The organism is Duganella fentianensis (assembly GCF_009857835.1).
In the GTDB taxonomy this organism is placed as follows: domain Bacteria; phylum Pseudomonadota; class Gammaproteobacteria; order Burkholderiales; family Burkholderiaceae_D; genus Rugamonas; species Rugamonas fentianensis.
Genome location: NZ_WWCL01000001.1, coordinates 114,404 through 170,950 on the forward strand (window position 1 = coordinate 114,404; position 56,547 = coordinate 170,950).

Genomic DNA, 56,547 nt, shown 5'->3' on the forward strand with positions numbered 1-56,547 from the left:
GGCCGCTGCAACTGGGCGGCAAGGAAGTCACACAGACGCTGGAGCCGCGCCTGTTCTACGTGAATACGCCTTACCGCGACCAGAGCCGCTTCCCGACCTTCGATACGGATGCCGCCACCTTCAACTTCAGCCAGATCTTCAGCGAAAACCGTTTCGTCGGTTCCGACCGTATCGGCGACGCCAACCAGCTGACGGCAGCACTGGTGTCGCGCTTCCTGAATGAAGCGGGGGCGGAAGCATTGCGTCTCGCCTTCGGCCAGCGCTTCTACTTCCGCGACCAGCGCGTGCAGCTCAATTCCACCACGCCGGTGGTCGATGCGCGCTCCGACATGCTGCTGGCCGCTACCGGCCGCATCGCCGAAACCTGGGGTTTCGATAGCGCCGTGCAGTACAGCCCTAGCCAGAGCCGGGTGGTATCGGAAAGCTATACCGTGCAGTGGCTGCCGGGCCAGAAGAAGGTGCTGAATCTGGGCTACCGCTATCTGCGTAACAGCTTTAAAAATATCGATATATCGAGCCAGTGGCCGATTTTCCAGCGCTGGTACGGTGTAGGCCGCGTCAGCTACTCTGTGCAGGATAAGAAAGTGCTGGAAAGTCTGATCGGTCTCGAGTACAACAGCGACTGCTGGGTGTTCCGTATGGGCGCGCAGCGTTTCGTGACGACTTCGACCAAGGCTTCCACGCCGATCTTCTTCCAGCTGGAGCTGAACGGCCTGTCCCACCTTGGCGTGGGTAGCCCGCTCGAAGCGATGAAAAATAGTATTCCCGGTTACCAGCGTTTGAATGAGGGCTATGGCCGTTAAGGACTGTTGCCTCCCCTGGGCGCCAGCCATCCTGTCCGGATGGCCGGTGCTGTTTGATTGATGACTACTGACTGTTGAGCTTCTACCATGCGTAATGCCCGTCCCATCCCGATGAAAGTTCTGGCGCTGCTGTTGTGCACTAGCGCGCTGGCCGGTTGCAGCCTGTTCGGCAAAAAGCCGGCCGCCGCACCTGCTGCTGCACCAGTCGCTGCCCCTGCCGCCACGGCTGCTGCGGCACCAGTCGCTGCCAAGCCAGCCGTCAAGAGCGATGGCAAAGGTTTCCTGCCGCCCGGCGAATCGGGCAATGTGGCGATCGACTCCATCGTGGTGGTCGTAAACGATGACGTGATCACCCAGCGTGAACTGAATAACCGTATCAAGACCGTGACCGGCCGTATGAAGGCGCAGAACGTGGCCCTGCCCGATGCGGCCGACCTGCGCCGCCAGATGCTCGAGCGCATGATCGTGGAACGCGCCCAGCTGCAGATGGCCAAGGAGATGGGTGTGCGGGTCGATGACCTGCAGCTCGACCGCGCCATTGCCCGTATCGCCGAAGCACAGAAGCTGAGCGTGCAGGATCTGCGCAACCAGATGGAAAAAGACGGCATGCCTTACGCCGCCTTCCGCGAAGAGATCCGCGAGGAGATCATCATGCAGCGTTTGCGCGAGCATGAAGTCGATGCCAAGATCCAGATTTCCGATGCCGAAGTGGATAGCTTCCTGGCGGCCGAAAAGGCGGCGGCAGCCGAGCAGTTCGAGCTGAATATTTCGCAAATCATGATCCGGATTCCGGATAACGCTACCGCCGAAGTGATCGCCCAGCGCCGTGCCCGCGCCGAAGACGTGATGCGCCAGCTGCGCACCGGTGCCGATTTCGCCAAGATGGCCGGCACCTATTCCGATTCCAGCGATGCGCTGCAGGGCGGCGTGGTGGGCTGGCGCCAGCCCGAGCGTCTGCCGCCTGTATTCGCGGAAGCGCTGGTCAAGCTGAAGCCCGGCCAGGTTACGCCTATCATCAAGAGCGTGGGGGCCTTCCACATCCTGAAGGTATCCGAGCGTCGCAGTCTGGCCGAAGCACAGGCCGTGGCTGCCGTGCAGCAGACCCACGCCCGCCATATTCTGATCAAGGTCACGCCGACCATGAGCGCGGCCGATGCCAAGCGCAAGCTGCTGGAACTTAAAGAGCGGCTGGATAACAAGGCCGCCAAGTTCGAAGATCTGGCACGTCTGGTATCGAACGACGGTTCCGCTTCCAAGGGCGGCGATCTGGGCTGGCTGTATCCGGGCGATACCATGCCGGAATTCGAAGCGGCCATGAACAATCTGAAGATCGGCGAAGTCAGCGATCCGGTAGAAACCAGCTTCGGTATCCACCTGATCGAAGTACTCGAACGCAAGAGCGACGATGTCTCCAAGGAGCGCGAGCGTAACAATGCCCGTCAGGCTATCCGCGAGCGCAAGATGGAAGAAGCGGCGGAAAGCTGGCAGCGTGAAGTGCGCGACCGCGCCTATGTCGAATTCCGTACCGAAGACGGCAGCAACCCCGCCAAATAAGGCGGGCTGGCTGGTCCCGTCCTGCTGATCCGGACGGGGCAGCCTTTGAATAATCGCATCAGCAGGAAAGGGTCGCCCGTGGGCGCTAGCAATCAATCTGCGGGACGCCGGCCCGTGCTGGCCCTGACGGTCGGCGAACCGGCCGGCATCGGCCCGGAAATCGCCATCCGTGCCGCCTGGGAGCGCCGCCATCAGGCCAACTGCGTGCTGCTGGGCGATGCGGCCTATCTGGCCATGCTGGCCGCCGATATCGATCCGGCCATCCGGGTCTCGGCACTGTCCTCGCAGGCGGTGCGCAATGCCGGTCTGCCCCACTTCGGGCCGGACCGGCTGATCGCCATCGATGTGCCGCTGGCCGCCCATGTGAAGGCCGGTCAGCTCGATCACCTGAATGGCCGCAGTGTACTGGCCACGCTGGATCTGGCGCTGGAAGGCCTGAAGGCGGGCTGGTTCGGCGCCATGGTGACGGCACCGCTGCAGAAATCCACCATCAACGATGCCGGTATCGCTTTTACCGGCCACACCGAATATCTGGCCCAGCATAGCGGCACCGAACAGGTGGTGATGATGCTGGCCGGCGAACCGGCCGGCAGCGTTACAGGCGCGGCCCCGCTGCGGGTGGCGCTGGCCACTACCCACCTGCCTTTGCAGCAGGTATCGGCAGCGCTCAGCGTGGAGGGCCTGCTGCGTACCCTGAGCATCATCGATCAGGATCTGAAGCACAAATTCGGCCTCGCTGCACCGCGCATACTGGTGTGCGGCCTGAACCCCCATGCCGGCGAAAACGGTTATCTGGGACGCGAAGAAATCGACGTAATCCAGCCGGCGCTGGCCGCGGCGCAGGCGGCCGGCATCGATGCGCGCGGCCCGTATCCGGCCGATACCGTGTTCCAGCCCAAGTATCTGCAGGACGCCGACTGCGTGCTGGCCATGTACCACGATCAGGGCCTGCCCGTGCTGAAGTACGCCACCTTCGGGCGCGGCGTGAATATCACGCTGGGCTTGCCCTTCATCCGTACTTCGGTGGACCATGGCACGGCGCTCGATCTGGCCGCACAGGGCCTGGGCCGGGCCGACAGTGGTAGTATGCTGGCCGCGATCGATAGCGCACTGGCTATGGTCGCCGCCTCACAAACTTTATAAGAACATCATGAAACACGTTGCCCGCAAACGCTTTGGCCAGAACTTCCTGCACGATCAGCACGTTCTGGACCGCATCACCGACTCTATCGCACCGGCCGCCGGCGACACCATGGTCGAAATCGGCCCCGGTCTGGGCGCCATGACGGACCAGCTGACGCGCAGCCTGCCGCACATGCATGTGGTGGAACTGGACCGCGATCTGGTGGCGCGTCTGCAGCAGCGCTATCGTCCGGAAAAGCTCACCGTGCACGCGGGCGACGCCCTGAAGTTCGATTTCGGCAGCCTGCCCGTGCCGGACGGCCAGAAGCTGCGCATCGTCGGCAATCTGCCGTACAACATCTCCAGCCCGCTGCTATTCCATCTGGCGACGTTCGCGCCCAAGGTCAAGGACCAGCATTTCATGCTGCAGAAAGAAGTGGTGGAGCGCATGGTGGCCGAGCCGGGCAGCAAGGTGTATGGCCGTCTGTCCGTGATGCTGCAATGGCGTTATGACATGACGCTGCTGTTCATCGTGCCGCCGGAAGCCTTCGATCCGCCGCCCAAAGTCGATTCCGCCATCGTGCGCATGATCCCGCTGGCCCAGCCGCTGGCCTGTGATGGCGCCCGTCTGGAAGCCGTGGTGCAGAAGGCGTTTTCGCAGCGCCGCAAAGTGATACGCAACTGCCTGGCCGGCATGTTCACGGAAGCGCAGATTATCGAAGCGGGTATCGACCCGACGGTGCGCCCTGAAACCATCAGTCTGGAGCAGTACGTGGCTCTGGCCAATCTGCCCTAGGTCTGTACGCAGTGCGGCCCTGCGTGGGGCCAGCCAGCAACCGTCAGGCTGCCAGCGGCAGCACTGGCGGTTTTTTTTGTCCGCGTGGCGCAGCAGGCGGGCAGCGCAGCTAAAAAAAAAGCCCGCTACAGTGAGCGGGCTAAATCCAATTCCTTTGCAAGAAGTGGAGGAGACAGGGCTAGTATGCTGCGGCGCGGCATATAAGGCAAGTTTATTTTTCGCATATCAATTATTCATGTTGTGAATATTGTTGCCTAACTTGCCCGGGACCTGCCTTGCTCCTCTATGTGCGGACCGGCGATCAGGTTTTCGGTACGCAGGTCAGCACGATATTGCTGACGCTGGATTCCGGCATGATGCCGCTGCCATTGGTCAGCGTGCAGCTGACATCTTTAGGCTGGGACAGAATCGTCACGCCATAGGCTTCGCCGAATCTAACGGGTGCCCCGAAGGTGAAGAAGCCTTCACCCGGCGTGTTGGTACCGGCCATGGCGCTGGAGACAGTCAGCTGGCCACCGGTACTGCCGTTCAGCAGTACCACGGTGCGCGGGGTAGCGGCCGTGGTGGCGGTGGCGTCGTTATTGGCATACAGGCCGGTGAACTTGCCGCCCAGTGTGTAGCTATTCTGTACGCAGGTAATCAGCGCGTTAATCACCAGCGTATGGCCGGCCGAACCGGACGAGGTGGCCAGCGTCGGGGTGCAGGTCTGGTGTGCAGGCTGCTCCTGAACCACCACGTTGAAGCTGGCACCGTAGTCGATCTGCTTGGGCATGGTGAAGGTCAGCGCGCCAGCCGGCACGGGCAGGGTGTCGCTGCCATTGGCCAGTACCAGACCGGCATTGTTCAGGCCCGTAATCGTGCCCTGTACGGAGAATTGCTGTTTGCCACCGCAGCCAGCCAGTGCCGCGCCCAGTACCAGCGCCGCAGCGGCGCCCATAAATTTGATGTTCATGTAGTGCTCCAGATCATTCAGGAAAGGGCGGCCGCCAAGCTGGCGGCCCGGCCCGCATTATTGGCAGGTAACGACAACGCCGTTGTAGTTACCCGAAGGCATGGTGCCAACGTTGTTGCTGAGGCTGCAGACCTTGGTGGTGTCCTTGGGCTGGGTCAGGATGGCGACCCCGAACGGCGAGCCGTCCGCCACCAGCGCCGGGAAGGTGAAGCTGACCGCTGCGCCCGGCGTAGCAGGCGGCAATATGCTGACCGTGTCGGAACCGTTGGTCAGCACCAGACCCTTGGTATCGAGGCCGGTGACGGTGCCGCCCAGCGAATACGGGTTGGTGGTGCACTCGAAACGGATCGAGTAGGCGGTGTAGACGCTGGCTTTGCCGACGTTGGAGTTGTTGAGTGCTTTGCACTTGGCGCCGGTAGGCTGGTTCTGGATTTCGATATCGAAATCTTCGTCCGGTTTGACCAGTTTGGTGAAGACGAAGGTGGCCTGACCGGAGGCAATCGGCAGGGTTTCACCATTTTTGGTGTTGATCAGGACCAGATCGGGTTTGTACAGGGTGGCGATGGTGCCACTCAGGGCCATGCTGCCGCCACCGCCGCCGCAGCCTGCGAGGATCGCGCCGCACAGCAGGGTCAAGCCTGCACGCTGATACAAACTTTTCATAAACTCTTCTCCAAAACGAAAGGGGGCGGGCGCCTGCGTGGCGCAGCCGGGGCATCTTACACGGAATCGCCCGTATTTTAGTGCATTTGGTAACACCCGGCGCACTTGCCGATGTAACAGCCTGTGACACCGGCGGGCCTGCTGCAGCGCCGCCCGCCCACGGTGCGAACTATTTCACCTGATCGCGTTCGCAGCGCGAATGGCGGCCGTTGATCTGGCAGCGGTTGCGGATCTGCCCTTGCAGGTCGTGGATCAGCACCAGCCACTGGTCTGGCCCCTGGCGCTCCATGGTCATGAAGCCGAAGCCGTCTATCCAGTGGCTGAACGCTTCCACCACGGCACCGGGGGCCGGTGTAACCCCTTCCGGCAGCTGCACGGGCAGGGGCACGATGTCTTCCGCCGTGCCGGAAAAACCGGATACGAACTGGCTGGGGTGGGGGCTGGAGAAGCTCATCTGCTCCCACAGGTGTACGTGGCCGGACAGCATGGTCTGGATATTTTCGGGCAGGTAGAGCGGGTTGAGCGAACCGAAGCTCTGCTGCAGGCCGGCGTCGCCCTTGAGCAGCTGGATAGGACCGTCGCCCTTGCGGTCGGCCCCCATGGCCAGCATGGGGTGGTGCACGATGCCCAGATTACGGGGCGCTTGCGCGGCCAGTTCGGCCAGCTGGCGGTAGTTGTCGCGGTACATATCCCAGCCCGTATCGCCCGGTTTGAAGCCGCGCCAGCTGGTGCTGGCGCTATCGATCACCAGCAGCTGGGTGTCCTGCCCGATAGGCACGGCGTAAGGGGCGCTGTAGTTGCCCAGCTTGTCGTTGGCCGGATCGTCGCAATCGCGCTGCGGCAGCAGGGGGCGCGGGTCTAGCCAGCGCCAGTAACCCTGGCCTGCGCGCGCGCAGTTTTCATGATTGCCGCGTGCCATGATCCATGGCGCTGCCTGCAGCAGGGCAGCGCCGGGCGTGAAGAAATCAGCCTGCCACGCATCCCAGCCATAGCCCCACGGGCTGCCTGCGCAGCCTGCATTGCCGGCCGGGCAGGCGTTTTCACGGTAGTGGTAGTCACCCACGTGGATCACCAGATCAGGCTGCCATGCTGCCGCCGCAGCAGCAATGCGGGCAAACGGATAGGCGTTCTGGTCGTTGCAGGCCTGATAGCTCTGGGCATGGTCGGCCAGCCGGCAGCCCGTGTCGCCCAGCACCACGATGCGCCGGGGCGCCGCAGCAGGGCGCGGCAGCTGGCGGCCCAGCACGCTGGCGCTGGTATAGCTGGCAGCGGCCGGCAGCTCGGCCTCGCAGGTCAGCATGGGGAAGACGGATGGTTTCGAGTCGGCCACGGGCGACACGGTGGGGCGCAGCGGCAGGGTGGCGGGGCGCGAGCGCACGCTCATGGCCACGCTGCGCTGGTCGATCTGCAGCGGCGGGCAGGCGGGGGCATCGATCAGCACGCGCGCCACGGCGCGGCCGTTTTCGCCCAGCACCACATAGGAGCTGAATTCCGGCGCAGGTGCAGGAGCCAGTGCAGCACAGCCGCCCAGCAGGGTAGCCAGCAGGGCAGCAGGCAGGGATGTACAGAATCGGGGCAGCGGCAACACGGTTACTCCACATAGGCAATCTGTTAATTTACCATGCTCCGTGGCTGTCCGGTTCAGGCTGCGCTGTGGCGTCGAGGGGCGTGCACCCGCGCCGCAGCCCCGGCAGCCCCTGCTGCTGCCGATTGGTGCGACAATAAGTGTTTTGCATACTGCCTCAGTGATGATGATGCGCCGCCCGCACGCCCTGCTGTTTGACCTTGACGATACGCTCTGGCCTATCGCGCCCGTGATCGCCAGCGCCGAGCAGAGCTGGCATGACTGGCTGAGCCAGCGCGTGCCCGCCCTGACCGAGCGCTACAGCGTTGCCGAGCTGCGCAGCCAGCGCATGGCTTTGCTGGAACGCCAGCCCGGGCTGATTGTCGATCTGTACAACTTGCGCCGCGTGGCGCTGGCGCAGGCACTGCATGAGATCGGCGCCGACCACAGCCATCTGGATGGCGCCATGGCGCACTTTGCCCAGTGCCGCAATGCCGTCACGCCGTATGCCGACGTGGCGCCGGGGCTGGCCCGGCTACAGAGCCTGCTGCCGCTGGGCGTGGTCACGAACGGCAATGCCGATCTTGCAGTGATAGGCCTGCAGCACCATTTCAAGGTGAATCTGGCGGCCAGCCGCTTTGGTCTGGCCAAGCCCGATCCGGCCATCTTCCATGCGGCCTGTGCGGCCATGGGCGTGGCGCCCGAGCATGCCGTATACGTGGGCGACGACCTGCGCCTCGACGTGCAGGGCGCCCAGCAGGCCGGCCTGCGCGGCGTGTGGATGCGCCGCAGCGACGTCAAGCATGCCGAACTGGCGGGGGTGGAACCGGATGCCATCTGCCATGATCTGCATGATTTGCGTCACTGGCTAGAGGCGCAGATGCAGCATTGATGCCACGCTGCATAGCACGGTGGCCCGCCATCGGTGCATAATAGGAAGTAAGTAGCTTTAACTGAACCACTGATCATGCAACTCGAACCCCGCGCGCAAACTTTGCTTAAAGCTCTGGTGGAGCGCTATATCGCGGACGGCCAGCCGGTCGGTTCGCGCGCTCTGTCCAAGATTTCCGGGCTGGATCTGTCGCCCGCCACCATCCGCAATGTGATGGCCGATCTGGAAGAACTCGGCTATGTGGCCAGTCCTCACACTTCGGCCGGCCGTGTGCCGACCCCGCGTGGCTACCGGATTTTTGTCGATACCCTGCTGACGGTGCAGCATCTGGACGAGCAGGCGGTGGAAGGGCGTATGCGTTTGCAGGCGCCGCAGCCGCAGAAGATGATCAGTAACGCAGCGCAGATGCTGTCCTCGCTGTCGCAGTTTGCCGGCGTGGTGCTGTCGCCGCGGCGCGAATCCGTATTCCAGCATATCGAATTCCTGCGTCTGGGCGAGAAGCGCATCCTGCTGGTGATCGTGGCACCGGGGGGCGATGTGCAGAACCGTCTGCTGCTGACGGATGTCGATTACAGTCCGGCCCAGCTGGTGCAGTCGGCCAACTACATCAACCAGAACTACGGCGGGCTGGCGTTCGACGAAGTGCAGCGCCGCCTGCAGAGCGAAGTCCGGCAGCTGCGCGACGATATGGGGCGGCTGATGCAGGCCGCGGTGGAAGCGGGCAGCGAAGCCATGGCCGATGATTCGGAAGATATGGTGATCGCCGGCGAGCGCAACCTGCTGTCGGTCAGCGACCTGTCCTCGAATATGAGTTCGCTGCGCCAGATGTTCGATATGTTCGAGCAGAAGACGGGCCTGATGCAGCTGCTTGATGTGTCGAGCAAGGCCAATGGCGTGCAGATCTACATCGGCGGCGAATCGAGTCTGGTGCCTATGGATGAAATGAGCGTGGTGACGGCACCGTACACGGCACACGGCAAGATCGTCGGCACGCTGGGTGTGATCGGCCCCACCCGTATGGCTTACGAGCGGGTGATACCGATAGTGGATATTACGGCCAAGCTGCTGTCGAATGCGCTGAGCCAGCAGTAAGCTGCCAGCGCCGCCTTACTGGCGGTGCGGGCAGACTGCCTTGGTGCAGTTGCCGTAGATGGCGAGGGCGTGTTCGGCGATCTTGAAGCCGCGCTCCTGCGCGATGACCTGCTGGCGCACTTCGATCTCTTCGTCAAAGAATTCTTCCACGCGGCCGCAATCGAGGCAGACCAGATGGTCGTGGTGCGAGCCCTGATTCAGTTCGAAGATGGCTTTGCCCGTCTCGAAATGATTGCGGTGAAGCAAGCCAGCCTGTTCGAACTGGGTCAGTACGCGATAGACGGTGGCCAGGCCCACATCCATGTTGTCTGCCAGTAAGATTTTGTACACATCCTCGGCGGTCAGATGGCGTACATCGCTGTTCTGGAAAATATCCAGAATTTTCAGACGTGGCAGCGTGGCTTTCAGGCCGCTGGCCTTCAGATCGTTAGGATTGTTACCCATGGTGGCGACTCTTACGGTGGTGTTATTCAGTGCTGGTGAGGCGACAGTTTAACGTACTCCGGCGCTGGCCGCAGCAACGTTGCGGCGGCGCGTACGCCGCGCCGCACGGCAATTTGCAATGTTTTACATTTTAGTTATATAAAACAAGGACATACTGCCGGAATTGATGGATAATGCCTGCGCAAACTGTGCCCGGCTGGCCCCATCGTGCATCATGTGCATTATGATATAGCGTTTTTCGGCACTTCCGCTCGAACCGATTGAGGATAAACATGCGCGTCACCCAGGCACCAAAGCCGACCAAGTTGCAGTCCACTCCACGCCGTCTGCCTGTGCTGGCAGCAGCTGTCTTCGCGCTGGCACTGTCCGGCTGCGCCACCAAGACCACGCTGGGCGAGAAATCCACGGAAGTGAAAGAAACCGGTACCACGCTGGATGCGAGCAAGGGCGCGCAGACCACGACCATCACCCAGCTGCAGAAGTTCATGTGGTTCTTCTCGCCGTACCGTCCCGACATTCAGCAAGGTAACTTCGTATCGGAAGAAATGCTGGCCCAGCTCAAGGTGGGCATGACGCGCGATCAGGTGCGTTTCATCTTTGGCAGCTCGCTGCTGGAAGATCCTTTCCATGGCAATCGCTGGGACTACCCGTTCCGCATGGCCAAGGGTAACGGCGAGCTGACCACCAGCCGCGTGATCGTGTTCTTCGACAAAGAAGGCCGCGTGGAACGCTGGGAAGGCGGCAATCTGCCAACGGAAAAAGAATACATCGCCCGCATTGCCGGCCCGGCGCCGCAAATCAAGGCGAGCGACAAATAACAGAGGAATACATGAGTGACATGAATATCGCCATTGCTGGCGCTGGTGGCCGCATGGGCCGTATCCTGATCGAAGCCGTGCTGGCTGCGCCCGATGCGCGTCTGGCCGGTGCGCTCGATCGTGCCGGCGGCAGCAATATCGGCAGCGACGCTGCAGCCTTCCTCGGCCAGCCGGCCGGTGTGGCCGTGGCGGCCGAGCTGGCGCAGGGTCTGGCTGGTGCGCAGTACCTGATCGACTTCACCCGTCCGGAAGGCACGCTCGAACATCTGGCCTACTGCGCCGAGCATGGCATCAAGATGGTGATCGGCACCACCGGCTTCGACGAAGCGGGCAAGGCTGCGATTGCCGAGGCGGCCAAGAAAACCGCCATCGTGTTCTCGCCTAACTTCAGCGTGGGCGTGAACGTTACGCTCAAGCTGCTGGAGCAGGCTGCCAAGGCGCTGTCCGTGGGCTACGACATCGAAGTGATCGAAGCGCACCACCGCTACAAGGTCGACGCGCCTTCGGGCACGGCCCTGAAAATGGGCGAAGTGCTGGCCGGTGCCCTGGGCCGCGACCTGAAAGACTGCGCCGTGTACGCGCGCGAAGGCGTGACGGGCGAGCGTGATCCATCCTCGATCGGCTTCGCTACCATCCGTGGCGGCGACATCGTGGGCGACCACACCGTGCTGTTTGCCGGTATCGGTGAACGCATCGAAATCAGCCACAAATCCAGTAGCCGCGTGACTTACGCGCATGGTTCGCTGCGCGCCTGCCGCTTCCTGGCGGACAAGAGCACCGGTCTGTATGACATGTACGACGTGCTGGCGCTGAACGGATGATGCCCAACCAATTCACCCTGACCAGTTACTGGGAACAGGGCGACGCCATCAGCCACGTTGTGGCGCTGGTGTTGCTGGCGATGTCGCTGGTGAGCTGGTTTTTCATCCTATCCAAAACGCTGGCCGCGTGGCGTATCCGTCGCAGCGCGCCAGCCGTACAGCAGTTCTGGCAGGCGCCCACGCTCAGCGATGGCGTGGCTGCCCTGAACGCGGCCGATCCCGAACAGATTTACGCGCCGCTGGCGCAGCAGGGCGCTGCCTTGCAGCAGGCCGCCCAGGCGGGCAGCCGTTCGCTGAGTGCCGAACTGGCACCGGCCGCGCAGAGCACCCGCGTGCTGCGCGATGCCATCCAGCGTGCTACCAACAAACTGGAAAGCGGCCTGACAGTGCTGGCCTCTATCGGTGCTACCGCGCCATTCGTTGGCCTGCTCGGCACCGTGTGGGGCATCTACCATGCACTGGCCAATGTGTCGGCGCATGGCACGGTGCAGATCGACAAAGTGGCTGGCCCCGTGGGCGAAGCGCTGATCATGACGGCCATAGGCCTGACGGTGGCGATACCTGCCGTACTCGCGTATAACGGTTTCAACCGCGTCAACCGCCTCACGCTGGCTGAACTCGATGCCTTTGCCTACGACCTGCAAGCCTATCTGACGCGCAGCTCCGAGTAAGCGCAGCAAGCAAGAGACTACACGAGGAGCACGGCATGAGCTTCGGCGCATTCAATCACCACCGCAATCCCGGCCCCATGGCCGACATCAACGTCACCCCCATGGTGGATGTGATGCTGGTGCTGCTGGTGATCTTTATCCTGAGCGCGCCCATGCTGAGCAATGCCGTCAAGCTGGAATTACCGAGCGCCGATGCGGGCGCCAGCAGCCAGCAGGCGGCCACCGTGCTGCTGGCCATTGATGGCGCGGGGCAGATTTACTGGAACAATGATCCGGTCGATAGCGCAGCACTGGAAACGCGGCTGGAACAGGCCGCGACCCTGTCGCCACAACCGGAACTGCAGCTGCGGGCCGACAAGAACACGCGCTATGAAGTGGTGGCGCAGGTGATGGCGGCCGCGCAGCAGCAGGGCTTAAGCAAACTGGGCTTCGTTACCGCCCCCAAGAAAGAGAAATAATATGGCTACCGCCGAACTGAATGGTGCCGCGATCACCGATTTCGCCAGCTTCCACGCTGCCTGCAAGGCTGCGCTGGGTTTCCCCGACACGTATGGCAATAGCATGGATGCGTGGGTGGACTGCCTGAGCTATCTGCGCGACGATGACAGCATGAGCAAGTTCCGTCTGAAGCCGAACGAGGTGCTGGAAATCGTCATCAAGGACGGCGCTGCCATGCAGGCCGCCGTGCCCGATATTCTGGAAGAAGTGACTTACTGCGTGGCCGGCATCAACGAACGCTACGAAGACTACGGCGAGAAGCCGGCACTGAAACTGACCCTGCGTTAAACTGCGGCACCCGCTGGCACGGCATTCGGAATCTGCGCCTTGGCGCCCGTTTCGCCCGGTGCCAGCGTCAGCACTTCGTAACCCGTCTCCGTCACCAGCACCATGTGCTCCCACTGCGCCGACAGCGATTTGTCGCGCGTCTCCACCGTCCAGCCATCGGCCAGTTCGCGCGTGGGCGCCTTGCCCGCGTTGATCATCGGTTCGATGGTGAACAGCATGCCCGGCTTGAGTACCACGCCCTGACCGGGACGGCCGTAGTGCGCCACCTGCGGATCATCGTGATAGATGGTGCCGATGCCGTGGCCGCAGTAGTCGAGCACCACGCTGTAGCCGGCCTTTTCCGCTATGGTCTGGATCGCGAAGCCCACATCGCCCAAGGTAGCACGTGGTTTGACGGCACGGATGCCGGCCCACATGGCGGCATAGGTGGTTTCCACCAGCTTGCGCGCGGCCTTGGACGGTTCGCCCACGTAGTACATGCGGCTGGTGTCGCCGAACCAGCCATCCTTGATGACGGCCACATCGATGTTGATGATATCGCCATCTTTCAGTATCTGGATTTCCGACGGAATGCCGTGGCACACCACATGGTTGACCGAGCTGCACACGGTGGCCGGGAAGCCGCCATAGCCCACGTTGGCCGGTATCGCCTTCTGCACATTGACGATGTACTCGTTGCATAGACGGTCCAGATAGGCCGTGCTGACACCAGCGCGGATGTGCGGGCCTATCATGGTCAGCACATCAGCCGCCAGCTGGGCGGCCACGCGGGCCTGTGCGATCTGTTCTGGCGTCTTGTTGTGGTTGGTGGGGCTACGGCGGGACATGAGGGGCCTTCTTTTTCAGATAAGGCCGATATTCTGCCACAAGCCTTAGCGCACCGCTGACGGATCAAAATGCGGGTTGTCGATCAGGCAAAGCAGATTGCCGAACGGATCGGCCAGTTCCACCGTGCGGATGCCGTCGCCCACGTCCTGAATTGCGCCATGGATGGCCGCGCCCAGTGCTACGATGCGCGCCACTTCCGCATCGATATCGTCCACGCCCCAGTAGACCATGCTGCCGCCAGTGCCCGCTGTGCCGTCCGGGATCAGGCCCAGTTCGAAGCCGCCGATGGAAAAGCCCACATAAAACGGCTGGTCGAAGTAGGGCGCTACACCGAATACGCTTTCATACCATGCTTTGGCGGCGGCCAGATCGGCGACCGGATAAGCGGCCGTGCGTAGTCCTTTGATCATGCTGTACTCCCGTGAGATGTCGAAAACGCCATCTTGGCACAAGTGCCGCATGCGCGATTGGAAAAATGGAAAGTGCGGGCAGTAGCCCGCAGTTTCAGGCGCTGAGAAGGAAGCGCTGCGGGGCGGCACCGGCGAACTGCTGGAAATCGTGGATCAGGTGGGACTGGTCGAAATAGCCGCAGGTCAGCGCCAGTTCGCTCCAGTCGGGTGCGGCCGTGTGGCGCAGGGCTGCCGTAGCGCGGCGGAAGCGGCAGATGCGCGCATACAGCTTGGGTGTCAGGCCCACGCGCTGGCGGAACAGGGCAGCCAGATGCTGGCGCGAGACGCCCAGCCGTGCCGCCAGATCATCGATGCGCAGGCTGCCGTCGCTGCTTTCCAGCGCGGCCAGCGCATAGCGGATCAGGCCTGCGGCATGCTGTTCCGCCTGCACGGCAGCAGCGGGGGCGGCCTGCGCGGCGTGCAGGCGTTGTAGCAGATAGGCTTCGATCAGGGCGAGGCGCTGGCGCTCCGGCTGCTCGCGCTTCCACAGGGCGTCGGCCAGCCGGGCTGCATCGCTGTCGCCCCATAGCAGAGCTATATCGGCGCGCTGGTCGTTCAGTTCCTGCAGGGGCGTGCGCAGGAACAGCCCCGCCGCCCCGGCCTTGAAACGTACGGCCAGCGTGCGGCGCGCGTCGCTACCGGCGGCCAGTATCGGGCTGCTCATCATGCCGACCACAAAGGCGCTATGGGGCGTGCGGCCGGACTGGCCGCCATCCTGCCACAGGATGTCCACGCAGTTATCGGGCAGCACCCTGTGCTGGCTGGCGTGGGCAGGCGCGCGGGCTGCCCACAGGCAGTCCACATAGGCGGCCAGCGCCGGCCGGGGAGGGTATTCACGGTAGTACATGGCGCCAGTATGCCATGCGCGCAGGCGAAGCCGCGCAGGAGGGGCTGGGGACGGTATAATGTTCGGTTCTTAGACAATTCTGGCCGTTGACCATCATGCAAGATAAATACAGTCCCGCTGACGTAGAAAAAGCCGCACAATCGCACTGGAAAGCCATCGACGCCTACAAAGCCGTCGAAAATGACCCGCGCTTCCCCAAGGGTAAATACTATGCCTGCTCGATGCTGCCTTACCCATCGGGCAAGCTGCATATGGGCCACGTGCGTAACTACACCATCAACGATGTGATGTACCGCTATCTGCGCATGAACGGCTACAACGTGCTGATGCCTATGGGCTGGGATGCTTTCGGTATGCCTGCCGAGAATGCGGCGATGGCCAACAACGTGCCGCCAGCGCAGTGGACCTACTCGAACATCGCCCACATGCGCGAGCAGATGGAGTCCATGGGGCTGGCGATCGACTGGTCGCGTGAAATGACGGCCTGCAAACCCGAATACTACAAATGGAACCAGTGGATGTTCCTGAAGATGCTGGAAAAAGGCATCATCTACAAAAAAACCGGTACCGTGAACTGGGACCCGATCGACCAGACCGTGCTGGCCAACGAGCAGGTGGTTGATGGCCGCGGCTGGCGTTCCGGCGCGCTGATCGAAAAGCGCGAAATCCCGATGTACTACGCCCGCATCACCGACTACGCCGACGAGCTGCTGTCCTACGTGGACGACAAGCTGCCGGGCTGGCCGGAACGCGTGCGCACCATGCAGACCAACTGGATCGGCAAATCGACCGGTGTGCGTTTCGCTTTCCCGCACCAGATCAAGGATGAAACGGGCGCGCTGATCGGCGACGGCAAGATGTATGTGTTCACCACCCGTCCGGATACGGTCATGGGCGTGACCTTCTGCGCCGTAGCGGCCGAGCACCCGCTGGCGATCCACGCTGCCAAGACCAATCCTGCGCTGGCCGCCTTCAACGCCGAGTGCAAACTGGGTTCCGTGATCGAGGCCGACATGGCCACCATGGAAAAGAAAGGTATGCCGACCGGCCTGTTCGTGACCCATCCGCTGACGGGCGAGCAGGTAGAAGTCTGGGTTGGTAACTACGTGCTGATCACTTACGGCGACGGCGCCGTGATGGGCGTGCCTGCGCACGACGAGCGCGATTTCGCTTTCGCCAAAAAATACAATCTGACTATCAAGCAGGTGATCAAGGCCGAAGGCAAGGAATTCTCCACCGAAGCATGGCAGGAATGGTATGGCGACAAAGAGGTTTCGATCGTCACCAACTCGGGCAAATACGATGGCCTGAACTACGCTGCCGCAGTCGATGCCGTAGCTGCCGACATGGTGGCCAAAGGTCTGGGCGAGAAGAAGATCACCTTCCGTCTGCGCGACTGGGGCGTATCGCGCCAGCGTTACTGGGGCACGCCGATTCCGATGATCCACTGCGCCGATTGCGGCACCGTGCCGGTACCGGAAAAAGATCTGCCAGTAGTACTGCCGGAAGACTGTGTACCGGATGGTACGGGCAACCCGCTGAACAAGCACGAAGCTTTCCTGAAATGCGACTGCCCGAAATGCGGCAAGCCAGCACGTCGCGAAACCGACACCATGGATACCTTCGTCGATTCGTCGTGGTACTACATGCGCTATACCTCGCCGGGTTCGAACGACGCCATGGTCGATGCACGCAACGACTACTGGATGCCGATGGACCAGTACATCGGCGGTATTGAACACGCCGTGATGCACCTGCTGTACGCACGCTTCTGGACCAAGATCATGCGCGATCTGGGTCTGGTCAAATTCGACGAGCCGTTCGTCAACCTGCTGACGCAGGGTATGGTGCTGAACGAAACCTACTACCGTGAAGACGCCGCCGGCAAGAAGGTCTGGTTCAATCCGGCCGACGTGGATCTGACGCTGGACGACAAAGGCCGTCCGCAAGGCGCCGTGGCGAAGGCCGACGGCCAGCCTGTGCAGATCGGCGGCACCGAGAAGATGTCCAAGTCGAAGAACAACGGTATCGACCCTGCAGCACAGATCGAGCAGTACGGCGCCGATACGGCACGTCTGTTCACCATGTTCGCTTCGCCACCGGAGCAGACGCTGGAATGGTCGGGCAGCGGCGTGGAAGGTGCTAACCGCTTCCTGAAACGCGTGTGGGCCTATGGCTACGCACAATCGGGCCGCATCGGTAAAGCGCTGCAAGGCGCCGACGCACCAGTGGCGACCGATGCGCAGAAAACCCTGCGCCGCGAACTGCACAAGCTGCTGCAACAGGCTGACTATGACCTGAAGCGCATCCAGTACAACACCGTGGTATCGGCCTGCATGAAGATGCTGAACACGCTGGAATCGGCCAAGCTCGATGACAGCGCTGCATCGGACGCGCTGATCGCGGAAGGCTTCTCGATCTTTGTACGCCTGCTCAACCCTGTCGCGCCGCACATTACCCATGTGCTGTGGCAGGAACTGGGCTATGCCGGCAAGTTCGGCGACCTGCTTAACGCGCCATGGCCGCAAGTGGATCCGGCCGCGCTGGAACAGTCGGAAATCGAGATGATGATCCAGGTGAACGGCAAACTGCGCGGCAGCGTGGTGGTACCGAAAGGCGCCGACAAGGCGGCCATCGAAGCGGCTGCACTGGCCAGCGAAGCGGTGCAGAAGTTCATCGAAGGTACGCCGAAGAAGGTGATCGTGGTACCGGGCAAACTGGTCAACATCGTGGTCTAAGCTAGGATAACTATGACGATGAATCTGGCATGGCGCCGGCTGGCCCGGCTGATCGGACTGTCGCTGCTGCTGACGCTGTCGGCCTGCGGCTTCCACCTGCGTGGCGAAGGCGGGCATTACACCCTGCCTTTCCCGACGATGTATGTGGGCCTGCCGGATGCATCGCCGCTGGCGATCGACCTGAAACGTAATATCCGCGCCAATGGCGGCACCACCGTGGTGGCCGCTGCCAAAGACGCCGATGGCGTGATCGAGGTGCTGACCAATCCGGAGAAGACCCGTACCAAAACCATTCTGTCGCTGAACAGCAATGGCCGCGTGCGACAATATCTGCTGTCGTACAACATCGTGTTCCGGGTACTGGACCGGCAGGGTAACGAGTTGCTGGCGCCGACGCAGATTTTGCTGACCCGCCCGATCGACTTCAATGAAACCCAGCTGCTGGCGAAAGAGCAGGAAGAAGCCCTGCTGTACAAGGACATGCAGACCGATCTGGTGCAGCAGATGATGCGCCGTATCGCTGCCATCAAGCCGCCACAGATCTCCGTGCCGGCCAGCCGCTAGGGCACACCATGCAACTGCGGCTAGAGGCACTGGACGGCCACTTAAGCAAGGCGCTGGCGCCACTGTATGTGATCACCAGCGACGAGCATCTGCTGGCGCTGGAAGCGGCGGACAAGATCCGCCGCACGGCGCGTGCGCAAGGCTATTCCGAGCGCGACGTGCTGACGGTAGAACGCAGCTTCAAATGGGGCGAACTGCTGGCTGCCAATCAGGCGCTATCGCTGTTCGGCGACAAGAAGCTGATCGAGCTACGTATCCCCACCGGCAAGCCGGGCAAGGATGGCGGCGCCGCACTACAAAGTTATGTGCAAGACCTGAGTCCCGATAACCTGACGCTGATTACCCTGCCCAAGCTGGACTGGCAGACGCAGAAAGCGGCGTGGGTGGCCAGCCTGCAGCAGGCTGCCGTGTATATCGACATACCGCAGGTAGAACGGACTCAGTTACCCAATTGGATAGGCCAGCGCCTTGCCGCACAAGGGCAGAGCGCTGACCGGCAGAGCATAGATTTCATCGCCGATCGCGTGGAAGGCAATCTGTTGGCGGCCCATCAGGAAATTCAGAAACTGGCCCTGCTGCACGAGCCGGGCAAGCTGACCTACGAACAGGTGCACGATGCTGTGCTGAACGTGGCGCGTTACGACGTGTTCAAGCTCAGTGAAGCGATGCTGGCCGGTGATCCGGCGCGGCTGGTGCGCATGCTGGAAGGCTTGCAGGGTGAGGGCGAAGCTTTGCCGCTGGTGCTGTGGGCCGTGACGGAAGAAATCCGCACGCTGCTCAAGCTCAAGGCAGGCATGACGCAGGGGCGGCCACTCGGTGCGCTGCTCAAGGAGTACCGCATCTGGGGGCCGAAGGAACGCATGATGGAGCCGGCATTGCGCCGCATTTCGCTCGCTACGCTGGAAGCGGCAATGCAGGACGCAGCGCAGGTAGACAAGATGATCAAAGGCTTGCGCGCCAAAGCGCATGCCGGCGACGCGTGGGATGCAATGCTGCAGCTGGCATTGAACGTCGCGCGCGGTTAGCACAGCGAAAGCAATCACGATGGATATCAAGCACTACATGGAACAACTGGGTCAGCAGGCACGCGCAGCATCGCGCGCCATGGCCCGCGCCGACAGCGCCACCCGCAATCACGCCCTGACGCTGATTGCCGACGCGATCGAGCGCGATGCGGCGCAACTGCGCGCTGCCAACCAGATGGATATGGACGCCGCTGCCGCCAACGGGCTGGCACCGGCCATGCTGGACCGGCTGGCCTTGTCCGACAAGGCGATAGCCACCATGGTGGAAGGCCTGCGCCAGATCGTCGCGCTGCCTGACCCTATCGGCGAAATCTCGGGCATGAAGTTCCGCCCTAGCGGGATACAGGTGGGCCAGATGCGCGTACCGCTGGGCGTGATCGGCATCATCTACGAATCGCGTCCGAACGTGACGGTGGATGCTGCAGGGCTGTGCATCAAGAGCGGCAATGCCACCATTCTGCGTGGCGGTTCGGAAGCCATCCATTGCAACCGCGCGCTGGCCAAGCTGGTCAAGGAAGGTTTGCAGGGCGCCGGTCTGCCGGCTGACGGTGTACAGGTGGTCGATACCACTGACCGCGCTGCCGTCGGTGCACTGATCACCATGCCGCAGTATGTGGACGTGATCGTGCCACGCGGCGGCAAGAGCCTGATTGCGCGTCTGATGGCGGAAGCGACGGTGCCGATGATCAAACATCTGGACGGCATCTGCCACGTGTATATCGATGCGCAGGCCGATATCGAGAAAGCGCTGAAGATCGGTTTCAACGCCAAGTGCCACCGCTACGGCACCTGCAACACCATGGAAACCCTGCTGGTGCACCGCGCCGTGGCGGCAACCGTGCTGCCGCAACTGGCGCAGCTGTATGCCACCAAACAGGTGGAACTGCGCGCCGATGCGGAAGCGCTGGCCATTCTGCAGGCGGCCAACTACCCGCATCTGGTGGCAGCGACGGAAGAGGACTGGGCCACCGAATATCTGGCCGCCATCCTGTCGGTGAAAATCGTCGGCAGTATCGACGAGGCGATGGAGCACATCAATCACTATTCGTCCAAGCACACGGAAGCCATCATCACGGAGAACTACAGCGACGCCATGCGCTTCCTGCGCGAAGTCGATTCTTCGTCCGTGATGGTGAATGCTTCGACCCGCTTTGCCGATGGTTTCGAGTATGGTCTGGGGGCGGAAATCGGAATTTCCAACGACAAGCTGCATGCACGCGGCCCGGTCGGACTGGAAGGACTGACTTCGCTGAAATACGTGGTATTTGGCCACGGGGAAGTACGTAACTAGGAAACGCTTATGCTCTGGTTTAAAGCGCTGCACATAATGCTTGTGATCTCGTGGATGGCAGGGGTGTTCTACCTGCCGCGCATCTTCGTCAATCTGGCGATGGAAACCAACGATGTGGCTATCCAGCGCCTGCTGACCATGGCGCGCAAGCTGTACCGTTTTTCGATGTGGATTTCCGTGTTCGCCGTGACGGCGGGCGCGATCCTGATCTACCTGCAGTATGGCTGGCAGATGCCGCACTGGCTGCACGCCAAGCTATTTTTCGCGGCACTGCTGATCGGCTATCACCACGCTTGTGGCCCGCTGCTGCGCAAATTCGAGAACGGGACTAACCAGCGCAGCCACAAGTGGTTCCGCGTGTTTAACGAGCTGCCTGTATTCATGATGCTGGCCATCGTGCTGCTGGTAGTGCTCAAGCCGTTCTAAGCCTGAGCGGCAAAGTAATAAAGTAAGACAGCATAGCGCCGGCTGGGACGGCGCAGTTTTTTTCAACGGACAAAAGGTACACCTATGGCATCCTATTTTTGCCCATGCCCGCGCGGCATGGAAGCAGCACTAGCCGAAGAACTGGGCGAAATCGCCCAGCAAAGCCGCACGATGAAAGTGCACAATCAGGTTCCGGGCGGCGTGCACTGCTCGGGTGACCTGCTGGACTCCTACCGCATCAACCTGCATTCGCGCATTGCTTCGCGCGTGATGATGCGCATGGGCGTGAGCGGCTACCAGAACGAAAACGATATCTACGATCTGGTGCTGGCCCAGTCCTGGGAAGACTGGTTCACCTACGACCACACCATCCGCGTTGACGTGACGGCCGTGAAGTCGCCACTGAAAAGTCTGGAATTCACCACGCTGAAAATCAAGGACGCTATCTGCGACCGCTTCCGCGACCAGTTCAACAAGCGTCCGTCGGTGGATACCCGCGAGCCGGATATGCGCATCGTCGGCTTCCTCGACAAGACCCAGTTCATCATCTACCTCGATACTTCGGGCGAAGCGCTGTTCAAGCGCGGCTGGCGTACCGAAACGGGCGATGCACCGCTGCGCGAAAATCTGGCCGCCGGTCTGCTGCGCGTATCGGGCTGGAAGCCGGGCGTGCCGCTGTTCGATCCTATGTGCGGTTCCGGCACCATTCTGTGCGAAGCAGCGCAGATGGTGCAGGGCGTGCCACCGGGCGCACGCCGCCGCTTCGCTTTCGAAGCCTTCAACGATTTCGATCCGGCCCCGTGGCAGGCCATGAAGGCTGCCATCAAGCCTAATCCGCTGCCGACCGAGCCGACCATTTTCGGTTCCGACATCTCGGGCGACATGGTGGCCATGACGCGCCACAATCTGCGCAGCGCCGGCATTCTGTTCGAAGTGCCGCTCAAGCAGATCGAAGCGCAGGAAGTCAAAGCGCCGACCGAACAGCCGGGCATTCTGCTGACCAACCCGCCGTATGGCGAGCGTATCGGTGTGCGCGGCGACAGCACGCTGCCGGAAGACGAACTGGCCACCAGCTTCTACGCGGCCTTCAGCTCCACGCTGAAGCAGCGCTTTGCCGGCTGGACGGTGTTCCTGTTCACGGCCGATCTGGGCCTGCCCAAGCTGCTGCGCCTGAAGGAAGCACGCAAGACGCCATTCTTCAACGGTGCACTGGAGTGCCGTCTGTTCCGCTTCGATATGGTGGCCGGTTTCAACCGCCGCGAAGCAGCCAAGCCGAAAGCGGAGTAACTCGGACCGATGGCGTTCAAGCTGCCTGCGCCCACGCGCGCCATCCCCGGCGCCACGGCGCTGGCGGCTCTGCTGGCCGCACTGTCGATGCTGGGGCCATTTTCCATCGACGCCTATCTGCCCGCCTTCCCCGCGATACAGGCCAGCCTGCACGCCAGCGAAGTGGAAGTGCAGCAAAGTCTGGCGCTCTATCTGTTCTCGTTTGCCTGCATGGTGCTGTGGCATGGCGCGCTGTCCGATGCCTTCGGGCGGCGCCGTGTCGTCCTGATTTCGCTGCTGGCGTTTGCCGTCGGCACGGCCGGTTGCGCCATGGCGCAGAGCGTGCATGCGCTCTGGTTCTGGCGCATCGTGCAGGGCGTATCGTCCGGCGCCGGAGTGGTGGTGGGGCGCGCCATCATCCGTGATCTGCACAATGACGCTGCGGCAGCGCGCCTGCTGTCCATGGTCACCATGATCTTTTCCATCGCGCCGGCCATCGCGCCCGTGCTGGGCGGGCTGGTGGTGACGCAGTTCGGCTGGCGCGCCATCTTCATCGGCCTGCTGGGCTACAGTCTGGCGCTGTGGGGCTATTGCTATCTACGCCTGCCGGAAACGCTGGCGCCGGCCCAGCGTCAGCCTTTTCACCCGCGCCAGCTGCTGCGCAATTACGGTGAAATCCTGCGCTCGCCGCTCTTCCATATGAAGTCCGGCATCGTGGCGCTGAACTTTGCCGGCCTGTTCGTCTACATCTCTGCGGCGCCGCTGTATCTGCCCCGGCATCTGGGGCTGGGCCCTCACCAGTTTGGCTGGCTGTTCATTCCGGCCGTGAGCGGCATATTCTGCGGCGCGCTGATGGCCAACCGCATCGCCGGCCGTATGGCTTTTTCGCGACAGATCGCGTTCGGCTTCACCGTGATGATTCTGGCTACACTAGTTAATCTGGTTTATCACTGCTGGTGTCTGCCCGTGCTGCCATGGGCAGTGCTGCCGCTGTTCTTTTATACCTTCGGCATGTCGGTGGTGTCACCGGCGGCAACCTTGCTGGCACTGGATCTATTCCCGCATATCCGTGGAACAGTGGCATCTTGTCAATCTTTTGCCACCACGCTGCTGGGCGCCATCGTGGCCGGGGTGGTCGCACCCCTGTTATCACAGTCGGTATTCTGGCTAGCCGCAGGACAGACGGCATTTAGTATGTGTGCTCTCGTTTTGTGGTTGACGGCGCGCAATTACCGGAGCATGCTTCTACGCCATCTAGGGGATTAATTATTATCGGCAGGAAATTCAAATAGTTTAACCAGAAATCTTACTGATGGTAAATTTTCACCATTGGTTTATGTTAGTATAATTTTTTAAGACAATATTTCTTCGGCCCAAACAACCGCCCGATACGATGCATCAACCTGACCAAGATATACGCAATCGACTGCTGATCGCGCGTCTGCCGGCGATGCCGCAGATACTGATCAAGCTGATCGAGCACTTGCAGGCGGATGATGCGGGCATGCCGGAGCTGGCCGCCCTGATCGCCAAAGATGCGGCGATGACCAGCAAAATCCTCACGGTCGCCAATAGTTCGGCCTACCACCGCAATAACCGCGCCGTGGGGCTGGAGCAATCGCTGGTGGCGCTGGGCACGGACATGATCAAGACGCTGGTGATCAGCGAATCCGTATTCCAGACATTTAACAGTTTCCCCCATTCGGGCAGCACCGATCTGCGCAGCTTCTGGAAAGGTTCCCTGACCACGGCCGTAATCGCGCGCGAAATCGCCAAGCAGATGGAATACCCCCATGTGGAGGAAGCCTATCTGGCTGGCCTGCTGCATAACGTGGGCCGCCTCGCCCTGCTGGCCACGGCACCGAAAGAATACGCCTTCAATTTCATGGCGCGCGACGATGAAGCGCTGTGCGCCGTCGAGCAGCGCACCCTGCAGATTACCCACTCGGAAGCCGGTGCCTGGCTGATCGAACGCTGGCATCTCGATTCCTTCCTGGCCGATAGCGTGCTGTATCACCACGAGCCGCTGTCCCGCCTGGAATCGGCCCATCCGCTGATCCGCGCCGTGCGGCTGGCGCACCTGCTGTGCTTCCACCGCGATGAAGATCCGGCCATCGAAGACGCCGCCCGGCTGTGCGGCCTCGATGGCGAAGTGCTCGAGCATATCAGCCTGAGTGCCGCCCGTCAGGTGGAAAAAGCTGCCACTTATCTGGGCATCGATCTGGCCGGTGCCGACGATATTCCTACGCCGGCCGCCTATGCACCGCCGGTGGTCGATCCGGTGCAGCAGCGCCTGACCGAAGAAGTGCGCAATATGGTGCTGGTATCGGAAATGGGCCAGACCTTCGCGCGCCAGCAGGGCGAGGCCGGCCTGCTGGAATCGATCGCCCGTTCCGCCCGCATCCTGTTCGATTTCGAAAACGCCGTGGTGCTGCTGGCCGATCCTACCGGCCATGCCCTGCATGGCGTAGCGACAGGCGAACAGCAGCAGCGACTGGCCGAATTCAGCATCCCCCTGAACAAGGGCGGCATCGTGGCCGAAGCGGCGCTGAACGCCAAACTGACCTATGTGAGCCGGCAGTCGCCGGAACTGAATGTGGCGGAAGAACAGCTGTTCCGCATGCTGGGCAGCGAAGGCATGGTCTGCCTGCCGCTGGTGACCAACCATAACTGTCTGGCCCTGCTGATAGGTGGTGCGCCCAACTGGCAGATGGCCGGCTACAGCAAGCGCGAACGCTTCCTGCAGTCGTTCGGCACGCAGGCCGCCGTGGCGCTGGAAACCGCCATCAGCGAGCGTGGCTACACCAGGCGCCAGATCGCCCACGTGGCCGAGGAATACCGCGAAGCTTCGCGCCGCGTGGTGCATGAAGTGAATAACCCGCTGTCCATCATCAAGAACTATCTGTCGGTGCTGGACGGTAAGCTGGCCAAGCGCGAGCCGGTGGTGGGCGAGATGTCCATCCTGAACGAGGAAATCGACCGGGTCGGTCAGCTGATCAACGGTCTGGCCGACCTGCAGCCTACCGAAGCGGCGCGCGTGACCGATGTGGGGCGCGTGGTGGAAGACGTGCTGCGCCTGTTCCGCGCGACCGATTTCGTGCCGGCCTCGGTGCAGATCGTGGTGCGCATGCAGGAAGAGCCGGCCGAAATCGACGGCGATGCCGACATGCTGAAACAGATCCTCGTCAATCTGATCAAGAACGCCATCGAAGCGCTGGCCGGTGGCGGCAAAATCGAGATATCCAACCGCGGCCACGTGAACCGCGAGCGCAAGCTGTATCTGGAACTGGTGGTGAGCGATACCGGCCCCGGTCTGTCGACCGAAGTGCTGGCCAATCTGTTCTCGCCGGTCCGTAGCGGCAAAGACGGTGCCCACCATGGTCTGGGGCTGTCGATTGTGCATAGTCTGGTGAAGAAGATGCAGGGCATGATTACCTGCCGCTCCGGGAAATCCGGTACTACTTTTGAAATTCTGCTGCCCGCCCGTGGCAGTACCAGCCAAGTCGCCGGCGTGAACGCGCGGGCGATGGATTCCGTGTAAGGTCATGATGAACATCAGCCCCGCCAGTCTGAATGCGGTGACTCCGGCCAATGTCACCGTCGCTAAAGATTATTGCCCGCGCCTGTTGCTGGTCGATGACGAGCCACGTTTGCTGTCGTCTCTGTACGAATTGCTGCGTGACCGCGATTACGAGCTGATTACCGCCACCAATGGCGCCGAGGCGCTGGCCCAGTTGACCCGCGTGAAATTCGATCTGATCCTGCTCGATCTGCGTCTGCCGGATATGAGCGGCCACGAGATCATGGACTTCATCAATACCCGCGGCATCGAGGGCGACATTATCGTCATGAGTGGCGATGTGGGCATCGAAGCGGCCATCGGCGCCCTCAAGCGCGGCGCCTACGATTATCTGCGCAAGCCGTATAGCCGCGAAGAGCTGCTCAAGACGGTGGAGAATGCGCTGCAGAAGCGCCGTCTGGCCAATGACAATTCGCGCATCACTTCGCAGCTGGAAAACTCGGAGCGCATGTACCGTTCGCTGGTGGACAGCTCGCCCGACATCATCTACACCCTCAACCACGAAGGCAGGATCACCTTCGTCAACGACCGCGTGCAGCAGCTGCTGGGCTTTAGCCGCGAAGAGCTGATCGGCAAGCACTACTCGGTGCTGGTGCACGAGGAAGATCTGGAGCGGGCCCGCTATGCCTTCAATGACCGCCGTGGCGAGGAGCGCGCTTCGCGCAACGTCGAGCTGCGTCTGAAGTCCAATCTTGGTAGCGGTATCGAACGTACTTTCAGTAATACGCTGATGACGATTTCGCTCAATGCCATCGGCATGCATGTGCCGGAGCAGGAAGTGAAGCAGGAAGTGTTTGGCACCTATGGCGTGGCGCGTGATATCACCGACCGCAAACGCGCCGAGGAAGTGATTTCCTATCAGGCCTACCACGATATTCTGACCGATCTGCCGAACCGCATGCTGTTCAAGGACAGGCTGGGTCTGGCCGTGATCCAGGCCAAGCGCAAGCTGACGGAACTGGCGGTGATGTTCGTCGATCTGGACCGCTTCAAACTGGTCAACGATACGCTAGGCCACGTCAAGGGCGACGAGCTGCTGCAGCAGGTAGCCCAGCGCCTGAAAGACTGTCTGCGCCGCGGCGATACGCTGGCACGGCAGGGCGGCGATGAATTCACCATCGTGCTGCCGGAGCTGCGCGACCGTCAGGATGCCAAGGCGATTGCCGACAAATTCCTCGAAAGCCTGCACCGTCCGTTCGACCTCGATGGCCATGAAGTGCATATCTCGGCTTCGATCGGCATTGCCATCTATCCCGGCGATGGCGAGACCATCGACGAGCTGCTGCGCCATGCCGACATCGCCATGTATCAGGTCAAGGCGCTGGGCAAGAATGGTCACAGCTTCTATCACAACTCCATGCTCGATGTGTCGCACCAGAAGATCGCGCTGGAGCAGAGCCTGCGCAAGGCGCTCGAGCTGAACGAACTGGAAATGTACTACCAGCCGCAGATCGATATGGCCACTGGCCGCATCATCGGTGCGGAAGGGCTGATGCGCTGGAACCATCCGCAGCGCGGCCTGCTGTCGGCCGGCGAATTCCTGCCGTTCGCGGAAGAGAACGGCCTGATGCTGCCGATTTCGGACTGGATGCTGGGCGCCCTGTGCCGCGATATGCTGCTGTGGAACGCGGCTGGCGGCGACAATATCCGCCTGTCGCTCAACCTGTCGCCGCAATATCTGGACCGCGGCGACTTCTTCGAAAAGATGCGCGGCGCACTGACCCGCTACGGCATTTCGCCAGCACAGATCGAAGTCGAGATTACCGAGAATATCTGTATCCGCAATCCGCAGTACGCCATCGAACAGCTCAACAAGCTGTGCCAGCTGGGCGTCTCGGTGGCGATCGATGATTTCGGTACCGGCTATTCTTCGCTGTCGTATCTGCACCGCTTCCCTATCCATACGATCAAGATCGACCAGTCCTTCGTCAAGGAGATCCACGACGAGAACGGCCACTATCCGGTGATTCTGGCGATCATTTCGATTGCCCGCGGCCTCGGTCTGCATCTGGTGGCGGAAGGGGTGGAAACGGACGTGCAGGCGCGCTATCTGCAGACCAATGGCTGCACCACCATGCAGGGCTATCTGTACCACCGCCCGCTGTCGCTGGCCACTTTTATCGATGTGCTCAATGAGCAGAACCGTCGCAACGCACAGGCAGGTGCGCATGGTTTGCATGCAGTTCCGTCGGCGAATGCAGCGCCGCCGATGATTGCAATTCAGGCCTGAGCCATATGATGACATGACCAAATATAGTCCCAACGAAGCCGACGCGAAAAACGGCAGTACCTACACAGCCGAATTCCTGCGCGTCAAAGGACTGGCCGAACGCGGTGTCGCCAATGCCCAGCATAGTCTGGGCTTTATGTATTTTAACGGGCAGGGCGTGGTGCAGAGCTACGAGCTGGCCGTGGTGTGGTACCGCCAGGCTGCGCAGGCCGGACTGGAACATGCGCAGTACAACCTCGGCGTGATGTACCAGAAGGGCCAGGGCGTGCAGCAGAGTTTCGAGGAAGCTGCTGCGTGGTACCGCAAGGCCGCCGAGCAGGGCTATGCTGCCGCCCAGTACAACCTGGGCTGGCTGTATGCCAAAGGCCAGGGCGTGCAGGCCGATACCCAGCAGGCCATGTACTGGTTCAGCAAGGCGGCCGAACAGGGCGATGCCGGCGCACAGAACAATCTGGGCATGATGTACGACACCGGCAAAGGGGTGCCGCAGGACTTCCGTCAGGCCATCGCCTGGTACCGCAAGGCGGCCGAGCAGGGCTATGCACGGGCCCAGTTCAATCTGGGCCTGCGTTACGACCATGGCCAGGGCGTGCCGCAGGACGTGGGGCAAGCCATGTCGTGGTATCGCAAGGCGGCCGATCAGGGTTATGCGCCGGCCCAGTTCAATCTGGCACTGCGCTTCGACAAGGGCGACGGCGTAGCGCAGGACAGCCAGAAAGCCATACTCTGGTACCGCCGCGCGGCGGATCAGGATCACGCCAGCTCGCAGTTCAATCTGGGCCTGATCTACGATAACGGCCAGGGCGTGCCGCGCGACGAACAGAAGGCGCTGGACTGGTACCGCAAGGCGGCTGGTCTGGGCCACGCTGGTGCGCAGAATAATCTGGGCCTGCGCTACGAGCACGGGCAGGGTGTGGCGCAGGATTATGCGCAGGCGCAGCAGTGGTATCTGAAGGCGGCCGAGCAGGGCTTCCCCGGTGCCCAGTACCAGCTCGGTAATCTGTATGACGCCGGCTATGGCGTGCCGCAGGATCAGCAGGAGGCCGTGTTCTGGTACCGCAAGGCGGCCGATCAGGGCCATCTGCGCGCCCAGTTCGATCTGGGTCTGCGCTACGAAACGGGCGGCGGTGTGCCGCGCGACGAGAAGAAGGCACTGCACTGGTATCGCCGCGCGGCCGAACAGGATTATGTGGCGGCCCAGTATGCGCTGGCGCTGCTGTACGATAAGGATGACGGCCCGGAGCCGAACTGCGTGCAGGCCAATGCCTGGTATGCCAAGGCGGCCGAGCAGGGCCACGTGCAAGCCCAGTTTACGCTGGGACTGCGCTTCGATAACGGCCTCGGTACGATGCAGGATTATGCACTGGCCTATCACTGGTACCTGAAGGCGGCGGCACAGGGCCATGCGCGGGCGCAATTCAATCTGGGGCTGATGTTCATGTGCGGGCAGGGCGTGCAGGCGGACGGCGCGCAGGCCTGGCTGTGGCTGGCGCTGGCCGAACGGAACGGCTTCAGTTCCGCCAGCCGTTATCTGAAAAGCGTCGCCGCGACGCTCGATAGCAGCCAGCTGGCGCTGGCACGCGAACGGCTGGAGTTGCTGCCCAATTAAATCGCCGCATCCATACATGGCAAAATTCAGTTCTTGATGCTATCCCGGGCCTGGTATCTCAAGTTGCGCCGGATTTTGCCGTTATTCAGAGCGACTGCCACGAATCCGTGGTGGCTTGATACCGCTAAGGCATGCAGCTCAACACCAACCTCTCCGCACTGAACACGCAACGCAGCCTGAATGCTGCGGGTGAGGATATGCTTGTGCGTTACCAGAAGCTGGCCAGTGGTCAGCGCATCAACTCGGCGCGCGACGACGCCGCAGGACAGGCCATAGGTGAGCGCATGACTTCGGGCGTGAATGGTCTGCGCCGCGCAAGGCAGAATATCAACGACGGCATTTCGCTGCTGCAGGTGGCCGATGGTGCGGCCGGACAGCTGCTCGACAATTTCCAGCGCATGCGCGAACTGGCCGTGCAGGCGGCCAATGACATCAATGCCACCGTCGACCGTCAGGCCATTCAGACCGAAGTCAATGCGCTGGCCGTGTCCAATCGCGACATCGTGGCCAGTGCCCGCTATAACAATGCGGCCCTGCTGGACGGGACCTTCTCCACCCAGCTGCAGATCGGTTCCGAAGCAGACCAGACGCTGCTGGTGGCCATCAGTGCGGCGCTGGTCAAGGATGGCTATAACCGTGGCCTGGTCGATATGGCGCAGCAGCAGGCCAGCGCCACCGGTAGCACCGTGGTGGGGGCGTTGCGCTATGGTGATCTGGTGATCAATAACTCGGTGGTGCAGGCTTCCGTGGCCGATGTGCGTGCCGGGCAGACGGCCGATAGCGCGTATGCAATTGCGGCCGCCATCAATAATTCGAATGTGGCCAACGTATCGGCCACGGCCAGCACCAGCATCAATGGCGTGGCCGGTAGTAGCGGCGCGCTGGCGGACGGCGATCTGGTCATCAACGGCGTCAATATCGGCGCCATCAGCGGCAGCAATGCCGCAGCGCGTGCCGCCAGTGCGGCGGGGGCCATCAGCGCCGCGGCGGGCAGCAGCGGCGTAAGTGCCAGCGCCGATGGCGCTACCCTGACGCTGACGGCAGCCGATGGACGCAACATCCTCATCAGCGAAGCCAATGCCGGTACGGCAGCGTCGCTGGGGCTGTCGCTGGGCACCCAGCGCGGCAGCGTGACGGTGACGGAAGCGCCACGTGGCGGCCTGCATGCGATGCGCATAGGCGGCACCAATCCTTCCGTGGCCGGCTTGAGCGCCGGCGTGCAGGCTTCGGTGCGGGTCGGGCCGGTGGACCTGCAGCCCAAGGATAGCTATATCGGCGGCGAGCCGCTGCAGGACATGCTGACGTTCAGCGGCGCCAGCGATGCCATGGACTATTTCGATGGCAAGATCGACGAGATCACTACTATCCGTTCCCAGCTCGGTGCGCTGAGCAACCGCCTGAGCCAGGCGGCCGCGAATGCCGATAATGGCGCGAGCAATCTGGCGGCAGCGCGTTCGCGCATTGTCGATACGGACTATGCCAGCGAAACGGCGCAACTGACCCGTTCGCGCATCCTGCGCGCGGCCGGCACCTCCATGCTGGCGCAAGCCAACACCCAGCCGCGCCGCGCCCTGCAGCTACTGCGCTAGCAGCCGCTTCGCCCGAGCCTATGCCGTGCAAGTGCGCGCGGCCTACCCTGACGGGCTTACTTGCCCGCGTCGGGTTTGAACTTCGTATTCTGCATCAAGTTTTTGCCGGCCATGTGTTGCGGATATTTTTCCATTGCAGGGCCAATTGCACGGATGGCTGAATTGGTGCATTGCGGATGCAGCGCTTGCGGTGCTGTGTGATTATTGGAGAGATTAATGCTGGTTTAAATCTATAAAATGCCGGGTGGAAATTTTGTTAAAAAGCAACCATTCAACCACTCAGGAATCCAAATGAAAAACTATCGTACCCTGCAAGTTCTGGCGGCGGCTGTCGTCGTTGCTTCGACGCTGGCTGGCTGCGCTACCGAGAGTTCGCAGGCGCTGACTGTGGCAACGGTAACCAGTGCTGCCAAGCCATACACCGGCCCGCGTTCGCTGATTGCAGTGGGGAAGTTTGATAACCGCTCGAGCTTTATGCGCGGCATTTTCTCGGACGGCGTAGATCGTCTGGGCAGCCAGGCCAAGACGGTATTGATATCGCATCTGCAGCAGACCAACCGCTTCAATGTGCTGGACCGCGACAATCTGGCGGAAATGAAGCAGGAAGCCGGTTACAAACAACAGTCGCAAGCCATCAAAGGCGCGGACTTCATCGTCACTGGCGACGTTACCGAATTCGGTCGTAAAGAAGTGGGCGATCATCAGTTGTTTGGCATTGCCGGTCGCGGAAAAACCCAGGTGGCTTATGCCAAGGTAACCTTGAACATCGTCAATATTGCGACCTCGGAAGTTGTGTATTCGAGCGCCGGTGCCGGTGAATACAGCCTGTCGAACCGCGAGGTGCTGGGTTTTGGCGGCACGGCCAGCTACGACGCTACGCTCAATGGCAAAGTGCTGGATCTGGCAATCCGTGAAGCCGTGGACAAGCTGGTTGCCGGTGTTGATGCCGGTGCGCTGACCCTGCGCAAATAAGGATGGCGGCCATGCAAAAACAGTTAATGCGCCATTCTGGTTCGGCCCTGGTTTTCTGCGCAATTGCACTGCTTAGCGGCTGCGCAGCGGCGCCCAAGACTTTATATGGATGGGATGGTTACCAGCCGCAGGTCTATATGCATTTGAAAGGCGAGAGCCCCGACCAGCAGATTGCGGAACTGGAGAAATCGTTACAGACCCTGAGCGCAAAAGGCATGTCGGCACCGCCCGGATTCCATGCCCATCTCGGCATGCTGTACTCGATTACCGGCAAACCGGAACAGATGGTGAGCCAGTTCGAGGATGAGAAAAAGCTGTTCCCGGAATCGGCCGCCTATATGGATCTGCTGCTTTCAAAAGCCAAAAAGGGTGAGAAATTATGATGCAACGTATCTTGAAAATGATGGCTTGCCTGGCTCCGGCTATGCTGGTGGTGGGTTGCGCCAGCAATAAGCCTGTGCCGTTTGATTACACTGCTTTCAAGGCCGCCAAGCCGCGCTCTATTCTGGTTCTGCCACCGCTGAATAATTCGCCGGAGGTCAATGCCAGCAGAAGCGTGTACGCCCAGGTTACCTACCCGCTGGCGGAAGCCGGCTACTACGTCATGCCGGTCGCGCTGGTCGACGAGACCTTCAAGCAGAATGGCCTGACGGTTGCTACGGATATTCATGCACTGGCCCCTGCCAAGCTGAATGAAATCTTCGGTGCTGATGCGGCGATGTACATCGATATCAACAAGTATGGCGCGACTTATACGGTGCTCGATAGTGTGGTGGTGGTATCGGTGCAGGCTAAGCTGGTAGACCTGAAGACGGGTACCGTATTGTGGACCGGTACGGCAAGCGCTTCGAATAACGAAGGCAATAACAACAGTGGCGGCGGTCTGATCGGCGCGCTGGTAGCGGCTGCGGTCAAGCAGGTGATCAATAGCACGACCGATCAGTCGCATCCGGTAGCGGGTGTGGCCAGTATGCGTCTGTTATCGGCCGGCAGTGCGAACGGCATGCTGTACGGCCCCCGTTCGCCGCAGTATTCTATCCAGCACTAAATCGGCAGTGCAGCTCTGCTCCACAAGGGCGGGGCTGCAATCTGCCCGGCCGAAGTTGTCAAGGCTGGCCAATCCCGCGTAAAATGTCGGGCACGCGGGTGTAGTTCAATGGTAGAACGGCAGCTTCCCAAGCTTCATACGAGGGTTCGATTCCCTTCACCCGCTCCAGTCCCTCCTGCATCACTCTTCCCCTCACTTAGCCTTAACCTCAGCCCGGGCGTGCAGGATGCGTCATGCCCTCAGCGCTGCAGGAAATGCTCGATCAGCGCGCGGTGCGTGGGCAGATCGGCCAGCGCATGCTGCGATACCTGTTCGATCATGCGGAACTCTTCGCGCGCCTCGCTAGCGCGGGGCAGTGTGCGCGCGTTGGCATACAGCGCCGTCGGATACTCCATCCCGTACAGCACATACTGCCAGCTCGATGGCGGATACATCTCGTAATCGACCACGAAGTCCATGCGGTGCGGTGCCCGTGTGCGCCACATGGCCAGCTTGTCGCGCAGGGTGGCGCGGATGCTGGCGGGATCCGCATTATCGATCCAGAACTGGCTGTCCCTGCGCTGGGTGAGGCAGTAATGCAGCTTGACGAAATCGGCGATGCGCTCGTAACGCGCCGTCATCATCTCGTTGTAGAGCCGCGCTGCGGCGGCCAGTTCGCCATCATGGGGGAACAGATAGCCGAGCAGATAGGCCGCCGTTTCGATCAGGCCTATGCCGGACGCTTCCAGCGGTTCGATAAACCCGCCCGACAGGCCGACGGCCACGCAGTTGTGTACCCAGTGCTGTTTGCGGTAGCCGAGGTTGAGCGTGAGCTGGCGCGGTTCCAGCCCTTTGCTGGCGGGGCCGATGTAGTCGCGCAGGACCTGCTCGGCGCGTGCCGCATCGGTGTGCCGGCTCGAATACACATAGCCTATGCCGCGCCGCTGCTGCAGGCCGATATCCCAGCTCCATCCCGCTTCGTGCGCATTGGAGATGGTGTAGGAAGGGATGGGCGCGTCAGGCCGTTCGTAGGGCACTTGCATGGCCAGTGCGCGGTCGACAAACAGGGTATCGCTCAGGCTGTGGAATTGCGTGCCCATGGCAGCCCCTATCAGGCTGGCGCGGAAGCCTGTGCAGTCGACGTACAGGTCGGCCGTCAGGCGGCCTGCCTGCGGCGTATGGAGGGCGGCGATGGCGCCATCGGCACCCAGCTCGACCTTTTCCACTGTCGCCGCGATGTGCTGCACGCCGAGCGAGCGGGCATGGGTGGCCAGCAGGGCGGCGAATTTGCCGGCATCGAAATGGTAGGCGTAGTTGAGCGGTCCCATGAAGTCGGCATCGGTGGTGCGCTTGGGGCCGTGGCAGGCATCGGCCACCCGCTTCTGCATGGTGGCCACGGCCGCAAAGCCTTTACCTGCGGGCGCCATGCCTTGCAGCCAGTAGGGCAGCAGCTCTGGTCCGCCGGGGCGCTGGCTGGGCAGGCTGAAGGGATGGAAGTAGTGATCGTTGCCGGCGCTGCCCGGTGCGCGCACCCAGTCGTTGAAGCGTATGCCCTGCTTGAAGGTGGCGTCGCACTCGCGCACGAAGCGTGCTTCGTCTATGCCGATGGCGGCCAGCGTGCCACGGATGGAAGGGAAGCTGCCTTCGCCCACGCCGATGATGCCGATGTCGGGCGATTCCACCACGGTGATGCGCACGCTCTGCTCATCGGCACCCGTGCCCAGGGTGCGCGCCAGAAAAGCGGCGGTGAGCCAGCCGGCACTGCCGCCGCCGACGATGATGACCTGTTTGACAGGGCGGGGTGCGGCACTGTGTGCCGCTGCTGCAGGGCTGCTGATGGACATGCTGGTCGGTCTCCGTGATGAGGGTGATTTCCGTGCCGGCGGCTGGGGCCATGTCGCGGAAACAACGCTTCGAGTTTTTTTTGTTTGACATCTGCGATTTGAATTATGTACCATGAAAACGATTTCACAAAGACCGAAAACGGTTTCATCAAGTTTGAAAACGTTTTCATACAACATGAGATCGTAATTTACGATAAATGTAGCGACGCCCCCGTAGCGTTTGCTACGACTAAGGAGACTTATGAACGTCCACGTACCGCGCACCGGGAAGCGCCTGTCGTCCCCGATCCAGTTGGCCATCCTCGCTCTGATGGCTGGCTCCGCCCATGCAGCTGCCGACGTACCGGCTGCCGAGCAGGCTGTCGCTGACAAGAACAGCACGGCCATCACCGAGGTGTATGTCACTGCGACCAAGCGTTCCACCTCGCTGCAGAAAACCCCGGTCGCCGTGACCGCCATCAACGCCGCCGCGCTCGATGACAACCACGTGCAGACCCTGCAGGATGTGGTGAATCTGGTGCCGGGCTTCGCTGCCACCGGCCAGGGCGACCACGGTGTGATCACCATGACGCTGCGCGGTATCGGTAACGATAGCGCCAAGACCGAATATGCCGACCCTGAAGTGGCCACCTTCGTCGATGGTGTGTACTCGCCACGTCCGGAAGGCGCGACTGCGCTGCTGTTCGATCTGGAAGCGATCGAAGTGCTGCGCGGTCCGCAAGGTACGCTGTGGGGCCGTAACTCCACCGTCGGCGCCGTCAACATGCAGACTGTGAAGCCGGAAATCGGCAGCAAGGCCGGTAGCTTCGAAGCTGGCTACGGCAACTACGGCCGCCTCGGTGCGCGTGGCGCCGTCAACATTCCGATCAGCGATACGCTGGCCATGCGCGTGGCCGTGGTGCACGAACAGCACAACGGCTACGTGAGCTACCAGCGCGCACCGGACGTGCCGCTGGCGGCCCAGCATGCTGCTGCCGATCCCGTCATCGCGGCATGGAACAAAGCCCATCCGGGCAACCCGATCGGCTTCCAGCCTATCAACCCGAATATGTTCGTCAGCAATGGCCAGAAGTACAGCGCGCAGGATCAGAGCGCAGCCCGTCTGAGCGTACTGTGGCAGCCATCGGCCGACCTGAAATGGAACATCGCCTACGAACACTATATGGATCGCGGTACGCCGAGCATGAACCTGATGCAGACGCCGCGCGCCGGTCAGGATTTCTGGTCCGCGCTGATCGATACCGCACCTAGCGTCGACCGTGATTCGCACTCGGTCCGCAGCCGCATCGACTACAACATCAACAAGGACATCAGCCTCGCCTACATCGCCGGCTACTCGCGCTTCAACGGTTCCTCGACCTTCGATCAGGACGGCGGCGCCAATTTGCCGACCAGCTTCACCACGGGCGGCAACTTCCAGGCCAATAACACGGTCTGGTCCAAGTACAAGAACTACAGCCACGAAGTGGAAATCCAGTCGACCGGCAAGCGCGATGTGGACTGGCTGCTGGGTCTGTACTACGCGAATGAAGACAACGGCATCCGCTTCGACATTCCTATCATGAACGGTACCGAGCAGGGCACCGTGGGCTGGCAGGGTTCCTTCATCCAGCCGAAAGAAACCGTGGATTCCAAAGCCGTGTTCGGTCAGGCCACGTGGAATGCCAGCGATGCGCTGCACATCACGGGCGGCCTGCGCTACACCTCGGACGAGCGCAAGAACATCGGCGGTACCAACAATGGCTGGAGCGATCTGACTGCACCGCAAGTGCCGGTGAATCCATCCATGAACCCGCTGGCACCCGGCTCGGGCTTCTCGACCTACCAGCATAACGATGCTACCTTCAACGACCACAAGCTGACCGGTCTGGTGCGCGTGGGCTACGACATCGACAAGAACAATATGATCTACGCCAGCGTATCGACCGGCTACAAGTCCGGTGGTCTGCAGGATGGCGGCAAACCATACGGTTCCGAAACCCTGACCAACTACGAGATCGGTTCCAAGAGCACCTTCCTCGGCGGTGCAGTACGCATGAATAACTCGGCCTACTACGAGAAATTCAAAGGCTTCCAGTTCAGTGCACCGGTTACCAATCCCGATGGTACGCGCGGTCTGGCGACCAGCAATGCGGAAGGCGCCAAAGTCTGGGGTCTGGAAACGGAGATCGCGGCCAAGATCACACCGGATGACCGCATCCAGCTGACGGCAGCCTACACCAACGCCACCCTCAAGCACCTGATCGGCGGTAGTAACGACTATGCGCTGCCAGCTTGCCCTGTGGCCGGCATCAGCACCTGCCTCGATGTGACGGGCAATACCATGCCGCACTCGCCGAAGTTTGCGGCGCAAGTGATGTACCAGCACCGTATCGCGCTGGCCGATGGCACGCTGACGCCGCGCATCAGCGCCCACTATGAAACCGCCAGCTGGCTGAGCGTGTTCAATCTGGGCGAGCCGGACAAGCAGAAATCGTACACCCGCACGGATCTGGGCCTGCGCTATGACGCCCATTCCAGCTGGTACTTCGATGCCTATGTGCGTAACGTAGAGGATGCCAAGATCAAGACCAGCGCCATGAACGCCAACGGTCCATGGCAGGCGCAATATCTGCCGCCGCGTACCTTCGGCATCAACGTCGGCAAGACTTTCTAAAGTAGTACTTCTCCCACTCGACACCCCCGTGCTGCAAAGGCGGGGGTTTTTTTATGGCGGGATCAGGTCGGGCATTGGTGCAGAGCTCGGCTGACTCTGCTTGAGGCATGCATGCGAGATGCGTATCTACTGCATTTGCTGCAGTGAGAAGGAGCCTAGCTTCCTGCTGCCCCAGCCTATGGCATCGTAGCTGCCATGGATGACTTGGGCTTCGGCTTTTCCACTTAAAAACAGAAACCCATCACATACTTCGGTACGGCCCAGAGTGAGTGCACCATTCTCCAGTTTGTAGGCTAGGGGGCCTGCTAATGGGAAAAATTCCTCTGCCTGAGCAGCTTTTGTCTCGACGAGGACACGCTTCCAAGTACCAGCCATGCAGGACCTGGCTGTTTCATTTGAAAAGCGGATGGTTGCTTCGGCCTTGATCTGATTGTCCGTGTTCGCGACGCGGAGTCGCCAGGTAGAGCTTAGATCTTGGGAGTGCGTCAAGACCGTAAGACAGGACATCCAGATCCCACCAAGGATTTTAGCCGGCAAAGAGATTTTCATAGCGTCGCTGTCTATCAAAGTATAGTTTGTTGCCGTTGGCAGAACCCAGCAGTGAGAGCAATCTTTATTGCGTGTAGTGGTACCACGCCTTGTGGACAAACCTCACCAGGGAGAGATGATTTTCGTTCCATACGTAGTATGAAATACCTCTCCTTTTAATATCCTCTTCCGGCGAACCAATCAGAATCAACAGTCGGCTATCCGCTTGAAATTTGATTGCTCCGGAAGCATGCCAGAGGTCACCGCCCTCGAGTAGTTTCTGATGGACGTTGACCGCTACATTGGTAGTGACCCCAGCGGGATGAAATACCTTCCCCGTTACCGCGTCTATTATTGCAAGCTGAGTACAGTCGCTTCCACAGCCCCATGTAGCAAGAATGAAGTGGCCAGCGAAGTTAGGCTTTTCCTTTGCCCACGCTTTAATTCGTGTGCGATATGCCTTCGTTAAAGGGGAGCCGGATAAGTCCGCGACAGCATTTTTGCCAGCATATCTCTTGGCAGGAAAATCCTGAAAGCGTGGCGCATCTGGCGGTAAGTCGCTGGGGCGAATAGTAACCTCGTTGTATCCGTCGTCTTCCGGAATCGCCCGAGCCGCCGAAGAATTTTGCGTAACTACAGTTACGAAAATAAATGCAAGTAATTTCCGAAATTTCATAGGACACTGTCGTATCGTAATGAGTAAACTGAATGGCTGTCGCCTGCTCTTGGCCAGCTACAGTTTTTTTTGCCTGCACGTCTCGTCATGGATGTCGACTCTTCGATGGAACATCTGCTACTAGCAGAATGCAGCAGTATGACTAGTTGTTCACGGTGCGATGGCGTCGTAGCCATTCGTCTGCGACATGGCCCATGTTTATTGGAGCACCGCTGCGTATCCACTTTATAAATTCACGGTCAAACTTAAAATCAGGACCGCACTGAGCAGACAGAAAGCGCCGAACGTTTTGGGTATTTCGATACCCGGTATCGATTTTTGTCGTACGCAAAATCTCCCCGCCGTGCCAATCAAATTGCATATCGATTGCTCCGTCGTTCAAACGTCAGTGGTTGTTTCTGGCTGCTGAACCAACTTCCTTATCTTCGTCGCTTTTTCAAAGTGGTCCAGTTCATGTTCTCGAATCCACCATTCAGCGGCTTCCATCAGTAACTCAGGATTGTCATTCTTGTTAGCGAAAAACGCGTAAAAGGACAAACCCACATCTGGTCCCTTCTTCGCTATTTTTTCATCACAAACTGCAATCATCTTTTCCCTTAGAGTAGCTCTCATCTCTTTAACATTTTCACGCATTGTTCCAAGCCAGATGTGCTTGCCGAACGTCCGCAAATGGCTGAAGTGGGGCGGCAATTCCGCCAGGATTTTATTGGCCGTGCTCTACTTCACCTACCCGATACCATGATTGGATAGACGCTTGAATAGTGGTGTAAGGTCCTGCACTTCAATTTGAAAGTGAAACCGGTTCTGCATTTGCCGCATGCTTGTTTCATAAATCCGTATCCCGCCATTGAACCGTCTGCTCCTGTCCGAATGCGTAGTAAATGCCTATCGGAGGACGCTGCAAGGGGCTCACTGCACGACCGATTTCCACGCTCTTCCCGATAGCCAGTTAAAGGCTACGCGGCCTGCTGCGTTCTCTTTTCCTGCGAGCCAGTGGTTGGAGGCCGGATTGCCACAGCCCGATACGCTGCTGGCATCTGCGCTGCCCTTAATCACTATCATGGCGACGTGGGTGGATGCAGCGGCGGCGAAGGGCGCGAGCGGGCAGGAGTCTTTGGTGTGATGAACCAGCAGCACCGGAACCTTGAGCTGGGTCCAATCCAGCCTGGACAGGCCGGGGCCGGCCGCTGCGGCCGGAGCGCCAGGCCCGGAAGCCCGATACAAGCCGGAAAACAGGACAGCCGCACTAAATTTGTCCCCCAGATGCTGCAAAATCTGGCCAGCAGAGACGGTGCCGCGGCTGTGTGCCATCAGCACGAGACGTGCGCCCGGGTAGCGGCGCTGGAGCTCTTGCACCACCGCCTGCATATCCTCCAGATGTTTTGGCGATGTGCGGAATTCCTGAGTCATATCCTCCTGATCCGAAGGTCGGTCTATGACTGCGACCGCGACCTTTCCCCGCAACAGTGCTTCGCGCTTTTCTGAGAAGAGATAGGGATCTTTCGCTTTTGCAATGCCATTTTGTAAGCCCAGGCCGATGTCTCCGTCGCCGCCCGGGATCAGCAGGACGACGGTTTCAGGGGGGGATAGAAGAGGCTTCCAGATGAGCATGGATAGGCTTACGCCCGGTCGAGAATTGAGTGTGACCAACTCATCGGCGCAGGCATACGATCCGGTGAAGAGCGTGGCCAACGCGACCAGCATAGCAATGAGCTGATGCTGACTGCGCCTGAATACTGTCGCAAGCAATACGGCTACAGCCCTGATGCGCATGTATGGTTCCTTCATTTAAAGATCGGCTCTTGCTCGGACTCTGCTACTGCTGTAAAGAATATCATATTGGCAATCTTAAAAAATCGCACAATATCACCGGTATGGAGTGCGTCCAAAAAAAAAGGCAGCCAGTGGCTGCCTTGTCGGTCTTGAAGCGATTTAGCTCTTCTGGTGGAACGGCGCGTACCACGTGATGAGGAAGGACGGGATGGTGGCTGCCATCACCAGCCAGAAGTAGTGCACATAGCCGAGCGCCTGCTGCAGGTGGCCGCTGACTACACCCGTGACCATCATGCATAGCCCCATCAGGCCGGTGCCGAAAGCGTAGTGGGTGGTGGTGTATTTGCCCGGTGCCAGTTGCTGCATCAGGTAGATCATGAAGCCTACGGAGCCGAAGCCGAAGAAGAATTTTTCGATCGCCACACCGGCGCAGATCACCACCAGATTCTGCGGCTGCCAGATGCTCATCAGCAGGAAGGTGACGTTGGGGATGTTGACGGCGCAGCACAGCACGAACAGGGTGGACTTCAAGCCGCGCTTGGCGACAAACAGGCCGCCCAACAACGAGCCCACCAGCACGGCGATCAGGCCATAGGTACCGTAGATCAGGCCCAGCATTTCATTCGACAGACCCAGCCCGCCCTGCGCCACAGGGTCGACCATGAAGAAAGGGCCGATCTTTTCCAGCAGGCCTATGCTGAGGCGGAACAGGAAGGCGAAACCTATCATCAGCCAGACATCGCGCTTCTGGAAGAAGGTGACGAAGGAATCCTTGAGCAGAAAGGCCGCCTGCGCTACCGAGGTGGGCGCGTTTTCCGCTTTGGCACCATCGGGCATCACGCGCGCATGCCACAGTGCGGCCACCACGATGATGGCGGCGACCAGGAAGAAGATGATGCGCCATGCGTCTATCCATTCGGCGCCGAAGCTGCCGGCCGCGTGGTGGAAGTATTGCGTGTGCAGCCAGCCGCTCAGGTACACCATGCCGCCCGAGGCGACGATGGGGCCGATGTTCCAGCTCAGGCTCTGGATGCCGCAGAACAGCGACTGGGTGGGTGCGTCGAGCGAGGTCACATACACGCCGTCGGAAGCGATGTCCTGGGTGGCGCCCACCAGCGACAGTACGCCGAACAGGAACACCATGATGGCCATGTAATCGGGCAGCGACATGGCCAGCGCCACGCCGGCAAAGCCGGCGGCGATAATCAGCTGGCTGCACAGCACGAAGAATTTCTTGGTGCGGTACATTTCCACGAAGGGCGCGAACAGGGGCTTGATGGTGTAGGCCAGTATCAGGTAGCTGGCGTACTGCGCGGCCTGACCATTATCCATGCCGAGGTTCTTGAACATGATGGAGGTGACGCTGGTGAGCATCATGTAGGTCAGGGCCATGGTGAAGTAGCCGCTCGGTACCCACAGCATGGGCGTGCCGCGCGTGAACATGGCGCGCAGCAGGGAAGGGGGCTGCTGCGCCTCGGCGGCGGGCGGCAGGGTGGATGGAGCAGTGGGCATGGTGTCGTCCTCAGGAAACTGGTGAGATATATAGCACAGACTCTGCGGCCTGTTGAATGGAAAACGCCGGCTCGCAAGCCGGCGTGGTGCTAATGGACTGAATCAGGCATTGCCGGAGCGCTGCAGTTTCAGATACTCGCGGTACCAGTGGGCGCTGTGCTTGAGCGTGCGCTGCTGGGTGGCGTAATCGACATGGACGATGCCGAAGCGCTTGGCGTAGCCGGAGTTCCATTCGAAGTTATCGAGCAGGCTCCAGAGGAAATAGCCCTGCACGTTCACGCCTTGCTGCATGGCGTCCTTGAGCGCCTTGAGGTGGCGCTCGACGAAATCGATGCGGGCCGTATCGGCCACTTCGCCGTGGACGATGCGATCCGGGCTGGCCATGCCGTTTTCGGTGATGTAGATGGGCGGCAGATCGTATTCGGCCTTCAGCTTGAGCAGCAGCTCCGTCAGGCCGTCCGGATAGATTTCCCAGTCCATGTCGGTCTTGCCCAGTTTGCACTCGGGCTGGCGCGGCGGCGTTTCGGCGCTGCAGTAGGCGCGGAAGTAGTAGTTCACGCCGAGGAAGTCGATCTTCTGCTGGATATCCTTGAAGTCTTCCGGATGCACGTCCGGTGCATTGGCGCCATGGCCCTGCAAGGCCAGCGCCGGGTAGCGGCCTTTGAAGATGGGGTCCATAAACCATTGCACGGAACGGGCATATTCGAATTCGGCCATGGCTTTGTCGGCCGCGCTATCGGTGGCAGGATCGGCCGTCCATTGATTGAGCACGATGCCCAGCTGGGCGCTGCAGCCGACGGCGCGCATGGCCTGGATGGCCAGCCCGTGCGACAGCAGCAGGTGGTGCGACACCTGGATCGACTGCTTGAGGTCGGCCACGCCCGGTGCGAACTGGGCATTGCCGTAGCCGAGATTGGCCGTGCACCACGGTTCATTATGGGTTGAAATCGTTTTCACGCGATCGCCAAAACGACGCGCTACTTCGGCGGCATAATCGGCGAACCGATACGCCGTTGCGCGATTGAGCCAGCCGCCTTCTTCCTGCAGGCCCTGTGGCAGATCCCAGTGGTAGAGCGTGATGTGGGCACTGATGCCGTGCTGCTCCAGCTCCGTCAGCAGTCTGTCGTAGAAAGCGAAACCGGCTTCGTTCCAGTCCCCTTTGCCGGCCGGCTGCACGCGCGACCAGGCCATCGAAAAGCGGTAGGCATCCACCCCCAGTCCCGCCATGATGGCCACGTCTTCAGGGTAGCGGTGGTAGTGGTCGCAGGCGATATCGCCATTGCTGCCGTCGATGATGGTGCCGCTGCGGTGGCTGAAGGTATCCCAGATGGACGGGCCTTTGCCGTCGGCGCTGGCCCCGCCTTCGATCTGGAAGGCGCTGGTGGCAACGCCCCAGAGGAAAGTGGGCGGAAATTGGGTGAACTCGGTCATTTTTGTGCCGTTTTGTGGGTGAACAGGGGTGCGTACGGTCTATTCCAACGTTCTGAAAACGTTTTCATGTCTCCTGATGCGATTAAACCCGAACTCAATCTGGGTGTCAATCATTTGCTGAAAACAGCCTGATATAATGCGGCCTCATTGAATTTCTGTCTGTTTATCCCATGTCTTCCGAAACTCCAAAAGACGGCCCAGCGCGGCCTATGCTGTACGACCCGACCGAACACCGCATCCGCAGCTTCGTGACCCGTGCCGGTCGCCTGTCGACGGCGCAGGCGCGTGCGCTGGAAGAACTGGGACCGCAGTTCCTGATCGAATACAGCAAGGCGCCGCTCGACTATGCGCAGGCTTTCGGCCGCAAGGCGCCGGTAGTGCTGGAGATCGGCTTCGGCATGGGCGGCACCACGGCGCACATCGCTGCGGCCATGCCGGAGAAAGACTTCATCGGCGTGGAAGTGCATACGCCGGGCGTGGGCAGCCTGCTCAAGCTGATCGGCGAGCAGGGCCTGACGAATCTGAAAGCGATTCAGCACGACGCGGTAGAAGTGCTGAACCAGATGATTCCCGATGGCTCGCTGCATGGCGTGCACATTTTCTTCCCTGACCCGTGGCACAAGGCGCGCCATAACAAGCGCCGCCTGATACAGGGCCCGTTCGTGGAACTGCTGGTGAAGAAGCTGGAAGTGGGCGGCTACCTGCACTGCGCCACCGACTGGGAAGACTACGCGGTACAGATGCTGGAAGTGCTGGGTGCGGAACAGCGCCTGCAGAATACGGCCGATGGCTATGCGCCGCAACCGGCCTATCGTCCGCTGACCAAGTTCGAAAACCGCGGCCTCAAGCTGGGCCACGGCGTGTGGGATCTGGTATTCACCAAGAAGTAAGCCGGGCCGGCCGCTGCGCCGGACGGGCTGGCGGCCGGACTGTGCGTCCGGTAGGCCGCGCTAGCGTTCCAGCGGCTCCATATCCAGCACCACCACATAGGCAAGACGGCCATTCTGCCACTTGCCGCCACCCCGCACCTGCGCATCGCAGGTAGTGCTCTGGCCTTCGGCCTCTTTGCGTTTCAGATGTTCGCGGAAGGTCACGGCTGCCTTGGGCGACAGATAGCCCACCATGCGGCCGGCCAGAAATACCGCTACTGCCGCACTTTCATACGGGTTCACATCATCGGGTACCAGCGTGGCCAGATAAGGCACGGCGGCTGCCTGATCGCCATGCTCGCCCGCCAGCTCCTTCAGGGCAGGCTGGTAGCGGGATTCCATCATCACTTCCACCAGATAGCGGCCATCATCGGACCAGTGCAGTGCGGCCGGTCCGGCCGGCAGCGTGGGCTCATATGGCGTGGCCGGCATAGGCGGCAGCACCATGGGCCGGGCCGGATTGGTCTTGATGATCGTGCGTATGGCGAAAGCCGCAGCAGCGACGACCAGCAGGGTGAGAGCGATTTCCATGACTATGCCATTCAACTAAAGGCCGACATCTTAACCCATACGCAGCAGCGCGTATCAGTGCATGCCGTCGGCCTGATAGACGATTTTGCCGCCTACCATGGTCTGCAGCACGCGGATGTTGGCGATATCTTCCGCTTCGATGCGGAAGAAGTTCCGGTCCAGTACGATCATGTCGGCCAGCTTGCCCACCTCCAGCGAGCCGGTCAGCGCTTCCTGCCGCAAGGTGTAGGCGGCATTGATGGTGGCAGCGCGCAGCACGGCGGCGCGCGGCATGCCCGGCTGCGGACCCAGTGTGCCGGCGTATTCCTTGCCGGCGTCCGGTGCGGCCGTGCGGGTGACGCCCACTTTCAGCGCAAACCAGATATCGAGCGGATCGACCGGCCAGTCGCTGCCATAGGCGATGCGTGCGCCGGCATCGAGCAGCAGCGATTGCGGTTCGACGATGGCATAGCGCTGCGGGCCCATATAGTCCTTCAGCGCACCCACTGTGTCGGGCGCCGGTTTGCCCCATTGCAGCGACAGCACAGGCGTTACATCGAGCTGGGCGAAGCGGGCGTAGTCGGCCGGCGCGACGATTTCATCATGCGCCAGTGCCGGACGTACCAGCGCACCGGCCGGCGTGGCGCGCAGCGCGGCGATGGCATCGAGCGTGGCACGCACGGCACGGTCGCCATCGACGTGAACGTGCGGATCGATGCGGGCCGCAGCCAGCTCGTTCAGCGTGGCCGTCAGCGCTTCTGGCGAGAAGTAGTTGGCCGGACCATTGTGCGGGCCCGGCTGCCAGTTAGGCTGCTGGGCCGTGCCCTGATTGACCAGATACGGTTCCAGCATGGCGCCCGTGAATGCAGGTGCCGAGATCACGCCGTCCATGAACAGCTTGGCGTGGCGCACCTGCATGGACGGTGCCACGCGGGTAGGCCCCTGATCGAACTGCTTCTGCTGCTTGAGCAGTTCGGCTACCGCGCTTTTCGGCGTGGCGCCTTTGTCCAGATCGATCAGCACGGCGAAGTGGCCGCGCGCCGTCAGCTTGCCCTGTTTCTGCAGCGTGCTGAAGGCTGTCATGGTTTCCGGATCCGTGTAGGCATCGAGGAAGGTGGTGATGCCCTGCTTGCGCATGGCCGCCAGCGCCGCTTTGGAGGCCGCCAGATTCTCGGCCACGGTCAGCGCTGGTAGCAGATTCATGGCCGCATCCTGTGCGGCGTCTTCCAGCAGGCCGGTGGCCTGGCCTTGTGCGTCGCGCACGATCTTGCCGCCAGCCGGATCAGGCGTATCGGCCTTGATGCCGGCCAGCGCGATGCCTCGGGAGTTGAGCTGCGACGAGTGGCCGAACGAGGAGCGTACGATGATGGGGCGCTCCGTCTTCAGCGCATCGAGCGTGGCAGCACTGGTTTCCACACCCTCGGGCAGCATGCCTTGCTGGAACCAGTTGACCACGACCAGCCAGCGCTTGCTGTCGGATTTCTTGTCCTTGTCCAGACAGGCCTGTATGCGCGCCTGAAACTGCGGCACGGTCAGATTCTCGTAATCGAGGCTGCAGTTGAGCAGGCGGCTGCCGCCCGATTGCGGGTGCATATGGCCATCGATCAGGCCCGGCATAAGCATGCGACCCTGTAGATCGATCACGCGGGTCTTCTTGCCGGCCAGCGCCTGTGCGCCGGCATCATCGCCCACATACACAATGCGGCCGGCGCGTACGGCCAGCGCCTGCTGTACGCTATCTTTGGCGTCTACCGTGTAGACGTAGCCGTTGCGGTAGATGGTGTCGGCCGGCGCGGGCGCGGCCTGTGCGTAAGTGGAAAAGCAAAGTGCGAGTGCTGCGCTAAGACTGAATTTGATCATCAGACAGGCTCCGGTAGGGCATGGCGACGATGGTCGCCCGATGCTGCATGATACCTTGGAAGCGCGGTCTGATCCGATTATTCCGTTATTCCATCTCGCGGATGATGGCGACGATTTCATCGCCGTACGAGGCCAGCTTTTTCTCGCCCACGCCGGAAATACCGCGCATTTCAGCCAGCGTGGTAGGGCGGGCTTTGGCAATCTCGCGCAGGGTGGCGTCGTTGAAGATGATGTAGGCCGCCACGTCGTGCGCGCGCGCCGTCTCCACGCGCCACCAGCGCAGCTTGTCGAAGATGGCCTGCTCGCGCGGCGACAGGTCGCTCTCCACATAGCCTTTGCTGCTGCGGCTGGAGCTCTTCTGCTTGACGGGTTTCTGGTACTGGCGCAGCTGCACTTTCTGTCCGCCCTTGAGTACGGGGCGGGCCGCATCGGTGAGCTTGAGCGAGCTGTATTGTTCGTGGTCGACTGTCACCAGACCCAGTGCGATGACCTGTCGCAGGATGGCGCGCCATTCCTGCTCGCTACGGTCGGCGCCTATGCCGTACACGGACAGCGAGTCGTGATGCCAGGTCTTGATGCGTTCCGTCTCCATCCCGCGCAGCACTTCGATCACATGGCCGGCAGCAAAGCGCTGGTCGACGCGGTAGATGGCCGACAGCAGCTTCTGCACCGGCACCGTGCCGTCGAACGAGACAGGCGGAATCAGACAGGTATCGCAATTGCCGCAAGGGCCGGCCTTTTCGCCGAAATAGTCGAGCAGGCGCACGCGCCGGCAGCTCAGGGTTTCGCACAGGCCCAGCATGGCATCGAGCTTGGTGCCCAGTACGCGCTTGAAGGTTTCGTCAGCTTCCGATTCATCGATCATGCGCCGCTGCAGCACCACGTCCTGCAGGCCGTAAGCCATCCATGCACTGGCCGGTGCGCCATCGCGGCCGGCCCGTCCGGTTTCCTGATAATAGCCTTCGATACTCTTGGGCAGATCGAGGTGGCAGACAAAGCGCACATCGGGCTTGTCGATGCCCATGCCGAAAGCGATGGTGGCGCACATCACGATGTTTTCTTCGCGCAGGAAGCGGGCCTGATTGGCGGCCCGTTTGGCGTGCTCCATGCCGGCGTGATAGGCCATGGCGCGCACGCCGTTCTCGTTGAGGAATTCGGCCGTCTCTTCCACCTTCTTGCGCGACAGGCAGTAGACGATGCCGCAATCGCCGCCATGCTCGCTGGTGATGAAATCGAGCAGCTGCTTGCGGCCATTGGTCTTCTCGACGATCTGGTAGCGGATGTTTGGCCGGTCGAAGGACGAGACGAACTGCATGGCGTCGTCCAACTGCAGGCGGTGGACGATTTCGGCGCGGGTCTGCGGGTCAGCCGTTGCCGTCAGGGCGATGCGCGGCACATCGGGGAACTGCTCGTGCAGCACCGACAGGCGGATGTATTCGGGCCGGAAGTCATGGCCCCATTGCGAGACGCAGTGCGCTTCGTCGATGGCGAACAGGGCGATCTTCGAATCCTGGAACAGGTTCAGGCAGCGCTCCGTCATCAGCCGTTCCGGCGCCACATACACCAGATCGAGCTGGCCGGTGCGCACCAGCCGTTCGATGCGGCTGGCTTCTTCGTAGGTCTGGGTGGAATTCAGGAAGGCGGCGCGCACGCCCACTTCGGCCAGCGCGTCCACCTGATCCTGCATCAGTGCGATCAGGGGCGAGACGACCACGCCGACGCCATCGCGCACCAGTGCAGGGATCTGATAGCACAGCGACTTGCCGCCGCCGGTAGGCATCAATACCAGCGCATCGCCGCCCGCCGAGACATGGCCGACGATGTCCTCCTGCTGGCCGCGGAAGGCCGGGTAGCCGAACACGGTTTGCAGCAGGTGCAGAGCTTGTTGCTGGTATTGCGCTTGATTCATTGAGACAGAAAGGTTTTACTGCTTGGGTTTAGTCCGCCCACACCACCATGCCGGTATAGCCGGTGACCAGTACCAGCAGGCCGAAAGCGATGCGGTACCACGCGAAAGCGGTGAAGGTATGGGTGCTGATGTAGCGCAGCAGCCAGCGCACGCACAGGAAGGCGGAGATGAAGGCGGCGACGGTGCCGACCGAGAACAGCGGCAGGTCGGCGGCCGACAGCAGCGCACGTTCCTTGTACAGCGAATACACGGTGGCGCCCAGCAGGGTAGGGATGGCGAGGAAGAAGGAGAATTCGGTCGCTACTTTGCGCGACAGGCCGAACAGCATGCTGCCCATGATGGTAGCGCCGGAACGGCTGGTACCCGGAATCAGGGCGAAAGCCTGGGCGATGCCGATCTTGATGGCGTCCACCGGCGTCATGTCATCGACCGAATGGATGCGTACCATGGACGGATTATCGCGTTCGCGCTTTTCCACCCACAGTATCACCAGACCGCCGATGATGAAGGCCAGTGCCACCGGCACGGGGGCGAACAGCGATGCCTTGATGGCTTTGCTGAACAGCACACCCAGTACGGCGGCCGGCAGGAAAGCGATCAGCACATTGATGGCGAAGCGCTGCTGTTTGCGGTCGCCCAGGCCCGTCAGCACGGCGGCGATACGGGCGCGGTATTCCCAGCAGACGGCGAAAATGGCGCCGGCCTGGATCACGATCTCGAACACTTTCATTTTTTCTTCCATGCCCTGGAAACCCAGTAAATGCTCGGTCAGGATCAAATGACCCGTGGAAGAAATCGGCAGAAATTCCGTAAAACCTTCAACCAGGCCCATGATCAGGGCTTTGAGTGCGAGAACGATATCCATGAGGTAGAAATAGTGAGTAAGTGTAGAACGGCAGGCTAGCAATACCGGGGTCGAAGCTTACCATGCCGGACCGTCCGCAGCCCGAATCTGGCGCAAGCGGAATGTAAATTAATTATCAGGGCAGGCTGTTTGCCCAGCCGGCTTGCCGCCAGCCTGCGGCCGGGTGGCATGTTCGAGCGTGGTAATCCAGAGCATGGCCTGCTCGCGCGTGTCGCCGCACATATCGGCGGCCGGCTGCAGACCGGCGCAGAAGGCTGGCCGCTCCGGCTGGCCGAAGATGCGGCAGCGGTAGTCGGCGTCCAGCTGGATGCAGGGCACGCCGGCCGGTTTGCCATCGGGCATACCGGGGATGGGGCTGGTGATGGAGGGCGCGATGCAGCAGGCGCCGCAGCGGTCGCGGCAGTTCATGGCTGGCAGGCGGCAACGGGCCGCGTTGGCTGATGGCTTTTCATAGGGGCGGTATTTTACGCGGCTTTGCTAGCGGCCACCCAGTCGGCGATCTGCTGCGCCAGCCATGCGCCGGCATCGAGCGGCAGGTCATGGCCGGCCGTCGGGTGCAGCAGTGCGGGTGTCTGCCATGCCCGCGCCAGTTCCAGCGTGCAGCGATGGTCCACCAGCTGGTCGCCGGCGCTGGCGATCAGCAGCAGGGGCAGCGCCGGCCGCCGGGCCGGAGCGCGGAAGCGGGCGGCAGCCCATAACTGGCGCAAGGCATTGCCGCGGGCGACGGGGTATTCCTGCTGATAGCCTAGCCATTGTTGTACCAGCGCGGCGCGCCCGGTCGCGTCGCCGCTACGGCTGGTCAGGTGCAGGATCAGCTGTTCCTGTGCCTGCCGTCCGCCTGATAGCAGCTGGCGCGCGATGGCGCCGTAGTTCTGCCAGCGCAGGCGCTGATAGAACGGGCTGTAGGGCCGCATGCTGGTATTGACCAGCACACAGCGGCACAATTCCTGCGGATACAGGTCCGCCCACGTCAGCGCCACCATGCCGCCCAGCGACAGGGCCAGTAGCGAGTAGGGCGGCGCCACGCCGGCCTGCTGTAGTTGCAGGCGGCAGGCTTCCACCATCTGGCGCACGCTGGCCGGACTGGTTTCGCGGTAGCGGCTGCCGTTGCCGGGCAGGTCGGGGGTGTACAAGCGGGCGTCCGGCAGAGCAGCGGCCAGCAGGGCGGGGAAGCTGCCCCAGTGGCGCTGCTCGCGCACCAGTCCGCGCAGCAGTATCCAGCGTTCCATCAGGCGTACCACTGGGTCAGCGCGCGCTTGTGCTGCACCTTGCGCGCCATGCCGGACGGTAGCCAGGACTGGTGGCTGATGGTGGCGCGCATGAGGAAATCGAACCACGTCAGGTGGCGCCGCAGCACGCGCTGCTGGCGGTGCCGTGCGGTGGGGTTGAACATGGCAATGCGGTCGAACAGCTGGCGCGGATTCTTCTTCACCCACAGCCACGATCCCATTTCCAGTGTCAGTGGCAGGAACACGCGCTCGCCGCTGTCCGTGCCGTTCAGGTACAGGTAGTCCCACAGATCGCCGTGGGTGCGGTACTGCCGGCTTTGCGGCTCGAACACATAGTTGTGGTTGGGGTAGCTGGCGCTGAACAGCTGTTCCAGTGCGGCGATGTCGGCCAGATGGGGTATCGGCGTGCTGGTATGGGCGTGCGGGAACCAGATGCGGTCGCGCAGGCCGAAGCCCGAATGGCAATCGAGCGCCAGACTGAACTGGCGCGACAGCAGCTCGCGCGTGACGAAATCGCACACGGCGCGGCTTTCCGCTTCCATCGGCGCGTCGGCCGCACCGCGATACCACGGCAGATGGCGGCTATAGCGCTGCCCGCCCAGCAGGAAGGGTACGCGGTCGCTGGCGCTGACGGGGGCATTGCGCATCAGGTCCACGCCTTGCGGATTGCAGCGCGTGGCCTGCCACATACCGCCCGGATTCACCAGCGGCATGAAGACCAGTCGCAAGGAAGAGAGCTGCTGATGCAGCGTATGGTCCCAGCGCAGGCGTGCCAGCAGGCTTTCGAGAAAGGCCAGCACGATCTGCGTGCCTATGCGTTCCAGCCCGTGGATGCCGCCGAAGAAACCGAGTGCCGGCACTTGCGGATCGGGATTACCGAGCGCCACCGTGTAGACGGGAAAATCGCGCCCGTCCATGGCGATGCTGCAGGGCGTGCTTACCTGCAGGTGCGCCGCGCCTTCGTCGATCAGGCGCTTGAGGGTGATCAGCTCGGGCAGATTCTTGCGGGGCATGGCGGCCTACACGATGGATAGTGTTGCTAGTGTAGCCCAGTTGCCCGGCGCCGATGCAGCGATTTACCGTGTGTGCATGCGCCGGATGGCGTCCTGACGTGCACGGTCGCGTGCGGCCAGTACCGTGGCGGCATAGGTGGCTTTGCGGGCGCGCTCCAGCGCATCGTGCAGGCTTTCCTTGCTGCGCAGGGCGCGCAGCTGGGCAAGCTGTTCGCGCGACATCTCGGGCTGTATGGACATGTTGACCTCGCTAGACGGGGAAAGCAGCCAGAAACGGCTGCCGGTGTCTGGCATTATACAGATTTGATCAAATATAGCAAATAAATCGAATTAATTTCAAATGTGTTCAATTTGTTTTATTTGCATGCCCCGTCTGTTCAGCTCTTGCTGGCGTAGATGCCGTAAGCGCCTATGCCGGCATAGCACAGCACTGGCACCCACAGCGCCGTGGCCAGACTGGAGTGGTCCGCCACCGCGCCCACAATGACGGGGATGATGGCGCCGCCCACAATGGCCAGACACAGCAGGCCGGACGCCCGTGGTGCCTGTTCCGCGCTGCCTTCCAGTGCCAGCGTGAAGATAGTGGGGAACATGATGGAGTTGCACAGGCCGATGGCGAGGATGCTGGCCGCGGCCACGTAGCCGGTAGTGGACAGCGAAATCATCGCCAGCACGCCGGCCGCCGTGGCGCAGCCGGCCAGCAGCAGGCCGGGCCTGCCGCGCTTGAGCAGGCCGGCGCCGATGAAGCGGCCCACCATGGCCAGGCCCCAGTAGACCGAGACCAGCGAACCGGCGGTGCTGATGCTGGTGCCCAGCACGCTGGCCTGTACCAGATAGTTGACCAGCATGCTGCCGATCGCCACCTCGGCGCCCACGTAGAGGAAGATGCCGAGCACGCCCAGCATCAGACGTGGACGGCGCAGCAGCGCCAGATAGCTGCCGCCCTGGGCTTCGTCGTTGCTGGCCGGAGCCCAGCGGCGGCAGGCCCAGCAGATCGCTGCCAGCAGGCCCAGCGTCAGGCCTATCATCAGGAAGGGTAGTTGGACCGAGCGGCCCGCTTCCAGCCGCTGGGCCGCTGCACTCAGGCCGCTGGCGATCGGTGCCGCGCCTTCGTCGCTGAGGATGAAGGCAGCGCCGAACAGGGGGCCTATGGCCGTGGCCAGCGAATTGAATGCCTGTGCCAGCGTCAGCCGGCTGTGTGCGTGGCGCGGATCACCCACCCGCGCTGCCAGCGGATTGGCTGCCACCTGCACGATGGTGACGCCGGTGGCCAGTACGAACAGGGCGGCCAGAAACGCCGGATAGCTGCCATGCTCGGCCGCCGGGGTGAAAGCCAGACAGCCGGCGGCCATGATGACCAGCCCCATGGTCACGCTTTCCAGATAGCCGAGCTGGCGGATCAGGCGCGCGGCCGGCAGGGAAACGATGAAATAGGCACCGAAGAAGCAGAACTGGGTCAGCATGGCTTCCGCGTAGTTGAGCGCGAACAGGCCCTTGAGTTTGGGCACCAGCGTATCGACCAGCACGGTACAGAAGCCGAACGCAAAGAACAGCATCATCACGAGGGCGATGATGCGGCGGCCGGACAGGGAGGATGGTGCGCTGGCGCTGGCAGACGTGACGTTCAAGGTGGGCTCCGAGATTGTTGTGTCGCGCTAGTAGACCCGTGATTACGCGTGCGGTCAAGCCGGACGCGCGGCCACGCTAGCGGGGAGCCGCGCGGCCTTGCTAGGCATCGTGGAATTGCTGCACGATCAGCGAGACATTGCTGCCGCCGAAGGCGAAGGAATTCGACTTCGCCGCCTCGCCCGGCACCAGACCGTTGCGGTCGGCGGAGAATGGACGGCACGAGCGTTTCGGGTGGGCGCTATCGGCTGGCGCTAGCACGCGCATGGAATCCCAGGCAGTGACAACACCGTAGTTAAGTAGCGCTTCCGAGCCGCCGGCCAGCACCCGGTCGGCATAGCCGTGGTGGATGTGGCGGTAAGCTTCGCCTATGGCCTGTGCCGAAGAGACACAGGCGTAGCTGTAATTGTTCACCGTCCCCTTGAACTGGTAGCGCAGGGCGATCTGCGAGGCGGCCGCATTGTTCATGCCGGCCACGACCGACATGGGACGGATGCGGGTTTTACCTTCGAGGAACAGGTCGACATAGCCGCCTTCCAGCGTGCTGGAGCCGCCCATGCCCGTGCCCCAGAACACCCCGCTGGCTTCCGCCTCGGCTTCGTTCTGCGCGCTAAAGCCGGACTGCGCCAGCGCTTCCTGCGCGGCCAGCATGCCTATGATGGCATAGCGCTCGGCTGCGTGGGCGGCTAGCAGGTCTTCAGCACAGGTTCTGATAGCAGGAGTTGGTCTAATGTGAAATTACGCGTATACATTTATAAAAATAGATATTAATATGTATTGTAATTTCACATTAACGCGGTGTCATATGAAGATCAGCGAGCAGGAAAAGGCCCGGACCCGGATCAGGCTACTGGAGGCGGCGGTCGATGTCATTGTCGAGAAGGGCTACAAGTCCGCTTCTATGCGCGAGATCGCGCAGCGTGCCAATGTCGGCGACGCTACCATCTACAACTACTTTCCTTCCAAAGAGAAACTGCTCTATGGTTATTGCGAGGAGGTGCAGCGCCGCGTAAGAGTTGCGCTGATGGATGTCGAGAACTTCCATCAATTCAGCATCGGTGAACAGTTGCAGCAACTGGTGGAGACGGAGCTGCAGACCTGGCTGCCGGCTAGGGAATTCTTGCAGGAGGTCTTTGAATTGACCTTCAGCTCGCCGGTGGCCGCCTACGAGCATCTGAAAGAGGCGCGCAAGCTCAACGCGGAAATGGTGCTGGACCTGCTCGATGCTGCCATGGAAGTCGGAGAAATTCCGCCGCAACCTTACCAGGATTTGCTCACCCGTTTGTTGTGGGATTACCAGAGCGCTATCCTGGCCTACTGGCTCAAGGACGATTCCGAGGGTTTTGCCAATACGACGCGCTTGGTGGACCAGAGCATGGAAATCGTTGCCGGTGTCCTGCAGGCCGGACTGGTGGGTAAATTGCTGGACCTGATTTCCTTCATTTTCCGCACCCACGTCATCGGCCGGCTGCAACCCCTGGGTGACTTGCGCGGGCCCCTGGGCCGGGCCAAACGCCACTTCATGGGGGACAAAGATGAGCCGAAGCGTTCCTGAAGGCCGACTGGCGCGGGCCGGTGTCGCCGGGACCACCGCCTTGCGCTTGGGACTCAATCACCTCGGGCACCAAATCAAACGGCCGTTCCTGGCCGACAGTAGCGGGCAGGAAGCACGGGACAGCCTGGACGAGCGCAATGCCCGCCTGATCTTCAGCGCGCTGTCACAGTTGCGTGGTACGGCCCTCAAGGCGGCACAGATGCTGTGCATGGAAGTAGACGTGCTGCCGCCCGCCTGGCGCCGCGAGCTGGAAAAATCCTGCTACCGCGTTCCGCCGCTGAACCGCGTCCTCGTGCGCAAAGTGCTGTTCGACGAGTTCGGCCAGCAACCCGAGGCACTGTTCGCCCACTTCGATGCCGATGCGTTCGCCGCTGCCAGCCTGGGGCAGGTGCATGCAGGCGTTCTGCACGACGGCAGGCGGGTGGCAGTCAAAATCCAATACCCGGGTATCGCTGCCACCATAGACAGCGACATGAGCATGCTGCGCCGGATTGCCCTTGGCCTGCCGAATGCCCGTTTGGCACAGTCGGTGCTGGATGACATACACGCTCGCTTGCGGGAGGAAGTCGATTACCGCGTCGAGGCCGACAACCAGCGCTGGTTCCGCGCGCGCCTGCCGCCGTCGCTGGTGACTGTGCCGGAGGTTCATCCCGAGCGGTGCGCTACCCGCGTGTTGACCTCCTGCCATGCCAGCGGCCTGCACTTCGACGAATGGCTGCGCACCGGCCCTGACCAGAGCGCACGCAACCGGGCGGCGCAAGGGCTCTATGATTTGTTCATCCTTTCCGCGCTGCGTCTGGGCCGCCTCCATGCCGACCCCAATCCCGGCAATTATTTGTTTGCGCCGGATGGCGCTCTGACCCTGCTCGACTTTGGCTGCGTCAAAGACATCTCGCCCGCCTTCTCCGCCACCTTGCCGCGTATCCTGCAAGGCTATCTGGATGACGACTCTGCCGCCGTCTTTGAGGCCTACCGCGCCATCGGTATGGAACACGGTGCCGACAGCGAGCGCGTTTATACGGAAGTGATGCGTCCCTTCGGGCGCTGGCTGCTGGAGCCGCTGCGAGTCGACCGCTTCAGCTTCGCCGTTCACACGGACTACACGGCGCGCGGCATGGAGGTGCTGCACGGGCTGAGCCGCATACGCAACCTGAACCGCGTAGCTGACGAATTCATATATTTCGACCGCACTTTCTACAGCCTATGCAAGCT

General features: G+C 61.4%; 54 protein-coding genes and 1 tRNA gene (2 of these 55 only partly in view). 30 read left to right on the plus strand and 25 right to left on the minus strand.

Features of this window, described 5'->3' with window-relative positions; genetic code table 11:
- The 4 genes from GTP23_RS00515 to rsmA form a co-directional block, all read left to right on the plus strand.
- On the plus strand, positions 1-803 hold the 3' end of the coding sequence (locus tag GTP23_RS00515; RefSeq protein ID WP_161033417.1) for an LPS-assembly protein LptD. The gene continues 1,471 nt to the left of window position 1, outside the view; only the last 803 of its 2,274 coding nucleotides appear in the window; its start codon lies beyond the left edge, outside the window; the stop codon is at positions 801-803.
- Positions 804-890: 87 nt separating this feature from the next.
- Positions 891-2,357, plus strand: a complete 1,467-nt coding sequence (locus GTP23_RS00520) for a peptidylprolyl isomerase (protein ID WP_229255875.1) — start codon at positions 891-893, stop codon at positions 2,355-2,357.
- A 78-nt stretch (positions 2,358-2,435) separates the two neighbouring features.
- Positions 2,436-3,500, plus strand: coding sequence for a 4-hydroxythreonine-4-phosphate dehydrogenase PdxA (pdxA, locus tag GTP23_RS00525; RefSeq protein ID WP_161033418.1), 1,065 nt, complete (start codon positions 2,436-2,438; stop codon positions 3,498-3,500).
- A gap of 7 nt (positions 3,501-3,507) precedes the next feature.
- Positions 3,508-4,275 (plus strand): 16S rRNA (adenine(1518)-N(6)/adenine(1519)-N(6))-dimethyltransferase RsmA, encoded by a 768-nt coding sequence (gene rsmA, locus GTP23_RS00530; protein WP_161033419.1) that lies wholly within the window; start codon positions 3,508-3,510, stop codon positions 4,273-4,275.
- Between the two features lie 301 nt (positions 4,276-4,576).
- On the opposite strand, the gene GTP23_RS00535 is transcribed toward rsmA, so the two are convergent.
- From GTP23_RS00535 to GTP23_RS00545, 3 genes are all read right to left on the minus strand, one after another.
- The gene (locus GTP23_RS00535; protein ID WP_161033420.1) at positions 4,577-5,227 is read right to left on the minus strand and encodes a hypothetical protein; all 651 of its coding nucleotides are present in this window, start codon (positions 5,225-5,227) and stop codon (positions 4,577-4,579) included.
- A 57-nt stretch (positions 5,228-5,284) separates the two neighbouring features.
- Positions 5,285-5,890, minus strand: coding sequence for a hypothetical protein (locus GTP23_RS00540; RefSeq protein ID WP_161033421.1), 606 nt, complete (start codon positions 5,888-5,890; stop codon positions 5,285-5,287).
- A gap of 169 nt (positions 5,891-6,059) precedes the next feature.
- Complete coding sequence (locus GTP23_RS00545; protein WP_371866769.1) at positions 6,060-7,478, minus strand: metallophosphoesterase family protein; 1,419 nt, start codon at positions 7,476-7,478, stop codon at positions 6,060-6,062.
- Positions 7,479-7,620: 142 nt separating this feature from the next.
- Here GTP23_RS00545 and GTP23_RS00550 point away from each other — a divergent pair, with 142 nt between their 5' ends.
- Together GTP23_RS00550 and hrcA are read left to right on the plus strand one after the other, a co-directional pair.
- Entirely contained in the window at positions 7,621-8,346 is a 726-nt protein-coding gene (locus tag GTP23_RS00550; RefSeq protein WP_308494780.1) for an HAD family hydrolase, read from the plus strand.
- Positions 8,347-8,421: 75 nt separating this feature from the next.
- Positions 8,422-9,438 carry a heat-inducible transcriptional repressor HrcA gene (hrcA, locus tag GTP23_RS00555; RefSeq protein ID WP_202411860.1) on the plus strand — a complete coding sequence of 339 codons (1,017 nt, stop codon included), beginning with the start codon at positions 8,422-8,424 and terminating at the stop codon, positions 9,436-9,438.
- Positions 9,439-9,453: 15 nt separating this feature from the next.
- On the opposite strand, the gene fur is transcribed toward hrcA, so the two are convergent.
- Positions 9,454-9,882: a ferric iron uptake transcriptional regulator gene (gene fur / locus GTP23_RS00560; protein ID WP_161033422.1), complete on the minus strand. Its 429-nt coding sequence runs from the start codon at positions 9,880-9,882 to the stop codon at positions 9,454-9,456.
- Between the two features lie 272 nt (positions 9,883-10,154).
- Between fur and GTP23_RS00565 the strand changes: the two genes are divergently transcribed.
- The 5 genes from GTP23_RS00565 to GTP23_RS00585 are packed head-to-tail and all read left to right on the plus strand — an operon-like array spanning position 10,155 to position 12,978.
- Positions 10,155-10,700 carry an outer membrane protein assembly factor BamE gene (locus tag GTP23_RS00565; RefSeq protein ID WP_161033423.1) on the plus strand — a complete coding sequence of 182 codons (546 nt, stop codon included), beginning with the start codon at positions 10,155-10,157 and terminating at the stop codon, positions 10,698-10,700.
- Positions 10,701-10,711: 11 nt separating this feature from the next.
- Entirely contained in the window at positions 10,712-11,521 is an 810-nt protein-coding gene (gene dapB, locus GTP23_RS00570; protein ID WP_161033424.1) for a 4-hydroxy-tetrahydrodipicolinate reductase, read from the plus strand.
- Entirely contained in the window at positions 11,518-12,192 is a 675-nt protein-coding gene (locus GTP23_RS00575) for a MotA/TolQ/ExbB proton channel family protein (RefSeq protein WP_161033425.1), read from the plus strand. Before dapB ends, GTP23_RS00575 begins: the two co-directional genes overlap by 4 nt.
- Before the next feature lie 35 nt (positions 12,193-12,227).
- Complete coding sequence (locus GTP23_RS00580) at positions 12,228-12,650, plus strand: ExbD/TolR family protein (RefSeq protein WP_161033426.1); 423 nt, start codon at positions 12,228-12,230, stop codon at positions 12,648-12,650.
- A gap of 1 nt (position 12,651) precedes the next feature.
- Entirely contained in the window at positions 12,652-12,978 is a 327-nt protein-coding gene (locus tag GTP23_RS00585; RefSeq protein ID WP_155432656.1) for a barstar family protein, read from the plus strand.
- On the opposite strand, the gene map is transcribed toward GTP23_RS00585, so the two are convergent.
- The 3 genes from map to GTP23_RS00600 form a co-directional block, all read right to left on the minus strand.
- Complete coding sequence (gene map, locus GTP23_RS00590) at positions 12,975-13,805, minus strand: type I methionyl aminopeptidase (RefSeq protein WP_161033427.1); 831 nt, start codon at positions 13,803-13,805, stop codon at positions 12,975-12,977. The genes GTP23_RS00585 and map overlap by 4 nt on opposite strands.
- Before the next feature lie 45 nt (positions 13,806-13,850).
- Positions 13,851-14,216 carry a VOC family protein gene (locus tag GTP23_RS00595; RefSeq protein ID WP_161033428.1) on the minus strand — a complete coding sequence of 122 codons (366 nt, stop codon included), beginning with the start codon at positions 14,214-14,216 and terminating at the stop codon, positions 13,851-13,853.
- A 94-nt stretch (positions 14,217-14,310) separates the two neighbouring features.
- Complete coding sequence (locus GTP23_RS00600; RefSeq protein ID WP_161033429.1) at positions 14,311-15,102, minus strand: helix-turn-helix transcriptional regulator; 792 nt, start codon at positions 15,100-15,102, stop codon at positions 14,311-14,313.
- 95 nt (positions 15,103-15,197) lie between these two features.
- On the opposite strand from GTP23_RS00600, the gene leuS reads away from it, so the two are divergent.
- From leuS to GTP23_RS00675, 15 genes are all read left to right on the plus strand, one after another.
- Entirely contained in the window at positions 15,198-17,840 is a 2,643-nt protein-coding gene (leuS, locus tag GTP23_RS00605; protein WP_161033430.1) for a leucine--tRNA ligase, read from the plus strand.
- Positions 17,841-17,852: 12 nt separating this feature from the next.
- Positions 17,853-18,404 (plus strand): LPS-assembly lipoprotein LptE, encoded by a 552-nt coding sequence (locus GTP23_RS00610; protein ID WP_161033431.1) that lies wholly within the window; start codon positions 17,853-17,855, stop codon positions 18,402-18,404.
- 8 nt (positions 18,405-18,412) lie between these two features.
- The gene (gene holA / locus GTP23_RS00615; protein ID WP_161033432.1) at positions 18,413-19,429 is read left to right on the plus strand and encodes a DNA polymerase III subunit delta; all 1,017 of its coding nucleotides are present in this window, start codon (positions 18,413-18,415) and stop codon (positions 19,427-19,429) included.
- 19 nt (positions 19,430-19,448) lie between these two features.
- Complete coding sequence (locus GTP23_RS00620) at positions 19,449-20,720, plus strand: glutamate-5-semialdehyde dehydrogenase (protein WP_161033433.1); 1,272 nt, start codon at positions 19,449-19,451, stop codon at positions 20,718-20,720.
- Positions 20,721-20,729: 9 nt separating this feature from the next.
- Positions 20,730-21,146: a CopD family protein gene (locus GTP23_RS00625; RefSeq protein WP_155432664.1), complete on the plus strand. Its 417-nt coding sequence runs from the start codon at positions 20,730-20,732 to the stop codon at positions 21,144-21,146.
- An 84-nt stretch (positions 21,147-21,230) separates the two neighbouring features.
- Positions 21,231-22,433, plus strand: a complete 1,203-nt coding sequence (locus GTP23_RS00630) for a THUMP domain-containing class I SAM-dependent RNA methyltransferase (RefSeq protein ID WP_371866772.1) — start codon at positions 21,231-21,233, stop codon at positions 22,431-22,433.
- 9 nt (positions 22,434-22,442) lie between these two features.
- Positions 22,443-23,678, plus strand: a complete 1,236-nt coding sequence (locus tag GTP23_RS00635; RefSeq protein WP_161033434.1) for a multidrug effflux MFS transporter — start codon at positions 22,443-22,445, stop codon at positions 23,676-23,678.
- 127 nt (positions 23,679-23,805) lie between these two features.
- Positions 23,806-25,953, plus strand: coding sequence for an HDOD domain-containing protein (locus tag GTP23_RS00640; RefSeq protein WP_229255876.1), 2,148 nt, complete (start codon positions 23,806-23,808; stop codon positions 25,951-25,953).
- A 7-nt stretch (positions 25,954-25,960) separates the two neighbouring features.
- Positions 25,961-28,222, plus strand: coding sequence for a putative bifunctional diguanylate cyclase/phosphodiesterase (locus GTP23_RS00645; RefSeq protein ID WP_161034560.1), 2,262 nt, complete (start codon positions 25,961-25,963; stop codon positions 28,220-28,222).
- Positions 28,223-28,235: 13 nt separating this feature from the next.
- Complete coding sequence (locus GTP23_RS00650) at positions 28,236-29,831, plus strand: SEL1-like repeat protein (RefSeq protein WP_161033435.1); 1,596 nt, start codon at positions 28,236-28,238, stop codon at positions 29,829-29,831.
- 131 nt (positions 29,832-29,962) lie between these two features.
- Positions 29,963-31,420 (plus strand): flagellin N-terminal helical domain-containing protein, encoded by a 1,458-nt coding sequence (locus GTP23_RS00655; RefSeq protein WP_161033436.1) that lies wholly within the window; start codon positions 29,963-29,965, stop codon positions 31,418-31,420.
- 291 nt (positions 31,421-31,711) lie between these two features.
- The gene (locus tag GTP23_RS00660; RefSeq protein WP_161033437.1) at positions 31,712-32,392 is read left to right on the plus strand and encodes a CsgG/HfaB family protein; all 681 of its coding nucleotides are present in this window, start codon (positions 31,712-31,714) and stop codon (positions 32,390-32,392) included.
- 11 nt (positions 32,393-32,403) lie between these two features.
- Positions 32,404-32,775, plus strand: a complete 372-nt coding sequence (locus GTP23_RS00665; protein WP_229255877.1) for a DUF4810 domain-containing protein — start codon at positions 32,404-32,406, stop codon at positions 32,773-32,775.
- The gene (locus GTP23_RS00670) at positions 32,772-33,440 is read left to right on the plus strand and encodes a DUF799 domain-containing protein (RefSeq protein WP_161033438.1); all 669 of its coding nucleotides are present in this window, start codon (positions 32,772-32,774) and stop codon (positions 33,438-33,440) included. Before GTP23_RS00665 ends, GTP23_RS00670 begins: the two co-directional genes overlap by 4 nt.
- Positions 33,441-33,534: 94 nt before the next feature.
- Positions 33,535-33,608 (plus strand) — tRNA-Gly (locus GTP23_RS00675).
- 71 nt (positions 33,609-33,679) lie between these two features.
- On the opposite strand, the gene GTP23_RS00680 is transcribed toward GTP23_RS00675, so the two are convergent.
- Entirely contained in the window at positions 33,680-35,263 is a 1,584-nt protein-coding gene (locus GTP23_RS00680; RefSeq protein WP_161033439.1) for a tryptophan halogenase family protein, read from the minus strand.
- A gap of 241 nt (positions 35,264-35,504) precedes the next feature.
- On the opposite strand from GTP23_RS00680, the gene GTP23_RS00685 reads away from it, so the two are divergent.
- The gene (locus GTP23_RS00685; RefSeq protein ID WP_161033440.1) at positions 35,505-37,919 is read left to right on the plus strand and encodes a TonB-dependent receptor; all 2,415 of its coding nucleotides are present in this window, start codon (positions 35,505-35,507) and stop codon (positions 37,917-37,919) included.
- A 126-nt stretch (positions 37,920-38,045) separates the two neighbouring features.
- On the opposite strand, the gene GTP23_RS00690 is transcribed toward GTP23_RS00685, so the two are convergent.
- From GTP23_RS00690 to GTP23_RS00715, 7 genes are all read right to left on the minus strand, one after another.
- The gene (locus tag GTP23_RS00690; RefSeq protein ID WP_161033441.1) at positions 38,046-38,468 is read right to left on the minus strand and encodes a hypothetical protein; all 423 of its coding nucleotides are present in this window, start codon (positions 38,466-38,468) and stop codon (positions 38,046-38,048) included.
- Between the two features lie 64 nt (positions 38,469-38,532).
- Positions 38,533-39,123: a hypothetical protein gene (locus GTP23_RS00695; protein ID WP_161033442.1), complete on the minus strand. Its 591-nt coding sequence runs from the start codon at positions 39,121-39,123 to the stop codon at positions 38,533-38,535.
- A 142-nt stretch (positions 39,124-39,265) separates the two neighbouring features.
- Complete coding sequence (locus GTP23_RS22655; RefSeq protein WP_229255878.1) at positions 39,266-39,484, minus strand: DUF6434 domain-containing protein; 219 nt, start codon at positions 39,482-39,484, stop codon at positions 39,266-39,268.
- A gap of 17 nt (positions 39,485-39,501) precedes the next feature.
- Positions 39,502-39,756, minus strand: coding sequence for a DUF6500 family protein (locus tag GTP23_RS00700; RefSeq protein WP_229255879.1), 255 nt, complete (start codon positions 39,754-39,756; stop codon positions 39,502-39,504).
- A 276-nt stretch (positions 39,757-40,032) separates the two neighbouring features.
- The gene (locus GTP23_RS00705) at positions 40,033-40,896 is read right to left on the minus strand and encodes an alpha/beta hydrolase (RefSeq protein WP_161033443.1); all 864 of its coding nucleotides are present in this window, start codon (positions 40,894-40,896) and stop codon (positions 40,033-40,035) included.
- 159 nt (positions 40,897-41,055) lie between these two features.
- Positions 41,056-42,408: an MFS transporter gene (locus tag GTP23_RS00710; protein ID WP_202411861.1), complete on the minus strand. Its 1,353-nt coding sequence runs from the start codon at positions 42,406-42,408 to the stop codon at positions 41,056-41,058.
- A gap of 102 nt (positions 42,409-42,510) precedes the next feature.
- Positions 42,511-43,839 carry a GH1 family beta-glucosidase gene (locus GTP23_RS00715; RefSeq protein WP_161033444.1) on the minus strand — a complete coding sequence of 443 codons (1,329 nt, stop codon included), beginning with the start codon at positions 43,837-43,839 and terminating at the stop codon, positions 42,511-42,513.
- 209 nt (positions 43,840-44,048) lie between these two features.
- On the opposite strand from GTP23_RS00715, the gene trmB reads away from it, so the two are divergent.
- Positions 44,049-44,729: a tRNA (guanosine(46)-N7)-methyltransferase TrmB gene (gene trmB, locus GTP23_RS00720; RefSeq protein WP_161034564.1), complete on the plus strand. Its 681-nt coding sequence runs from the start codon at positions 44,049-44,051 to the stop codon at positions 44,727-44,729.
- Between the two features lie 60 nt (positions 44,730-44,789).
- On the opposite strand, the gene GTP23_RS00725 is transcribed toward trmB, so the two are convergent.
- From GTP23_RS00725 to GTP23_RS00770, 10 genes are all read right to left on the minus strand, one after another.
- Entirely contained in the window at positions 44,790-45,299 is a 510-nt protein-coding gene (locus GTP23_RS00725) for a hypothetical protein (protein WP_161033445.1), read from the minus strand.
- 54 nt (positions 45,300-45,353) lie between these two features.
- Positions 45,354-47,138, minus strand: a complete 1,785-nt coding sequence (locus GTP23_RS00730) for an amidohydrolase (protein ID WP_161033446.1) — start codon at positions 47,136-47,138, stop codon at positions 45,354-45,356.
- A gap of 85 nt (positions 47,139-47,223) precedes the next feature.
- Positions 47,224-49,047: a DNA helicase RecQ gene (recQ, locus tag GTP23_RS00735; RefSeq protein ID WP_161033447.1), complete on the minus strand. Its 1,824-nt coding sequence runs from the start codon at positions 49,045-49,047 to the stop codon at positions 47,224-47,226.
- A gap of 28 nt (positions 49,048-49,075) precedes the next feature.
- On the minus strand, positions 49,076-49,912 hold the full coding sequence (locus GTP23_RS00740; RefSeq protein ID WP_161033448.1) for an undecaprenyl-diphosphate phosphatase: 837 nt from the start codon (positions 49,910-49,912) through the stop codon (positions 49,076-49,078).
- 108 nt (positions 49,913-50,020) lie between these two features.
- The gene (locus GTP23_RS00745) at positions 50,021-50,320 is read right to left on the minus strand and encodes a YkgJ family cysteine cluster protein (RefSeq protein ID WP_161033449.1); all 300 of its coding nucleotides are present in this window, start codon (positions 50,318-50,320) and stop codon (positions 50,021-50,023) included.
- 56 nt (positions 50,321-50,376) lie between these two features.
- A complete protein-coding gene (locus tag GTP23_RS00750; RefSeq protein WP_161033450.1) occupies positions 50,377-51,141 on the minus strand; it encodes an alpha/beta fold hydrolase in 765 nt (254 codons plus the stop codon).
- The gene (locus GTP23_RS00755; protein ID WP_161033451.1) at positions 51,141-52,154 is read right to left on the minus strand and encodes a M14 family zinc carboxypeptidase; all 1,014 of its coding nucleotides are present in this window, start codon (positions 52,152-52,154) and stop codon (positions 51,141-51,143) included. Before GTP23_RS00755 ends, GTP23_RS00750 begins: the two co-directional genes overlap by 1 nt.
- 63 nt (positions 52,155-52,217) lie before the next feature.
- The gene (locus GTP23_RS00760; protein WP_161033452.1) at positions 52,218-52,394 is read right to left on the minus strand and encodes a hypothetical protein; all 177 of its coding nucleotides are present in this window, start codon (positions 52,392-52,394) and stop codon (positions 52,218-52,220) included.
- A 137-nt stretch (positions 52,395-52,531) separates the two neighbouring features.
- Positions 52,532-53,782, minus strand: coding sequence for a sugar MFS transporter (locus tag GTP23_RS00765; protein WP_202411862.1), 1,251 nt, complete (start codon positions 53,780-53,782; stop codon positions 52,532-52,534).
- Positions 53,783-53,882: 100 nt separating this feature from the next.
- Complete coding sequence (locus tag GTP23_RS00770) at positions 53,883-54,512, minus strand: beta-ketoacyl synthase N-terminal-like domain-containing protein (RefSeq protein WP_371866851.1); 630 nt, start codon at positions 54,510-54,512, stop codon at positions 53,883-53,885.
- A 73-nt stretch (positions 54,513-54,585) separates the two neighbouring features.
- Here GTP23_RS00770 and GTP23_RS00775 point away from each other — a divergent pair, with 73 nt between their 5' ends.
- Both GTP23_RS00775 and GTP23_RS00780 read left to right on the plus strand, forming a co-directional pair.
- Entirely contained in the window at positions 54,586-55,335 is a 750-nt protein-coding gene (locus tag GTP23_RS00775) for a TetR/AcrR family transcriptional regulator (RefSeq protein ID WP_161033454.1), read from the plus strand.
- Positions 55,316-56,547, plus strand: the 5' portion of a protein-coding gene (locus tag GTP23_RS00780; protein ID WP_161033455.1) for an ABC1 kinase family protein. 76 nt of this gene lie beyond the right edge of the window; the window shows 1,232 of its 1,308 coding nt (coding positions 1-1,232); the start codon lies at positions 55,316-55,318; its stop codon lies beyond the right edge, outside the window. The genes GTP23_RS00775 and GTP23_RS00780 overlap by 20 nt, the downstream gene beginning before the upstream one ends.

What these genes read in the sequence shown, in the direction of transcription:
- rsmA (WP_161033419.1), top strand. Translation starts at nt 3,508, where the DNA reads ATGAAACACGTTGCCCGCAAACGCTTTGGCCAGAACTTCCTGCACGAT.
- GTP23_RS00695 (WP_161033442.1), bottom strand. Translation starts at nt 39,123, where the DNA reads ATGAAATTTCGGAAATTACTTGCATTTATTTTCGTAACTGTAGTTACG.
- GTP23_RS00750 (WP_161033450.1), bottom strand. Translation starts at nt 51,141, where the DNA reads ATGGAACGCTGGATACTGCTGCGCGGACTGGTGCGCGAGCAGCGCCAC.
- GTP23_RS00685 (WP_161033440.1), top strand. Translation starts at nt 35,505, where the DNA reads ATGAACGTCCACGTACCGCGCACCGGGAAGCGCCTGTCGTCCCCGATC.
- map (WP_161033427.1), bottom strand. Translation starts at nt 13,805, where the DNA reads ATGTCCCGCCGTAGCCCCACCAACCACAACAAGACGCCAGAACAGATC.
- dapB (WP_161033424.1), top strand. Translation starts at nt 10,712, where the DNA reads ATGAGTGACATGAATATCGCCATTGCTGGCGCTGGTGGCCGCATGGGC.
- GTP23_RS00755 (WP_161033451.1), bottom strand. Translation starts at nt 52,154, where the DNA reads ATGCCCCGCAAGAATCTGCCCGAGCTGATCACCCTCAAGCGCCTGATC.
- GTP23_RS00625 (WP_155432664.1), top strand. Translation starts at nt 20,730, where the DNA reads ATGCTCTGGTTTAAAGCGCTGCACATAATGCTTGTGATCTCGTGGATG.
- hrcA (WP_202411860.1), top strand. Translation starts at nt 8,422, where the DNA reads ATGCAACTCGAACCCCGCGCGCAAACTTTGCTTAAAGCTCTGGTGGAG.
- GTP23_RS00585 (WP_155432656.1), top strand. Translation starts at nt 12,652, where the DNA reads ATGGCTACCGCCGAACTGAATGGTGCCGCGATCACCGATTTCGCCAGC.
- GTP23_RS00645 (WP_161034560.1), top strand. Translation starts at nt 25,961, where the DNA reads ATGAACATCAGCCCCGCCAGTCTGAATGCGGTGACTCCGGCCAATGTC.
- GTP23_RS00745 (WP_161033449.1), bottom strand. Translation starts at nt 50,320, where the DNA reads ATGAACTGCCGCGACCGCTGCGGCGCCTGCTGCATCGCGCCCTCCATC.
- GTP23_RS00650 (WP_161033435.1), top strand. Translation starts at nt 28,236, where the DNA reads ATGACCAAATATAGTCCCAACGAAGCCGACGCGAAAAACGGCAGTACC.
- GTP23_RS00700 (WP_229255879.1), bottom strand. Translation starts at nt 39,756, where the DNA reads ATGCGTGAAAATGTTAAAGAGATGAGAGCTACTCTAAGGGAAAAGATG.
- GTP23_RS00640 (WP_229255876.1), top strand. Translation starts at nt 23,806, where the DNA reads ATGCATCAACCTGACCAAGATATACGCAATCGACTGCTGATCGCGCGT.
- GTP23_RS22655 (WP_229255878.1), bottom strand. Translation starts at nt 39,484, where the DNA reads ATGCAATTTGATTGGCACGGCGGGGAGATTTTGCGTACGACAAAAATC.
- GTP23_RS00680 (WP_161033439.1), bottom strand. Translation starts at nt 35,263, where the DNA reads ATGTCCATCAGCAGCCCTGCAGCAGCGGCACACAGTGCCGCACCCCGC.
- GTP23_RS00600 (WP_161033429.1), bottom strand. Translation starts at nt 15,102, where the DNA reads ATGTACTACCGTGAATACCCTCCCCGGCCGGCGCTGGCCGCCTATGTG.
- GTP23_RS00655 (WP_161033436.1), top strand. Translation starts at nt 29,963, where the DNA reads ATGCAGCTCAACACCAACCTCTCCGCACTGAACACGCAACGCAGCCTG.
- holA (WP_161033432.1), top strand. Translation starts at nt 18,413, where the DNA reads ATGCAACTGCGGCTAGAGGCACTGGACGGCCACTTAAGCAAGGCGCTG.
- GTP23_RS00565 (WP_161033423.1), top strand. Translation starts at nt 10,155, where the DNA reads ATGCGCGTCACCCAGGCACCAAAGCCGACCAAGTTGCAGTCCACTCCA.
- GTP23_RS00760 (WP_161033452.1), bottom strand. Translation starts at nt 52,394, where the DNA reads ATGTCCATACAGCCCGAGATGTCGCGCGAACAGCTTGCCCAGCTGCGC.
- GTP23_RS00540 (WP_161033421.1), bottom strand. Translation starts at nt 5,890, where the DNA reads ATGAAAAGTTTGTATCAGCGTGCAGGCTTGACCCTGCTGTGCGGCGCG.
- GTP23_RS00710 (WP_202411861.1), bottom strand. Translation starts at nt 42,408, where the DNA reads ATGCCCACTGCTCCATCCACCCTGCCGCCCGCCGCCGAGGCGCAGCAG.
- GTP23_RS00660 (WP_161033437.1), top strand. Translation starts at nt 31,712, where the DNA reads ATGAAAAACTATCGTACCCTGCAAGTTCTGGCGGCGGCTGTCGTCGTT.
- GTP23_RS00775 (WP_161033454.1), top strand. Translation starts at nt 54,586, where the DNA reads ATGAAGATCAGCGAGCAGGAAAAGGCCCGGACCCGGATCAGGCTACTG.
- GTP23_RS00620 (WP_161033433.1), top strand. Translation starts at nt 19,449, where the DNA reads ATGGATATCAAGCACTACATGGAACAACTGGGTCAGCAGGCACGCGCA.
- GTP23_RS00635 (WP_161033434.1), top strand. Translation starts at nt 22,443, where the DNA reads ATGGCGTTCAAGCTGCCTGCGCCCACGCGCGCCATCCCCGGCGCCACG.
- GTP23_RS00670 (WP_161033438.1), top strand. Translation starts at nt 32,772, where the DNA reads ATGATGCAACGTATCTTGAAAATGATGGCTTGCCTGGCTCCGGCTATG.
- GTP23_RS00610 (WP_161033431.1), top strand. Translation starts at nt 17,853, where the DNA reads ATGACGATGAATCTGGCATGGCGCCGGCTGGCCCGGCTGATCGGACTG.
- GTP23_RS00730 (WP_161033446.1), bottom strand. Translation starts at nt 47,138, where the DNA reads ATGATCAAATTCAGTCTTAGCGCAGCACTCGCACTTTGCTTTTCCACT.
- GTP23_RS00630 (WP_371866772.1), top strand. Translation starts at nt 21,231, where the DNA reads ATGGCATCCTATTTTTGCCCATGCCCGCGCGGCATGGAAGCAGCACTA.
- GTP23_RS00705 (WP_161033443.1), bottom strand. Translation starts at nt 40,896, where the DNA reads ATGCGCATCAGGGCTGTAGCCGTATTGCTTGCGACAGTATTCAGGCGC.
- GTP23_RS00520 (WP_229255875.1), top strand. Translation starts at nt 891, where the DNA reads ATGCGTAATGCCCGTCCCATCCCGATGAAAGTTCTGGCGCTGCTGTTG.
- GTP23_RS00715 (WP_161033444.1), bottom strand. Translation starts at nt 43,839, where the DNA reads ATGACCGAGTTCACCCAATTTCCGCCCACTTTCCTCTGGGGCGTTGCC.
- recQ (WP_161033447.1), bottom strand. Translation starts at nt 49,047, where the DNA reads ATGAATCAAGCGCAATACCAGCAACAAGCTCTGCACCTGCTGCAAACC.
- GTP23_RS00690 (WP_161033441.1), bottom strand. Translation starts at nt 38,468, where the DNA reads ATGAAAATCTCTTTGCCGGCTAAAATCCTTGGTGGGATCTGGATGTCC.
- GTP23_RS00575 (WP_161033425.1), top strand. Translation starts at nt 11,518, where the DNA reads ATGATGCCCAACCAATTCACCCTGACCAGTTACTGGGAACAGGGCGAC.
- GTP23_RS00595 (WP_161033428.1), bottom strand. Translation starts at nt 14,216, where the DNA reads ATGATCAAAGGACTACGCACGGCCGCTTATCCGGTCGCCGATCTGGCC.
- GTP23_RS00725 (WP_161033445.1), bottom strand. Translation starts at nt 45,299, where the DNA reads ATGGAAATCGCTCTCACCCTGCTGGTCGTCGCTGCTGCGGCTTTCGCC.
- GTP23_RS00740 (WP_161033448.1), bottom strand. Translation starts at nt 49,912, where the DNA reads ATGGATATCGTTCTCGCACTCAAAGCCCTGATCATGGGCCTGGTTGAA.
- GTP23_RS00665 (WP_229255877.1), top strand. Translation starts at nt 32,404, where the DNA reads ATGCAAAAACAGTTAATGCGCCATTCTGGTTCGGCCCTGGTTTTCTGC.
- fur (WP_161033422.1), bottom strand. Translation starts at nt 9,882, where the DNA reads ATGGGTAACAATCCTAACGATCTGAAGGCCAGCGGCCTGAAAGCCACG.
- GTP23_RS00535 (WP_161033420.1), bottom strand. Translation starts at nt 5,227, where the DNA reads ATGAACATCAAATTTATGGGCGCCGCTGCGGCGCTGGTACTGGGCGCG.
- trmB (WP_161034564.1), top strand. Translation starts at nt 44,049, where the DNA reads ATGCTGTACGACCCGACCGAACACCGCATCCGCAGCTTCGTGACCCGT.
- GTP23_RS00580 (WP_161033426.1), top strand. Translation starts at nt 12,228, where the DNA reads ATGAGCTTCGGCGCATTCAATCACCACCGCAATCCCGGCCCCATGGCC.
- leuS (WP_161033430.1), top strand. Translation starts at nt 15,198, where the DNA reads ATGCAAGATAAATACAGTCCCGCTGACGTAGAAAAAGCCGCACAATCG.